This window comes from Paenibacillus sp. MZ03-122A (assembly GCF_024213325.1).
Classification (GTDB): Bacteria; Bacillota; Bacilli; order Paenibacillales; family Paenibacillaceae; genus Paenibacillus; species Paenibacillus polymyxa_B.
Genome location: NZ_JANAVI010000003.1, coordinates 519043 through 576713 on the forward strand (window position 1 = coordinate 519043; position 57671 = coordinate 576713).

50 protein-coding genes and 1 pseudogene (1 of these 51 running past the window's edge) are annotated in these 57671 nt (G+C 44.2%); 28 read left to right on the plus strand and 23 right to left on the minus strand.

Going from position 1 to position 57671, the window contains the following annotated elements; translation table 11 throughout:
• Both NLX74_RS09565 and NLX74_RS09570 read left to right on the plus strand, forming a co-directional pair.
• Window positions 1-3542, plus strand: partial view of a non-ribosomal peptide synthetase gene (locus NLX74_RS09565; protein WP_254328537.1) — the 3' portion only. It extends 5047 nt beyond the left edge of the window; only the last 3542 of its 8589 coding nucleotides appear in the window; the start codon falls outside the window, past its left edge; its stop codon occupies window positions 3540-3542.
• Window positions 3539-4420: a glycosyltransferase family 17 protein gene (locus NLX74_RS09570; RefSeq protein WP_254328538.1), complete on the plus strand. Its 882-nt coding sequence runs from the start codon at window positions 3539-3541 to the stop codon at window positions 4418-4420. The genes NLX74_RS09565 and NLX74_RS09570 overlap by 4 nt, the downstream gene beginning before the upstream one ends.
• Before the next feature lie 214 nt (window positions 4421-4634).
• Here the strand turns inward: NLX74_RS09570 and NLX74_RS09575 are convergent, their stop codons facing one another.
• The gene (locus tag NLX74_RS09575) at window positions 4635-4937 is read right to left on the minus strand and encodes a hypothetical protein (protein WP_069289635.1); all 303 of its coding nucleotides are present in this window, start codon (window positions 4935-4937) and stop codon (window positions 4635-4637) included.
• Between the two features lie 292 nt (window positions 4938-5229).
• Here NLX74_RS09575 and NLX74_RS09580 point away from each other — a divergent pair, with 292 nt between their 5' ends.
• The 5 genes from NLX74_RS09580 (at window position 5230) to katA (ending at window position 9962) form a co-directional block, all read left to right on the plus strand.
• A complete protein-coding gene (locus tag NLX74_RS09580) occupies window positions 5230-6135 on the plus strand; it encodes an NUDIX hydrolase (RefSeq protein WP_254328539.1) in 906 nt (301 codons plus the stop codon).
• A 28-nt stretch (window positions 6136-6163) separates the two neighbouring features.
• Window positions 6164-6646, plus strand: a complete 483-nt coding sequence (locus tag NLX74_RS09585; RefSeq protein WP_254328540.1) for a riboflavin biosynthesis intermediates N-glycosidase — start codon at window positions 6164-6166, stop codon at window positions 6644-6646.
• Between the two features lie 5 nt (window positions 6647-6651).
• On the plus strand, window positions 6652-7551 hold the full coding sequence (locus NLX74_RS09590; protein WP_254328541.1) for a TIGR02452 family protein: 900 nt from the start codon (window positions 6652-6654) through the stop codon (window positions 7549-7551).
• Window positions 7552-7612: 61 nt separating this feature from the next.
• A complete protein-coding gene (gene cysC / locus NLX74_RS09595; protein ID WP_254328542.1) occupies window positions 7613-8215 on the plus strand; it encodes an adenylyl-sulfate kinase in 603 nt (200 codons plus the stop codon).
• A 289-nt stretch (window positions 8216-8504) separates the two neighbouring features.
• Window positions 8505-9962: a catalase KatA gene (katA, locus tag NLX74_RS09600; protein ID WP_235309742.1), complete on the plus strand. Its 1458-nt coding sequence runs from the start codon at window positions 8505-8507 to the stop codon at window positions 9960-9962.
• A 120-nt stretch (window positions 9963-10082) separates the two neighbouring features.
• Here the strand turns inward: katA and NLX74_RS09605 are convergent, their stop codons facing one another.
• The 7 genes from NLX74_RS09605 to NLX74_RS09635 form a co-directional block, all read right to left on the minus strand.
• The gene (locus tag NLX74_RS09605) at window positions 10083-11393 is read right to left on the minus strand and encodes an MATE family efflux transporter (RefSeq protein ID WP_254328543.1); all 1311 of its coding nucleotides are present in this window, start codon (window positions 11391-11393) and stop codon (window positions 10083-10085) included.
• Window positions 11360-12202 carry an ABC transporter ATP-binding protein gene (locus NLX74_RS09610; protein ID WP_254328544.1) on the minus strand — a complete coding sequence of 281 codons (843 nt, stop codon included), beginning with the start codon at window positions 12200-12202 and terminating at the stop codon, window positions 11360-11362. The genes NLX74_RS09605 and NLX74_RS09610 overlap by 34 nt, the downstream gene beginning before the upstream one ends.
• Window positions 12195-13031, minus strand: a complete 837-nt coding sequence (locus NLX74_RS09615) for an ABC transporter ATP-binding protein (protein ID WP_254328545.1) — start codon at window positions 13029-13031, stop codon at window positions 12195-12197. Before NLX74_RS09615 ends, NLX74_RS09610 begins: the two co-directional genes overlap by 8 nt.
• A gap of 7 nt (window positions 13032-13038) precedes the next feature.
• A complete protein-coding gene (nikC, locus tag NLX74_RS09620; protein WP_235309746.1) occupies window positions 13039-13893 on the minus strand; it encodes a nickel transporter permease in 855 nt (284 codons plus the stop codon).
• Window positions 13890-14834 carry a nickel ABC transporter permease gene (gene nikB / locus NLX74_RS09625; protein WP_254328546.1) on the minus strand — a complete coding sequence of 315 codons (945 nt, stop codon included), beginning with the start codon at window positions 14832-14834 and terminating at the stop codon, window positions 13890-13892. The genes nikC and nikB overlap by 4 nt, the downstream gene beginning before the upstream one ends.
• Before the next feature lies 1 nt (window position 14835).
• Window positions 14836-16371, minus strand: a complete 1536-nt coding sequence (gene nikA, locus NLX74_RS09630) for a nickel ABC transporter substrate-binding protein (protein ID WP_254328547.1) — start codon at window positions 16369-16371, stop codon at window positions 14836-14838.
• Window positions 16372-16580: 209 nt separating this feature from the next.
• Complete coding sequence (locus tag NLX74_RS09635) at window positions 16581-18044, minus strand: DHA2 family efflux MFS transporter permease subunit (RefSeq protein ID WP_254328607.1); 1464 nt, start codon at window positions 18042-18044, stop codon at window positions 16581-16583.
• Window positions 18045-18180: 136 nt separating this feature from the next.
• Here NLX74_RS09635 and NLX74_RS09640 point away from each other — a divergent pair, with 136 nt between their 5' ends.
• Window positions 18181-18750, plus strand: coding sequence for a TetR/AcrR family transcriptional regulator (locus NLX74_RS09640; RefSeq protein ID WP_254328548.1), 570 nt, complete (start codon window positions 18181-18183; stop codon window positions 18748-18750).
• A 201-nt stretch (window positions 18751-18951) separates the two neighbouring features.
• Window positions 18952-19203, plus strand: a complete 252-nt coding sequence (locus NLX74_RS09645; RefSeq protein ID WP_029515150.1) for a YolD-like family protein — start codon at window positions 18952-18954, stop codon at window positions 19201-19203.
• A gap of 206 nt (window positions 19204-19409) precedes the next feature.
• Here NLX74_RS09645 and NLX74_RS09650 read toward each other — a convergent pair whose 3' ends face one another.
• The gene (locus NLX74_RS09650; protein WP_061828314.1) at window positions 19410-19739 is read right to left on the minus strand and encodes a DUF3817 domain-containing protein; all 330 of its coding nucleotides are present in this window, start codon (window positions 19737-19739) and stop codon (window positions 19410-19412) included.
• Window positions 19740-20219: 480 nt separating this feature from the next.
• On the opposite strand from NLX74_RS09650, the gene NLX74_RS09655 reads away from it, so the two are divergent.
• Complete coding sequence (locus NLX74_RS09655) at window positions 20220-22271, plus strand: fibronectin type III domain-containing protein (RefSeq protein WP_254328549.1); 2052 nt, start codon at window positions 20220-20222, stop codon at window positions 22269-22271.
• A gap of 86 nt (window positions 22272-22357) precedes the next feature.
• Here the strand turns inward: NLX74_RS09655 and NLX74_RS09660 are convergent, their stop codons facing one another.
• The 8 genes from NLX74_RS09660 to NLX74_RS09695 form a co-directional block, all read right to left on the minus strand.
• Window positions 22358-23320, minus strand: a complete 963-nt coding sequence (locus NLX74_RS09660) for an aldo/keto reductase (RefSeq protein ID WP_254328550.1) — start codon at window positions 23318-23320, stop codon at window positions 22358-22360.
• A gap of 112 nt (window positions 23321-23432) precedes the next feature.
• Window positions 23433-23828: a MerR family transcriptional regulator gene (locus NLX74_RS09665; RefSeq protein WP_061828317.1), complete on the minus strand. Its 396-nt coding sequence runs from the start codon at window positions 23826-23828 to the stop codon at window positions 23433-23435.
• A 96-nt stretch (window positions 23829-23924) separates the two neighbouring features.
• A complete protein-coding gene (locus NLX74_RS09670; protein WP_367997029.1) occupies window positions 23925-24173 on the minus strand; it encodes a helix-turn-helix domain-containing protein in 249 nt (82 codons plus the stop codon).
• 483 nt (window positions 24174-24656) lie between these two features.
• The gene (locus NLX74_RS09675; protein WP_254328551.1) at window positions 24657-26045 is read right to left on the minus strand and encodes a HAMP domain-containing sensor histidine kinase; all 1389 of its coding nucleotides are present in this window, start codon (window positions 26043-26045) and stop codon (window positions 24657-24659) included.
• Window positions 26036-26695, minus strand: coding sequence for a response regulator transcription factor (locus NLX74_RS09680; RefSeq protein WP_254328552.1), 660 nt, complete (start codon window positions 26693-26695; stop codon window positions 26036-26038). The genes NLX74_RS09675 and NLX74_RS09680 overlap by 10 nt, the downstream gene beginning before the upstream one ends.
• Window positions 26696-26732: 37 nt before the next feature.
• Window positions 26733-27491 carry a lantibiotic immunity ABC transporter MutG family permease subunit gene (locus NLX74_RS09685; protein ID WP_254328553.1) on the minus strand — a complete coding sequence of 253 codons (759 nt, stop codon included), beginning with the start codon at window positions 27489-27491 and terminating at the stop codon, window positions 26733-26735.
• 1 nt (window position 27492) lies between these two features.
• Window positions 27493-28224: a lantibiotic immunity ABC transporter MutE/EpiE family permease subunit gene (locus NLX74_RS09690; RefSeq protein ID WP_235309754.1), complete on the minus strand. Its 732-nt coding sequence runs from the start codon at window positions 28222-28224 to the stop codon at window positions 27493-27495.
• Window position 28225: 1 nt separating this feature from the next.
• Entirely contained in the window at window positions 28226-28933 is a 708-nt protein-coding gene (locus NLX74_RS09695) for a lantibiotic protection ABC transporter ATP-binding protein (RefSeq protein WP_069289620.1), read from the minus strand.
• Between the two features lie 149 nt (window positions 28934-29082).
• On the opposite strand from NLX74_RS09695, the gene NLX74_RS09700 reads away from it, so the two are divergent.
• Window positions 29083-30210 carry an NAD(P)/FAD-dependent oxidoreductase gene (locus NLX74_RS09700; RefSeq protein WP_254328554.1) on the plus strand — a complete coding sequence of 376 codons (1128 nt, stop codon included), beginning with the start codon at window positions 29083-29085 and terminating at the stop codon, window positions 30208-30210.
• Window positions 30211-30291: 81 nt separating this feature from the next.
• On the opposite strand, the gene NLX74_RS09705 is transcribed toward NLX74_RS09700, so the two are convergent.
• Entirely contained in the window at window positions 30292-31158 is an 867-nt protein-coding gene (locus NLX74_RS09705; protein ID WP_254328609.1) for a MurR/RpiR family transcriptional regulator, read from the minus strand.
• 182 nt (window positions 31159-31340) lie between these two features.
• On the opposite strand from NLX74_RS09705, the gene NLX74_RS09710 reads away from it, so the two are divergent.
• Window positions 31341-32360 carry a Gfo/Idh/MocA family oxidoreductase gene (locus NLX74_RS09710; protein WP_254328555.1) on the plus strand — a complete coding sequence of 340 codons (1020 nt, stop codon included), beginning with the start codon at window positions 31341-31343 and terminating at the stop codon, window positions 32358-32360.
• Between the two features lies 1 nt (window position 32361).
• Window positions 32362-33387 carry a Gfo/Idh/MocA family protein gene (locus NLX74_RS09715; protein WP_254328556.1) on the plus strand — a complete coding sequence of 342 codons (1026 nt, stop codon included), beginning with the start codon at window positions 32362-32364 and terminating at the stop codon, window positions 33385-33387.
• A gap of 30 nt (window positions 33388-33417) precedes the next feature.
• Here the strand turns inward: NLX74_RS09715 and NLX74_RS09720 are convergent.
• A pseudogene (locus tag NLX74_RS09720) lies at window positions 33418-33648 on the minus strand (AraC family transcriptional regulator); the annotation flags it as partial.
• A gap of 17 nt (window positions 33649-33665) precedes the next feature.
• On the opposite strand from NLX74_RS09720, the gene NLX74_RS09725 reads away from it, so the two are divergent.
• On the plus strand, window positions 33666-33980 hold the full coding sequence (locus tag NLX74_RS09725) for an aldo/keto reductase (protein WP_483311648.1): 315 nt from the start codon (window positions 33666-33668) through the stop codon (window positions 33978-33980).
• 25 nt (window positions 33981-34005) lie between these two features.
• Here NLX74_RS09725 and NLX74_RS09730 read toward each other — a convergent pair whose 3' ends face one another.
• The gene (locus tag NLX74_RS09730; protein WP_254328557.1) at window positions 34006-36240 is read right to left on the minus strand and encodes an alpha-galactosidase; all 2235 of its coding nucleotides are present in this window, start codon (window positions 36238-36240) and stop codon (window positions 34006-34008) included.
• A gap of 243 nt (window positions 36241-36483) precedes the next feature.
• On the opposite strand from NLX74_RS09730, the gene NLX74_RS09735 reads away from it, so the two are divergent.
• The 11 genes from NLX74_RS09735 to NLX74_RS09785 all read left to right on the plus strand — a co-directional run bounded on the left by NLX74_RS09735 (window position 36484) and on the right by NLX74_RS09785 (window position 47426).
• Entirely contained in the window at window positions 36484-37323 is an 840-nt protein-coding gene (locus NLX74_RS09735) for an AraC family transcriptional regulator (protein WP_235309761.1), read from the plus strand.
• Between the two features lie 138 nt (window positions 37324-37461).
• The gene (locus tag NLX74_RS09740; RefSeq protein ID WP_254328558.1) at window positions 37462-38319 is read left to right on the plus strand and encodes a GRP family sugar transporter; all 858 of its coding nucleotides are present in this window, start codon (window positions 37462-37464) and stop codon (window positions 38317-38319) included.
• A gap of 118 nt (window positions 38320-38437) precedes the next feature.
• Window positions 38438-39493, plus strand: a complete 1056-nt coding sequence (locus tag NLX74_RS09745) for a LacI family DNA-binding transcriptional regulator (protein ID WP_254328559.1) — start codon at window positions 38438-38440, stop codon at window positions 39491-39493.
• A 47-nt stretch (window positions 39494-39540) separates the two neighbouring features.
• Window positions 39541-40713, plus strand: coding sequence for a Gfo/Idh/MocA family protein (locus NLX74_RS09750; RefSeq protein WP_254328560.1), 1173 nt, complete (start codon window positions 39541-39543; stop codon window positions 40711-40713).
• A 36-nt stretch (window positions 40714-40749) separates the two neighbouring features.
• Entirely contained in the window at window positions 40750-41478 is a 729-nt protein-coding gene (locus NLX74_RS09755) for a ThuA domain-containing protein (protein WP_254328561.1), read from the plus strand.
• Between the two features lie 206 nt (window positions 41479-41684).
• The gene (locus tag NLX74_RS09760; RefSeq protein ID WP_254328562.1) at window positions 41685-42791 is read left to right on the plus strand and encodes a Gfo/Idh/MocA family protein; all 1107 of its coding nucleotides are present in this window, start codon (window positions 41685-41687) and stop codon (window positions 42789-42791) included.
• Window positions 42792-43090: 299 nt separating this feature from the next.
• On the plus strand, window positions 43091-44128 hold the full coding sequence (locus tag NLX74_RS09765; RefSeq protein ID WP_254328563.1) for an aldo/keto reductase: 1038 nt from the start codon (window positions 43091-43093) through the stop codon (window positions 44126-44128).
• Window positions 44129-44229: 101 nt separating this feature from the next.
• Window positions 44230-44802, plus strand: coding sequence for a TetR/AcrR family transcriptional regulator (locus NLX74_RS09770; RefSeq protein WP_254328564.1), 573 nt, complete (start codon window positions 44230-44232; stop codon window positions 44800-44802).
• A 308-nt stretch (window positions 44803-45110) separates the two neighbouring features.
• Window positions 45111-45863, plus strand: coding sequence for an SDR family NAD(P)-dependent oxidoreductase (locus NLX74_RS09775; RefSeq protein ID WP_254328565.1), 753 nt, complete (start codon window positions 45111-45113; stop codon window positions 45861-45863).
• Window positions 45864-45927: 64 nt separating this feature from the next.
• On the plus strand, window positions 45928-46248 hold the full coding sequence (locus tag NLX74_RS09780) for a beta/alpha barrel domain-containing protein (RefSeq protein ID WP_254328566.1): 321 nt from the start codon (window positions 45928-45930) through the stop codon (window positions 46246-46248).
• A gap of 179 nt (window positions 46249-46427) precedes the next feature.
• Entirely contained in the window at window positions 46428-47426 is a 999-nt protein-coding gene (locus tag NLX74_RS09785; RefSeq protein ID WP_254328567.1) for an NADP-dependent oxidoreductase, read from the plus strand.
• Window positions 47427-47618: 192 nt separating this feature from the next.
• On the opposite strand, the gene NLX74_RS09790 is transcribed toward NLX74_RS09785, so the two are convergent.
• The gene (locus tag NLX74_RS09790; protein WP_254328568.1) at window positions 47619-49226 is read right to left on the minus strand and encodes a mannitol dehydrogenase family protein; all 1608 of its coding nucleotides are present in this window, start codon (window positions 49224-49226) and stop codon (window positions 47619-47621) included.
• A complete protein-coding gene (gene uxuA / locus NLX74_RS09795; RefSeq protein ID WP_254328569.1) occupies window positions 49227-50303 on the minus strand; it encodes a mannonate dehydratase in 1077 nt (358 codons plus the stop codon).
• A 162-nt stretch (window positions 50304-50465) separates the two neighbouring features.
• Between uxuA and NLX74_RS09800 the strand changes: the two genes are divergently transcribed.
• The 3 genes from NLX74_RS09800 (at window position 50466) to ppsA (ending at window position 55179) form a co-directional block, all read left to right on the plus strand.
• Complete coding sequence (locus NLX74_RS09800; protein ID WP_165176826.1) at window positions 50466-51119, plus strand: GntR family transcriptional regulator; 654 nt, start codon at window positions 50466-50468, stop codon at window positions 51117-51119.
• 610 nt (window positions 51120-51729) lie between these two features.
• Window positions 51730-52101 (plus strand): hypothetical protein, encoded by a 372-nt coding sequence (locus NLX74_RS09805; RefSeq protein WP_254328570.1) that lies wholly within the window; start codon window positions 51730-51732, stop codon window positions 52099-52101.
• Window positions 52102-52566: 465 nt separating this feature from the next.
• Window positions 52567-55179, plus strand: a complete 2613-nt coding sequence (gene ppsA, locus NLX74_RS09810; RefSeq protein WP_254328571.1) for a phosphoenolpyruvate synthase — start codon at window positions 52567-52569, stop codon at window positions 55177-55179.
• A 322-nt stretch (window positions 55180-55501) separates the two neighbouring features.
• On the opposite strand, the gene NLX74_RS09815 is transcribed toward ppsA, so the two are convergent.
• On the minus strand, window positions 55502-57667 hold the full coding sequence (locus NLX74_RS09815) for an amidase (RefSeq protein WP_254328572.1): 2166 nt from the start codon (window positions 57665-57667) through the stop codon (window positions 55502-55504).
• Between the last annotated feature and the right edge of the window lie 4 nt (window positions 57668-57671).

Consider the following 57671-nt stretch of genomic DNA (forward strand, 5'->3'; position numbering starts at 1 on the left):
GCATCGTAGCATTCGAAAATTATTTGAACGACTATCGGCAGCCTGAAAATGAATTGAAGATGTCAGCTATGGAGGAACGAGAGAAAACGAATTATCCAATGACGATCACCGTTGCCAATGACGGGGAACAGATCACCATCAAGTTTATGTATGATGCAGATCGACTGAAACAAGAAACGGTTTGCCGACTGGCAGAGCATTTGCTAAATACGGTGCAATATGTGTTGGAATATCCGAATCATACCGTCGGAGACGTTTGCTTTATGAACAAGGATGAATATGAACGAATCGTCTATGACTGGAACGATACGTATACAGCATATCCCAGAGAACGTTCAATTATTGATTTATTCCAGGAGCAAGCGAAACTACGGCCTATGCAGCCGGCAGTAATTGCGCACAATCAGGTTATGTCCTACCACACCCTAAACCTCATGTCCCAGCACATTGCCAAGATGTTAACGGATGATGCTGATGACAACAATCATGGAAAGTTTATCGGAGTTTACTTGCCGCGCTCTCTTGAATTCATTGTCTCCATCCTGGCGATCATGAAAGCGGGATATGCCTATGTTCCCATTGACCCCGATTTTCCGGCAGCAAGAACCCATGAATTAATCAAGGACGCTGGACTGGACACCATCCTCACTTCACAGGAAGGAGCGGAACGTATCTCGGAAGCCAGTAGGGGAATCCATTTAATATTAATTGATACAGAGCATTTTGACCAAAATGGAGTGGTGAAACAAGAAGAGAAGGAGAACATGATTGCTCCCAATGACCTTGCTTATCTAATGTATACATCAGGATCGACAGGAAAACCGAAAGGCGTTATGGTGGAACATCGCAGTGTCATTCGCTTGCTCAAAAACACCTCTTATTTCCCGTTTTCCTCTGATATCAGATTGCTCTATACGGGTTCGCCTGTTTTTGACGCTTCTACGTTTGAAATTTGGGGGACGTTGCTGAATGGAGGACAGCTGTTTGTAGTTTCAAAAGATGATCTTCTAAATATCCATGTACTGGAGCAGCGGATGAAGGAGTGGAGAATTAATACACTATGGCTAAGTTCCGCACTGTGTAATCACTGGATTGAAGAAAATGAAAAGATATTTGCTGGACTCCAATGGCTGCTCATAGGTGGAGAAATTTTGTCAGTTAAGCATATAAATCGTATCCGGCTTGCCTATCCGGAACTTTCGATTCTCAATGTATACGGTCCTACGGAGAACACCACCTTTTCGACGAGCTACCGGATCCAAAAGCCTTTTGAGCAGAATATTCCTATTGGCAAGCCCATTAGTAACTCAACTTGTTATATTCTGGACAAGTGGGGTCGTGTTCAGCCTGTCGGAGCAATCGGGGAATTATGCGTGGGGGGAGACGGGGTTGCAAGGGGGTATTGGCGACAAAACCAATTGACACTGCATGCGTTTGCACCGAATCCATATCGCTCTGCCAAAGATGGTGAAAGAGGTACAAATTTAATTCTATACCGTACGGGAGATCGGGCGAGATGGCTACCAGACGGGAATATCGAGTATATTGGACGGGCTGACGATCAGGTAAAACTACGTGGCTATCGAATCGAACTTGGAGAAGTCGAGTTCCGTCTTAGCAGCTATCCTGTAGTGAAAGAATGTCTGGCCTTTGTCCGGGAGGTTCATGGCGATTTGCGAATGATCGCTTACTATACAGCGGAAGAGGAGCAACGAGTGGAGCAGCTTCATACTTTTATGGCTGAAGGTCTTCCATCTTATATGATACCGTTTCGTTACGTTTGGCTGAAATCGTTCCCATTAACGGCTAACGGAAAAATCGATCGCCAAAAGCTTCCTTTACCTGAAATCCATAGTAGTGATAGAGAAGTAAATGCTGGATCGAAGACTGAATTGGAACAAACAATAGAAGAAGTTTGGGGCATGGTTCTGAAGCTAGATTACATTGGCAAAAATGAAGACTTTCATACGTTGGGAGGACATTCGCTCCATGCGCTACGCATAGCCAGTCTGCTGCAAAAAAGCGGATATCCGGTTACGGTTAACCAAATATTTCGCGAACAGACGATCGAACGTTTGGCCCTCTCATTGAGCAATGCAATGACGGATACAACAACTGTCCTTAGTCCAAATATGGATATCCCATATATTCAGTCTATAAGAAAAGCATATCCGGATGACGGATTTCCGCTATCTGCTGTACAAAAACGTTTTTTTCAAAGAGATCTCGTGAATCGTAACATGTTTAATGTACCTTACCTGGCCCGGCTCAAAAATTGCATCCCTACAGAATTGCTGAACACGTCGCTTGAGTCACTATTGAACAAACATGCGGCTTTGCGACTATCCTTTGCTCAACTGGAAGATGATGAATGGTATCAGTTTGAGCAGAAAATAAGTGTAGAACAGGTAGTCTCTTACGTGGATTTGCACATGGTCTCGGGATCACATGACGCCTACATTTCGGAATACTGCTCGAAAGTGCAGCGTGAATTCGATATCAAAGAAGGACCCTTATGGAAAGTTGTGTTGTTTGACCATTATTGCGAAGAGAGACAACAGGTGATATTACTTCTGTTCCATCATTTAATTTCTGACGGGATTTCCATAAACATTTTTTTAGAAGAGTTGAGACATCTTCTCCTGCCGGGAAAAGGGAATGATCTGGCGTTACATGCGGAGGAGGAGGGAAGCAGTTATCGGGATTGGTGCATGGCGTTGACCCAATATGCGGCGAAAGACTTTTTTCCTAAAGCATCCACTTTCTGGAGTAAGGTTGTGGAAGGCGGCCAATCTTTACAGGTTGACACGGAATCGGAGATACAGCCACTTCATCGCCACATGAGAACTATAACGTATGATTTACTTGAAGGAGAGGAGCATATTCTTCTTCTAAAAGCATTGGCTGTAAAGCACCATACTACGCCACTGAGCATCTTACTGACGGCATTGTCACAGGCTTGTTTCCAATTGAAAAAGCAATCAGATTTGGTGCTGCATGTGATGTCTTATCAACGTGAGTCCTTTTTGCCGGGTATCGTGATTGATCGTACAATTGGTTTTTTCGCCGGAGCATATCCCCTTCGAATTCAGATCCCGGAAGGAGACCTGTCCGACAATTGGGAAGTAGCACTGGGACATGTCGTACACACGTTGCGGCATATTCCATCTGAAGGCATGGATTACTTTATTTTACGTCATTTGATACAGAATATTAATCCAAATACGGAACCACTAAAGGACGGAACACACATGCTTTTCCATTACCAATCAGAGGAAATGAACGGGATAGCCGATGAGTTGTACGAGCCTTTATCCATTTCTTACGGAAATACGAACGCCGCAGACAATCCCTCTGCTTACAAGCTAAATATAACAGCAGGGCTTAGACGCGATAGATTAAGTTTAACCTGCTATTATAGTTCACTACATTATAAGGATCAGACGATCGCTGAACTAATACGCTTCATAAGCGAACATCTGTGCCAAAGCATCGGTGTTCGCCCATATACCATGATAGGGGAGGGGAGCTTCAGATTATGAAAGTATATGAATTTTGCCCATTTTTCAATGAAAATCGCATTGCAGATATTAAAATAAAAGAAAATGCCGGCTGGATTGACGAGCTGCACGTGATCGAAGCCAACAAGACGTTCAGCTATTTGGATAAGCCCTGCAACTTTAATCCAGATTATGTGGGTCCCAAGGTGATTCATCATCCATTTCACGCGGATCAACTGTTTCGTGAACCTGAGAAGCACTCATTGTACTTCGATGTGGATAGCTGCGGCGCAGATAACTTTGACCGCTGGTACTGGCGTCTGCTCAGCTATAACAGTGCGTTTTATAATGAGGCTTGCCAAAGAAACAGAAGTTCCTCTATCTTACAGGATAAAGTTAAAGACGATGATGTGATCATTTTGGCTGATTTTGATGAGATCATTGACAGTCGGATGGCGGATCGTATTGTTTCGGAAGTGAAGAAACATCAAGTTATTACAATTAAAATGCACTATTCTGTATTCTTCCTGAATCTTTTTTGCCAATCTAATCACGGTGCTCCTCATTGGAGCTACCGCGTGTTCGCCATGACCGGCCGGTACTTCAAAAGTATGCCTTTCTCACCCGACTATCTCAGGAAGAAGGGAATTGCTGAAGCGTTATATCATGACATTTATTGTCTGGAGGAGCCAGCTGGATTCCACCATTCATGGCTTGAATATCAGAAAACCGCGCTTCCCAAACTGCAAGCTTTTGCTGCCAATGTAGAAGATAAAAGTATATTAAATGCAGAGTATATTGATCAATGCTTACATGATAAAAAGCTGTACTATATCGATACCGAACTTTATGTTGATAACTCAAAATCGTTTTTGAGCAGTCTACAGGAACTTGAAACAGATGATCTTTGGTATAAGTAAAGGAAGTTAGATTAGCTGCCTGAGAAACCCGGTTCACACAAGATCAGGGTTTCTCTTTTGCTTTTTTTCAAGCTATAAGGGGGAGCTACGCCAATTGGGAGGAGTAAAGCGAAAAGAAATCAAATAAAACTGCCGACGAGATCGGCAGTTTAGTTTAAAGATCTTCTGATGATCAGGTTATTCATCGGAAGGTTATTTTGCTATGTAATCAGAATCAATAGTAGCTGTTTGAATTCAATGAACTTATGATGGCAGGCAACAGAGCAACAGCCATAATGATATAGATCACAATTACAATAGCTGCCCAAAGAAGGCCTGCTTTAGCATAGTTAGCTTTACTCGGATTAGTCGAGCCGCTAAATGCCCACACAAACAGCATAATAAGTCCAACTACCGGTATAGCCATCAGAAGTAAACTGATCATCCACTCCTTGAATGATACAGGAGGCGGGTAAACAGGGGCTGGTCTGGATGGTGCTCCTTGCTGATTGAATTGCGGATTAAACTGGTTAGACAATTAGATCTTCTCCCTACGTGATTAGTATGTTGTGTTTCCTATATTGACCAAAACATCATACATGATATGACAATAAGCAACAAGTGCAATTCAGTAAACAGTCTAATAGTACTATCAAATGATTAAAAACAGGACTATACACCCTATTGACGAAGCAGTTTTTATATATTACTGTATTGATATTAACATTTTGTTTTTATCAATTAATTCAAATTAAAAGTTACATAGAGCATTCGTCACTTTTGAATTAAAAGCGACAAATGGCCCATTTATGAACAGGTAGGTGAGGCAAGTGACAGATGGATCGAAACATAATCACAGTGGCTTGACGGAAGAGGAGTTCTTGGCCCTTTATGATGCGAATGAATATGAGCGCCCATCCGTAACAGTAGATATGCTGCTATTTACGGTAATGGATCAGCTCCAACAAAATTATCGGAAGCTGCCTGAGAAGACCCTCCAGCTTCTTTTGATCCAAAGAGGGGAGCACCCTTATATAGGGCAATGGGCGTTGCCGGGGGGGTTTGTAGGTATAGATGAAAGTCTGGAAGAGGCTGCGCGACGCGAGCTTAAAACGGAAACGAATGTGGATCAGATTTATATGGAGCAGTTATATACTTGGGGAGATGTGGCACGTGATCCTCGTATGCGGGTAATCAGCTGCGCTTACATGGCATTGGTGGATCACGATTCCTTGGAGGTACTGGCGGGGGATGATGCTGATGATGCCCAATGGTTTGAGCTGGATTACAGCGTAGCTCAGGAGACGCGGACGAAGCAGCCGGAAGGTTACACATGGGAACAAGACATTGACATCACATTGAAGCATGGGGACATCCATCTATCAGCCAAAGTAAAAATAACTGAAATTCTTAAGGGAAGAACCATTGAAATCAAGCGAGAGGTGCTGGAGTCACAAGGAATTGCTTTTGATCATGCCAAAATTATTGCATACGGTATAGAGCGTCTGCGCAGCAAAATAGAATACACAGATATCGCATTTCACCTGATGCCAGCTCTATTTACACTGAGTGAGCTTCAGCAGGTGTATGAAATTATTCTAGGTAAGGAGCTGTTGGCCGCAGCTTTTCGTCGCAAAATAGCTGATCTCGTGGAAGAAACCAATGAGTATAGAAAGGCGGCTGGACATCGTCCGTCCAAGTTATACCGATTTAAGCCTCGGTCGCGTTTTATGTAGCATAAGGAATATGAAATGAGGAATCTTTATGGAAAAGTTTACATTTTTTTATCGCAGTCATTCGCCATTTTCGCAATGGTATCCTTCTGATTTTGTCGTGGATGGATTGGAGTTTAACTGTGCCGAGCAATATATGATGTTGAAAAAAGCACAGCTTTTTGGGGATGAAGAGGCGGCCTTGAAAATTATGCAAGCCCCTACCCCAAGGGAGCAAAAAGCCCGGGGCCGCAGTGTGCGCGGATTTGACCAATCCTTGTGGGAGGCCTATTGCCGGCAATTTGTATATGACGGTAATTACGCCAAGTTTACACAAAATCCGAATTTGCTCAAGCACCTGCTTAAAACGAAAGGAACCACTCTGGTTGAGGCTAGTCCAACCGACACCATTTGGGGTGTAGGCTTAGCTGAGAGCGATGCTCGTATACGGAACCGCAAGCTATGGCGTGGCACGAACTGGCTTGGGGAAATATTGACGAATTTACGTGAGGATGTATTGCAAAAGGAGGAATAGTCACCATGAGAAATACAATGAATTCCCGGAGTAACCGGGATGCACGATCACGTATGGCGCAGGAGACACTAACCATTTTGGAGAATGGATATTACACGAATATCAAACAGGTTCAAGTAAATATGACAAAAGAGATAGGAAATGCGGTCACAGGCTCGAAGTTATATACACCTTCTCAACTGGTAGCTGTAAAGCAAGAAACAGAGCAAAGAATAAAAAGTATATTGGGGCCTTCTTCCCGCATAGAAGAACAGACGATTATTGCAAAATTGGAAATTACGGGAGAAAGCACGTTACAGGCGGCATACAGACTCCAGGTAGAGGAGAAGCTGACCCACGTGGCGTGTTTGAATTTTGCATCAGCTAAAAACCCGGGAGGTGGATTTCTCGGAGGCAGCCAGGCTCAAGAAGAAAGCTTGGCTCGTTCGTCAGCGTTATATCCTTGCATTTCACAAATGGAAGAGATGTATGGACATAATCGGAAGCTGCGGAGCTGTTTTTATTCAGATTATATGATTTATTCGCCTGTAGTTCCGGTATTTCGGGATGATCAGGGAACATTGTTGGAGAAGCCATATCAAGTCGACTTCCTGACCGCACCTGCTGTAAATGCTGGAGTTGTGCGAGAACGGGAGCCAGAGCAGGTGAATCGGATTGGGGAAGTGATGCTGGAGCGGATCCGTTACGTTCTTGGAATGGCTAAGCAAAACGGCGTAGAACATCTTGTGCTGGGAGCCTATGGTTGCGGAGTATTTCGCAATAAGCCAGAAGAGGTTGCCCTCTGGTTCAAGCAAGTGCTTGTAGATGAAGGATATGGTTTGCTGTTTGACCGGATTGTTTTTGCAGTGTTGGATCACAAAGCAGACCAACATACTTTAAATAGCTTTAAAAATGTTCTTTCTTGAAGTGAAGGCAGTGCATAAAAACTGTTTTACTATAATATTCCATGAAAAAGGAAGGTGCTGAATGAATCCATCTTCGAATATAACCTGGCATGTGTCCGATATTGATAAGCAAGCGCGTCAGCTTTTGAATGGCCATAAAAGTCCGGTACTTTGGTTTACAGGGCTGTCTGGTTCGGGAAAATCAACGGTATCCTCCACACTTGAAAAAGCGTTATACGCACGAGGCATACACACGTTTATTTTGGATGGAGATAATGTTCGGCACGGTTTAAATCAGAATCTAGGTTTCCTGCCCGCTGACCGTAAAGAAAATATCCGCCGTATTGCTGAAGTTGCAAAGCTAATGGCACATGCGGGTGTTCTAACGATTTGCGCCACCATTTCCCCTTATCGTGAAGATCGTGAAATGGTAAAGGAGATTTTACAGCAGGAAGGTTGCTATGAGATTTATATACAGTGCAGCCTGGAGGAATGTGAGCGACGCGATCCAAAAGGAATGTACAAGAAAGCGCGTGCCGGAGAAATTCATCATTTTACGGGGGTTGATGCTCCCTATGAAGCACCGCTGGAACCTGATCTAATCATATCCACTGAAGGTCGGGAGATAACCCAGTCGGTTCAGGATATCTTGGATTTTCTTGATAGGAAGCAGCTGCTATTATGATTTTATGATGAATTCTACATGAATATTGTCTGAAAGCCTCAATGGCAAAACTTCGAGAAGTGATCAAAGTAATCATTATAGAAAGTAAAAATGAAACATATATATTGGTAAATAAATATAGTACTGCATATACGGCAAGCCTTATGGGGCTTGCTTTTTTATTTATGATTTTAAACTAATTCTAAATCCTAGATTATAATAATTATAAAAAAGTATTGATTTTTGTTTGTGCACAATTTATAGTGAAAGGCACATAGTTAACCAATTCATTCAAGAGGTGATTTCAATCATGAGTAACCAACCAACGAACCTGACTACAAGCTGGGGAGCTCCTGTTGGAGATAATCAAAATTCGATCACAGCAGGCTCACGGGGTCCCACACTAATTCAGGATGTGCATCTGCTGGAGAAGCTGGCGCATTTTAACCGGGAGCGTGTGCCGGAACGTGTCGTTCATGCAAAAGGTGCAGGGGCGCACGGATATTTTGAAGTCACTAATGATTTGTCTGCATATACAAAAGCAAGCTTCTTGTCTGAAGTGGGCAAGCGTACACCGATGTTTATCCGTTTTTCTACTGTGGCGGGTGAGCTGGGCTCGTCCGATACTGTACGCGACCCACGTGGTTTTGCGGTGAAGTTTTATACAGAAGAAGGCAACTATGATCTCGTGGGCAATAATACACCTGTGTTTTTTATTCGGGATGCCATTAAATTTCCTGACTTTATTCATACGCAAAAACGTCATCCCCAAACCCATCTGAAAAACCCGAATGCAGTTTGGGATTTCTGGTCCTTATCTCCTGAATCGCTGCATCAGGTAAGTATCCTTATGTCTGACCGCGGTATTCCAGCTACACTTAGACATATGCATGGTTTCGGTAGTCACACGTTCAAGTGGGTAAATGCCGAAGGACAGGCAGTATGGGTGAAATATCATTTTAAAACGGAGCAAGGTGTGCAAAATCTTGATGTGGATTTGGCTGCAAAAATTGCCGGTGAAAATCCGGATTATCATACAGAAGATTTGTTTAATGCCATCAAAAAAGGTGATTTTCCGGCATGGAAACTTCATGTGCAGATTATGCCGGTAGAAGATGCAGATACGTACCGCTTTGATCCATTTGATGTGACAAAAGTATGGTCTCAAAAGGATTATCCGCTGATTGAGGTTGGGCGCATGGTGCTGAATCGTAATCCTGAGAACTACTTTGCTGAGGTAGAGCAGGCGACATTCTCTCCGGGTTCATTTGTTCCTGGTATTGAAGCATCCCCGGATAAAATGCTGCAAGGACGCCTGTTTGCCTACGGCGACGCACATCGCTACCGTGTAGGTGCAAATCATAATTCGTTGCCGATCAACCGTCCGCATGCAGAAGTACACAACTACCAACGCGATGGTGCACTACGCAGTGACAGCAATGGCGGAGGATCTGTTTATTACGAGCCTAACAGTCTCGGTGGACCCAAAGAATCACCTGCGCACAAAATTGCTCCTTTTGAAGTGTCTGGCGAAGCGCAAAGTGTAGCCTACGATCATCATGATCACTACACACAGCCGGGCGACCTGTACCGCTTGCTCAGTGAAGAAGAGCGCGCACGTTTGGTCCGAAACATCGTAAATGCGATGAAGCCCGTAGAAAGTGATGAAATCAAACTGCGTCAGATCGGACATTTCTACAAAGCTGATCCTGAATACGGACGCCGTATAGCCGAAGGTTTGGGCTTGACCGTTCCTCAAGGCGAGTAGAGGTATCTGCAAACTCTAACCTGAAAGCCGTATGAATATATAATAAAAGGATGTCCCAACACCACGTACATGGTGGATGGGACATCCTTTGTTTTTGAGAGCGATGTAAATCAGGTGCTGTTATATCCTCTGCAAGCGAGGTAAATAGATTACAAGAAACAGTGACCGTCCTAGTGCAAATACGATAAAGGATAGCCAAAGTCCGTGATTCCCATATTGGGGAACGCACCAGAAGAGGGCGATCAAAAAGCAGAGCAATGAGATCAGCATCGAATTACGAATCGGATACGTTACTGTCATTCCTGTAAACACACCATAGAACACCAGTCCCAGCCCGGCTGCCAGCGGAAAGACCACAAGCCATCCATTATAAGGGCCTGTAAAGCTAATCACTGTAGCATTATCCGTAAATAGCGAGATAAGCGGCTCTTTCAGTGCGAAATACAATCCTCCCGTCACTACGCTGGTCACCAGTGTCCAGAACCAGGACAAGTGAATAACCCTTTGCAGCATTTTACGATCCCCGGCACCCCTAGCCTGACCCGTCATAATGCTACTGGCGTTGGCGAACCCATCAAAAAAGTAAGCCATAATATAATGGATCTGCAACAAAATAGCGTTCGCCGCCAACTGATCGGTTCCAAAGCTCGCACTGCGCGCCGTAAACAGATTAAACATCGTCAGCAGACAGGCTGTACGGATCATAAGATCAAGGTTTGTTGCCATGACACTTTTCAACTCTGAGGCTCCAAACCAACCTCGCCAATTCATCTGTCCGCTTTGCTTCCATTCTCTCCAAATCGATGAGCGGAACACCAGAACTAGACCCAATATACATGCAAGAGCCTCCGCAATTAGAGTAGCGCTTGCTACACCAGTGACATTCCAATGCATCATCTGTGTAAATACAATAGCTAATACCATATTGATTACGTTCATTGAAATTTGCAAAAATAATGTAGCCTTCACACGGGATAATCCCATCAGCCAGCCAAGCAGCACATAGTTCACCAATGTAAGAGGGGCTCCCCAAATACGAATGTTAAAATAAATTGCTGCCTGCGCCGCTACATCCTGAGCCGGATGGATTAGCTGAAGAGAAGCTAGCAGAATTGGCTTTTGTAACACAATGAATACCGCACCAATGAGTAGAGCAATGGCCAGTGGGCGCATGAGAGCAGCTATGCTCTGGTCGTTATTTTGTGCCCCCGCGGCTTGTGCCGTGAAAGCCGATGTGCTGACTCGCAGGAAGCCAAACAGCCAATATAAAGTATTAAAAATAAGAGTGCCCACCGCTACACCGCCTAAATACGCGGAATGGCTCAAATGACCGATTACAGCTGTATCCACCGCACCGAGCAGCGGGGTTGTAATCGTCGAAATAATTAAAGGGATAGCTAAAGCAAGATAGGCTCGGTGGGAAGGCAACATGTTGAAAAAACCTCCAGTAATGATTGTGTATAAGGATGGCGATCCGAATGAAATAATGCTTCTTTGGGAAAATGCTCAACCACACTGCCTTCTTTCATGACCATGATTCGATCACTCATAAAGTGCACAGCCGCCAGATCATGTGAGATAAACAGATAAGCCAGTCCTAGCTCATCCTGCAAATCCTTGAGCAGATTTAAAACGGTAGCTTGTGTAGTCACATCCAAACTAGCCGTTGGCTCGTCCAATACGATAAAATCCGGCTCTGTGCTGATGGCACGTGCGATGGTTACACGCTGCTTTTCCCCACCGCTGAGCTGATGTGGAAACTTGTCCAGATAGTTGGCTGGAAGCTTTACCATATCAAGCAAATGTTCTGCTATATCCCGACGTTCTGAGGACATACCCGCCATAAAGGAAGGAACATAGTACTTAAGCTGGTCCAGTGGCTCCAGCAGGGAGTGCAGGATGGTTAGTCTGGGGTTCAAAGCCGCAGATGGATGTTGAAATACTGCACCCAGCCTGCTGCGAATCCGTTTTAATTCGCTCCGCTTTAGCCCTCGGATAGACTGTCCATCCAGTCTAAGCTCACCTTGATCAAATGGGTCCAATGTCAAAATACAGCGAGCGAGTGTACTTTTCCCACTGCCGCTTTCCCCGACGATGCCCAGACATTCTCGGGGGTAGATCGTCAGAGCAACATCTTGCAGTACCGTTTTGCCTCCAGCGTAAGCCTTCGTCAAACCGGAGACGGTCACGACAGGATTAGAAGTGTCTTGCCGTTGAGCGCAGGTGGCTTGGTTATCCATGTAAAGCGCTCCTTTCCATTGCGTTCTGTTCTTCAGTGCTGTTGTAAGGTAAACGTGCTGGAGCGCCCGGAGACAGCGGCGGAATAGCCGCCAGTAGACGACGAGTATACGGGTGGTCCGGATGGTTCAGCACCGCTTGCGTGTCACCTATTTCAACCAGTGAACCTTCGCGCATCACTGCGATTCGATCTGCATACTTGCGTACATGACGCAGGTCGTGAGTGATCCACAAGACGGAAATACCCGTCTCCGTCCGGATTTGGTCAATGAGTTGGAGCACCCGATGAGCTGTGAGCGTATCCAGCGCTGTTGTAGGCTCGTCGGCAATAAGCAACTTGGGCTCCAGCAGTAGTGCAGCCGCAATAGCTGCCCGTTGCAATTGACCGCCGCTGAGCTGGAACGGATAGCTGCGGTACACACGCTCGGCGGGAAGCTGTACGCGCTCCAGCACCTCGATACAGCGCTGTTTGCGCGCCTTGCGATCTTGTTTGCCATGGGCGCGCATCAGCTCGTCCAGTTGGCTGCCTACACGCAGAAAGGGGGTGAAAGCCCCGTGGTAGTCTTGAAAAATGTAAGATATTTCACTACCAAGCAAAGAACGTCGTTGTTTAGCGGATAGGGCTAGCAAATTATTGTCCTTCCACGCAATGATTCCTTCCGCTGTAACAGAAGAGGGGAGAAGGCCGCCGATAGCGAACGCCGTCATGCTTTTGCCGCTACCGCTTTCGCCGGCTAGAGCACACCATTCCCCCGGACGAATGGCAAGCTCCAGTTGCTCTACAATCGTTTTTACATTTGTCCGAATCGTTAAGCCTTCAATACTCAGCATGTACAGCTCACTCCTCTGTCCGGGTTTTAACATCATAACGGTCGCGCAGTTTGTCCCCAAATACGTTCGCTAGTAGCACTGTTAGCACGACAGCTATCCCTGGAACCAGCATCAGGTGGGGAGCCATTTGAAAATACGCTCGTCCTTCATTCAACATAGTACCCCATTCGGGAATTGGCGGCTGTGGACCTAAGCCCAAAAAAGATAGGGAGGCAATCATTAGAATGATTTTGCCGATATCCAGCGTAGCCAGCACAAGAACATTCCCAATTGCATGGGGGAGAATATGCCGCATGACAATCCGCAGGGAGGAGGTACCCGCCAGTATGGATAACGAAATGTAATCCTTTTGCTTTTCAGCCAGAACGGTACTACGCACCAGACGTGCATAACCAACCCATTTTACCGCCGTCACCGCGAAAATAAGATTTACTAAGCCTGGTCCGAGCAAACCGCTCAGTACAATGGCAAAAATGTAATCAGGTAATGTCATGAAGGCATCGACCACCCGCTTGAATACACGATCCATCCAGCCTCCAATAAATCCTGAAAGCAGACCAAGAGGGACCCCGACAACCAGCGAAACGGCCAAAATCAATAAACTGGTTCCGACAGTCGTCCGAAGTCCAGCTATCACTCTCGATAGTACATCTCTGCCCAAATGATCCGTTCCCAGCCAGTGTGTAGCGCTGATCGATTGTAGTCGATTCCCCATCTGGATGCGATACGGATCTTGCGGTGCAAGAAACGGAACGACTGTAATTGCTGCAAGAATGAGCAGGATGGAGAGCGACACGATCCATGTTTTGGACAATCGTGTTCTAGTGAGCTGCCCGTTTTCCGCATGTACGGATTTTATCATGATAAACGTTTCTCCTTCAAAGCGATTTCAGGATTGACCCAACGGTAGGACAGCTCTACCAAAATATTGATACATACAATGAATGCAGCCATAAATACGGTATAGCCCTGAATTATGGGGTAATCCCTTGCAGCGATGGCATCCACAATCCATTTGCCCAGCCCCGGATAGGCGAATAGCACTTCAATTACGACTGTACCTCCCAGTAGGCTGCCTATACTCTCACTGAATACCGTAATAAGCGGAACTAGACTATGACGAAGCATGTGTCTGAAAAAAATGCGGATGGGGCTGATTCCACGCGCTTGCGCCGCTTTGATAAAGTCTTGCCCCGAGCTTTCAATCAGACTTGCGCGGATCATTCGTACATAAACGGCTGCCATTGCCAATCCCAAGGTAAGAGAAGGGAGTACCAAATGAAAAGCGGTTCCTTCACCCATAGACGGCAAAATGCGCAATTTAACTGCAAACCATTCGATAAACAAAAGCCCCAGCCAAAAGCTGGGAATCGAGGAGCCGATTAAGGCAAACACACGACTGGCTCTGTCAATCCAACGGTTACGGTAGAACGCTGCCATTGTTCCGAGCGGGAGAGCTATCAGCAGCATAATGAACAGGGAGCCTCCGGTCAGCAGAAGTGTATAAGGCAGTTTTTCCATAAACTCTGTGAATACCGGACGATGGGTTAAATAAGATTGTCCAAAATCAAACTGAAGCAACTGGATCAGCCACTTCCCATATTGTACAGGTAATGGCTGATCCAGCCCCAGTTGGCTGCGCATATCTGCAATTTGCTGATTGGACACAGCTACATCGTCGACTCGGAGAATGCTCCGGACGGGATCGCCCGGAACAAGCTTAAGCAGAAAAAAGCTCACAAAGGAAAGAATAAGAAAGAACAAAACCAGTTCAAAAAACTTTTTGGCGATGGATTTAAACATGCTAGTTCACATCCAGGTCCTGGGTCAGCAAGTAGTATTCACTTTGGCTAGTTACCCAGTTATGTACGTAATCGCGATATGCCACTACGTTGTTAGGATGGACCAGAAAGGATTGCAGATTTTGTTGGTCAATCAGCGTGACAGCCTTCAGCGCCAGCTTGTTGCGTTGTTCCTCATTCACGGTTGTGTTCAGCTGTGAGATCATACCCGTGAGTTCTGGTACATTTACACGCCCATAATTCAGTGCTCCTTTAGGCATGTAAGCCGCATTCAGAAAATAGCTTGCATCGCCGCGCGGGGCTGTAATGCTACTATAAGTCGCTAAATCCCAATCCTGATGTGCGGCGAGATATTCGTCAATATTATCAACCTGACGGATATCAATCGTAATGCCAAGTTCTTTAGCGTTAGCCTGAATCAGCTGGGAAATGAGTGGAAGCTCCGCTCTCGACTGGTAAGTTAGCAATGTAAGATGAAGCGGCTTGCCGTCGGGGTTCGCAACTTTTCCGTTCTGCACTGTATATCCAGCTTGCTTGAAGCCTTCTCGTGCAGCCTTCAAATCAAACTGTTTCGTAATATATTTCGGTGAAAAAGGAAAGTCGGACAAGAACGGGCCTTGAGCAGGGGTTCCCTGACCAGACATGATACCACTGGCAATCTCATCCCGGTTGATCAGGTTATCGAATGCTTTACGCACAGCCGTCTTTTTCAGATCATTATTGTTCATATTGTAAATCAGTTGATGCGTTCGCAAACTAGGAAGCGAGTCTACCTTAACAGTAGAATCAGCTTTCAATAGCTCCAAGCTTTCAATTGGCGGGCGATACACAATATCAGCAGTTTTGGCTTGAAAAGCAAGCTGACGCGCATTGGCGTCTTCGTTAAACATGAATTTAGCATGCTTCAACTTTACTTTACCGTTCCAATATTGTTCATTGCGACCTAAATTCAGTTCACTTCCAGCACGGAAGCTGGCAATCTTGAACGGTCCCGTCCCTGATGGGAGGTCACCTGTAGTTGTGGTGTCTATAATAGCCGTATTCGGATGAACCAGCTCAGACACAAATTCCGGGAAAGGCTTGTCTGTCGTAATGGTCAAAATCTGTCTATCCGCATGAATATCACGGATATGCAGCGCATTTTTGACCGATGGATTGAGCTTTATCGCTCTTTCCAAAGAGGCTTTGACAGCAGCGGCATTGACGGCTTTACCGCTGTGGAAGTTCACACCTGGTCGGATGTTGAAGGTCCAGTGCTGTCCGTCCTTGCTATCCCATTTTTCTGCAAGCCAAGCTTCCAGCTTAAGATCCTTGTTCACTTTGATCAGTGTTTCACTTACTCCAGCACGAACAGCTGTGTAATTTACATCTGAATGAGGATCTATAGAAGAGCTTTGCACGTTAAACAATAAGGTGACACTTTTATCTTGTGGTGCAGCAGATGGAGAGGGTGAAGCTGACGGAGATGAAGCGCAGGCTGCCATCATCACCGCCATTACCGCAGGTATAAATAGTTTAAAATATGAACGCTTAAACAACAGGGAGTCCTCCTTAATAGTAATCGTAATTTTTACGCTTTAATTCATAAACCATATCGTAACCAAATGAAGGAGCTTTGTAAATATGTAATTGATGAATGTGTATGTAAATTCATATGAAAAAAGGCTGCATAACCAATAGTGAGATGGTTAGCAGCCTTTAAGTATATTTAGAAATGTTTAATTTGGAATGGCTAAAAATTTATGAATTAATGCATGGGTGCTTTGGCAGTGCCATGTTCAACATGAACTCTACGGATGAAAAACGCAAGGATCAACCCGATCACACTGATGATCATCGCAAAGAAAAATGAATTTTGTGATCCGATTGCCATGGCATTGGCCATTTCATTTACGGATTCAGGCATACTGGATTGGCTCAAATAGCTGTCCATGCCCTTCGAGAGAATGCTTACCGCTACGGCTGTACCAATAGCACCAGCAACTTGTTGGAGCGTGCTCATAATGGCCGTTCCGTCTGGGTATAGATCCATAGGGAGCTGGTTAAGTCCGTTTGTCTGAGCTGGCATCATAATCATGGAAATGCCGATCATCAAGCAACTATGAAGCACAATAATGAGTACGAGAGTTGAAGTTGTTGTAATGCTAGACAGGAAAAATAAAACAGCGGCCACGATCACAAGCCCTGGAATGACAAGCCATTTGGGACCGAATTTATCGAATAGGGAGCCCATAATGGGAGACAAGAGACCGTTGATAATCCCACCAGGCAGAAGTACCAAACCTGCTGTTAGAGCAGACAAAGCCAGCCCTTTTTGCAAAAAGAGTGGAAGAATCAGCATCGTAGAAAGGATCGTCATCATACATAAGAACACCATAATAACGCCGATCACGAACATAGGAAACTTAAACACACGCAAGTTCAACATAGGCTGCTTCATCTTCAACTGACGTACAGAGAACAGTATCAACGATACCAGACCGACAATCACAGGAAGCAGAACCATCAGGCTAGCCCAACCTTCGCCACCTTCTCCGGATTTACTGAAACCAAACACAACACCGCCGAAGCCAATAGAAGACAGGAGGATAGATAAAAAATCTATTTTAGGCTTGGTCGTTTCTGAAACGTTTTGCATAAATAAAATACCGCAAATCAGCGAGAGAACCAAGAACGGAAGAGAAATCCAGAAGATCCAGTGCCAAGACAGATTTTGCAGTACCAGTCCTGCAATGGTAGGTCCCACGGCAGGTGCAAACATAATTACCAATCCGATGATCCCCATAGCCGCGCCTCTCTTTTCAGCCGGGAAAATGATCAAGATGGTGTTAAACATCAACGGCAATAACAACGCTGTACCAATGGCCTGAAGAATACGTGCGATCAATAGCACTGAAAAAGTAGGTGCAAGTGCAGCAACGAGACAACCAGCTATTGAAAACAGCAACGATGTCACAAACAGCTGTCTTGTTGTAAAGGTTTGAATCAGCAATCCCGATACAGGTACTAAAATACCGAGTGTGAGCAGATAAGCGGTAGTCAACCATTGGGCTGTTGCAGTTGTAATATGCAAAATCTGCATCAAATCATTCAGTGCAATGTTAAGTGCCGTTTCACTGAACATCCCAATAAAGCCGCTAAGGAGCAGGGCAATCATAATAGGTAGCACCTTGAACGTTTTGGGTTCAGAGGGTGAACTCGATTGACTCATTGTATTCATGTTGTTTTTGTTCCTCCAATAAATTAATGGTGTTGAATTATAACGATCGGTCTATATATAATAAACATGTTGTTATTTTTTTGTCAAAGTATAAGTTATAACTACTATATAATGAAGGATGCTGTATATGGCTGCTAAACCCGAATCATACGAGAATATCGTACAAACCGCATCGAAGCTCTTTTTTCATCAGGGGTATCACGCGACCGGACTGAATCAGATTCTTGCGGAGAGTGGATCACCGAAAGGGTCACTTTATTATTATTTTCCGCGTGGTAAAGAAGAATTGGCTTTGGAGTGCATAAGAAGAGGGAATGAGTTTATAAAGCAAAAATTAAAACAGACACTGAACGGGAATGATAATCCAGTACTAGCCATTCAAGATTTTATTCGTAATACAGCTGAGGAGGCAGACCGTACCGGCTTTAACGACTTCATGCCGATTGGCTTCTGGGCTGCTGCGGAAACTTCCTGTATTAGTGAATCGCTACGTCATGCCTGTGTGAATACGTTTACAGATTGGCAGCACATCTATATGGAGCGCCTTCAGAATTCGGGCTGGGAAGAGGAAAAGGCACATAGTCTGGCGGTACTTATTATTTCGATGCTCGAAGGTGCATTGATTTTGGCCGTTACGCAACAGAGCAGTGCTCCTATATATAATATCGTGGATTACATTCCACAGTTGGTCAAATAATCCTGTCTCTTCGATTTTCAATCGCTCCTAATGAGCTCCAACAAGCAACTTTAAAAAGCCGATGTTTTCGGTTTTGAGAACTCGGCTTTTTTGTGGTTCTGAGACGTAATTTTACTCACATTACCAGCACCAAATGATGAAAAGTATGGTAAAATAGAATGAATTTGATTTTGATTTTGCACGAAGGAAGGGTGATAGCAAGTGGCAAAAGCGAAGGTACCCAAACGGCCTACTCGGGATGAATTTGTACTGGAGGAAATCGGGAATCAGCTTGTAGAAGCACAACGAGAGCAATCCGAAGTTGTATTGACCGTATGGGGACGCGCAGAAACAACCCGCGGACAAATTGTTAAAATGGACCCGAGAACAGGAAAGGTTCATGTAGAGAGTAATGGAGAAACGGATAAAGTTCCTTTTATGGATATTATGAGTGTAAATTACCCGAGAGATTAGTTGTTGTGATTACATAAATATAGCAGAAAGGGAAGAAAAGAATGACAAAGTTAGAGTCTCCCTTACTGCGTGGGAAAGTAACAATTTACAATTCGCGTATACAAAAACAACCGAGTGGTTTAGAGCCATCGGTTGTTTTTGTATACTGCTGCATGAGTGGGAAGAGAAAGCAACGTTATTGTGTTGGCACTTTCCCTTGTACATGCTTATGTAGCTTTTATCGGGCTGGTATGACTGGCCCGTGCTTCGGCTTTCTTAAGCACCTTACGATCAAAAATGAAAGGACCAAACGGCAACAGCGATGCAATCAAGGCTGCAAGACTTTGCAATAGCGTTATTTTTCGCAGAATCAGCATGACCACAGTCGCTACAACATAGGCTACGAACAGTACCCCATGGATCATACCCACCCAGCTTACCATTTGTGGCATTCCAGCTGCGTATTTAAGTGGCATAGCGATACACACAAGCAGCAGATATGAAATCGCTTCAATATTACCAATAACACCAAACATCTTAAAGGCATTTTTGAACATAATACATCTCCTTCTCCTATTGCTTAAAATTTAATATATCCTATAATGCAATGTTATTAAACGGTAGAAAGTTACGATATATCGAATATTTATAGCTGAATCCAAAGGTTATGTCAGAGCTTTCACATGATTGAAGTATCCAACGTCCCACAGCTTAGCGTCCCCGGAAACGATAATCGTAATTTCGTTTAAATTGTTGAAACAAACAATGGGGCTTATAAAGATGGCTTGGAGTATGAGAAAACACTAAGCTGGTGTAGTTCGAAGGCTTAGCATATATTGTTTGCGCGACCCCTATCTGTAAAAATGCTAGTGTGAAGCCTAAACATTTTGTATGGAAATTCCGATAACAGTTAAATGAATGTCTGTACATTTTAGTGTGAATTTTAAAAGCTGGATTGCAGCAGAAGGGTTTGTAAGCTTGACTTATTAGTTTTGACAAATAAAATTTCCATACTGGTATCAAGGAGAGCATAGATTATGAATAAAAAACGTTTGCGTCAATGGATGGCTCCGTTCGCAACGGCTACACTGATTTTGAATACGGGATACGGCATTTTGGCACCCGATGCAGTGGCTAGCGCGTTGTCGACTGAAAGGCATAACTTAAATCTGACAGGCCTGAATACAGCACAGTTACATACCAAATTAGCAACCGCTCAAGGCCGTCATGTGCCTGTTACTTCAGGCACGAAAGTGACTACGTTAACCAAAGGCTATGGTCAGAATACCTATCTTAACCAAATGCTAAAAGTAATGTCGAGTCAAATGGTTACTGCGAATATCGCACCGGCAGAGGTAAGCAATCTGACAGCGGTTCCTACAGAAACAACAAAAGTAAATTTTTCCTGGAGCAATCCGTCGGACATTAATTTTGACCACATAAAAGTGGTAAATGTCACTAACGATGTATATGTAGATAACATTCGAAGTAACTCTTATATGATGAGCGGTTTACAGCCGAACACGACATATACCTTTCGCGTGAAAACGGTGAATAAGAGTGGAGATGAATCTCTAGGTACGACAATACAGGCTAAAACGGCTTCCGTTGATGGTCCTGTGGATAAGACACCCCCAGGAGAGGTAAGCGGGCTGACAGCTACGAATGTTGGATATAACGCTTTTACCGTAAATTACATATTGCCTAAGGATGCTGACCTGAGCCAAGCGATCATCTATTTAAATGGTAAGGAAGTGCAGCGAACCTCAGGCACGTCTTACACGTTTAATGTCTTAAATGCTGCTACAGCCTACACTGTAACGGTCAAAACGATAGACAAATCCGGAAATATATCTCAAGGAGTTAGTATTTCAGTTACAACTTCTACGGTCTCTACCGATATTGTACCCGAAGTGACAGGTGCTTCAGTGACTTCAGTTAATAACTATAGCGTTACTGTTTCCTGGACAAGACCTAGCGGAATTAATACGGTCAGTCTGTATAAGGATGGGCAACTGGTAACTGATTCAACAGGATCATCCTATACATTCAACAATCTTTCGGCAAGCCAGACCTACACGTTCACGATAAAATCCAAGCGAAGTACAGGTACGTTGTCCTCTGGTGTGAAACTGACTGCTACAACGGACAGTACGTCCTCCAATTCGTCAGAAGTGTCCAATCTTGAAGTAGATAGTAAGAGCGACACCTGGATCAAAATCACCTACGATATGCCGAGTAAAGCCGACAAGGTAAAGATATATGTTGATGGTGATTATGAGGGAACTACAAGCTCTGAGTCCTATAAAATAACGGATTTGCGAGAAGGACGCTGGTATGAGATTAAGGTCGTGACTGTCAATAGTAATGGAAGAGAATCTAGTGGTGTTAAGATATCAGAACGCACGGATTCGGATGGTTACTACTCTTCTTCGTCATCTAGTTCATCGAACTATGAGAAAGCGAGAGATTTGATGCGAATTGCAGAAAACAGTCTGAATGCCTCCGACTGGCGTTCTGCCAGAGATGCAATCAGTGATCTGCCGAGTGGAACCCGTAAAAGCGATTTGCTGGATCGGTTAGAAGCTATTCGCAATAGAGCAATTGGGACCAGTAGTTCATCATCTGGGACGAGTTCTACTACAACAACTTCTGGTACAACGTCCTCCTACCCTAACAATGCGGTTTCCTCATATTCAACTTCGTTCACCCTGACACCAGGAGCTAAATCAGCTTATGTCGATGGTCGTGCTACGACGATGGCTCAGGCTCCGCGAATCATAAATGGGGCGACGATGGTCCCGCTGCGCTTTATCAGTGAACGGATAGGTTACGAGGTAAATTATGAAAAAGCGACCAAAAAGATCATTCTGACTCGACCTACAGACGGCAAACAAGTAGTGCTTCAGGTCAAGAATTCTACCCTTGCCGTGTATGAGTTGAACAACTCCCGGAGTTATTCGACGAACATCACAGCTCCGGTTATTGTTAACGGCTACACGCTGGTTCCATTACGAGTGATTAGCGAGCTTTCGGGGTATCAGGTGAACTATAATACTGCATCCAAACAAATTACGATTACAAAATAAATACTTCTGCAAAAAAGGGTTCTAAAGTTTTCACTTTAGAACCCTTTCTGTGTATTAGGAAGTGTAGGTAGAACAATAACAATCTGTTACTCTGTAAACAAGTTATTTTGATTGAAAAGAATATCGAGTTGCTTAAGCTCGTCACTTGTTAGTCGAACACCCAAAGTTTGAAGATTGGATTCGATTTGATCAGGCTTGGTTGCACCTGGAATAATTAGATCAACGGCTGGACGCGTTAATAGCCAAGCTAGCGCAATCTGTGCAGGATCTGCACCCTTGTCTTTCGCGAATGCTTTGAATCGATCCACGCGTTCCAAATTCGCGAGAAATGCTTCTTTTTGAAACAAAGGATTATTCATTCGTGAAGTATCATTAAATACATCATCCTTCTTATATTTACCGGCCAACAGACCTGATGCGAGCGGGAAAAAAGGAATCAGTGAAATTTCGTGCTCTAGACAATAAGGAATAACGTCGGCTTCTGCATGACGGACCAGTAGTGAGTACTCAGCTTGAAGAACATCCAAGTGCTTATCAGCATTAAAAGCCTTAAGCTGCTCAAAGCTTAAATTTGAAGCGCCAATGGCTTTGATTTTCCCTGACTTCTTCAGCTCTGCAAGTGTGTCAGCAGCTTCAGCCAGCGGGGTACGGCTGTCGGGAAAGTGAAGAAAGAAAATGTCAACATAGTCTGTCTGTAATCTCATCAGGCTGTCATCCACAGCCTTACGTAATGCAGCTGGACTGTTGTCGACTTCCAGATGGCTTTGATTAAATTGCGGGTTAGAAGAAGCTTTAGTAGAGATTACAAGATGTTCCCGGCCACCATGTTCCCGGATGGCCTCACCGATTAACTCCTCAGAGTGGCCCATTCCATACAGAAATGCGGTATCAATGAAATTGATTCCTTTTGCAAGGGCAGTTCTAATTAATTGTCGGCTTAGAGTATCATCGACTTTTGGATACATCATTGAATTACCTACCACACCTGCTCCAAAACCAAGTTTAAATGCTTTTAATCCTGTTTTTCCTATTGCTATTGTATTGTTCATGTTTATAAGCTCCCTTTTGTATGATGTGGAATCCTTGGAGGGAATCTAATGCACATCTTACAACCTGGTGTAAACACTAGGTCAAGCAGAGCAATTCAGTTTTAAAAAAAGATTAAGTTTGGGTCTCAAGCGGCAAAAAGTTATGGCCAAATTTTTGCCCGGTTTGCAATTTCAATTCAATCATATCCTTAATTTCCTGAAGTTCTTGCAGCTGCTGATCTATCTTCTTTTGGTAATTGTAAAGCCTATCATACCATTCATTATTTGATATGTTGCTCTCATCTAATTGAAGCTGGATAATAGGTTTTAACTCCTTCAGCGACATTCCGGCTTTTTTTAAACACTTGATCATTAGAAGTGCCTCTTTGTGTGAATTGTTATATATCCTGTGCCCATTATTTTTGCGGGCCACGGGAGGAAGAAGACCCATTTTCTCATAATACCGTAAGGTATCCTCACTGATTTGGAATTGATCCATAAGTTCTTTCATTTTAAAATTTGTTGTCATCTCTCGTCACCTTCGTAAGGGAATCTTTAACGCTTAATGAAAATGTATTAATTATAATACATGGAGTTAACACGAGGTCAAATGCTGATCTACATATTACTGTATATTCGAACAGGCATTAAAACGAAATTCATGCGGGGTCAATCCACATCGTTCCTTGAAGATTCGATAGAAATATTTCATATCATGAATCCCGACTTCAAGTGCGATCGTTTGAACGCGCCAACTAGTATCTAGTAGTAAGCTACAACTCTCGTGAATACGAATATCCTGTAGCATTTTTGTATAGGTCATTCTGCTAGACAATCGCTTTGTATTCTCGTTGGCATTCCTGTTCCAAGTCATGGCATACCTTATATTAGGTATTTTTATGGACGCGGTTCCTGCCGTGATTGCGATTATCTTAATTCTAGCGAATACTGGATTAACCTTTGCTCAGATTACAATGGCAAACACCATTTCTCGAACATTAAGTGGCAACCAAACCGGAGTTGGTATGATTATCTATATGATGGGAAGCTTTATGGCGGGGCTATCGGAACGTCTATTCTTGGTTCCGTACTTGATCAAGGAGTACAAAGCAAAATTATAGCATCACCGTTCAGCAGCACATATAGTAATCCAATAACCAATGTTCCTTATAATAATCGCGAGTCTGTGCCAGGAGTGTTTTCATTCCGATGGCAAAATGATAAAACGCAACTGACCTTCATATGTCAGTAGCGTTTTAAATTGTTTCAATAACAAACGAGGAAGAGGTGTGTGCCTTATGAATCGAACCAAGCTTAAGAGCAAATTATTTATTTCGGTAATTTTCTCATTATGTCGCTAATGAACTGACGGAATCTCAATGCTTACCTGTCCGCCGCCTGTCTGGGTGGAGTTGGTGATGATCAGCTTTCCGCCATGTAGATTGACAATGGATTTTGTTATATACAGACCCATACCGTAATGTCCATTTATTCTTCTGGACGAGTCACCCATATAGAACTGCTCGGCGGCCTGTTTGAGGCCTTCCGGAGAGAAACCTGGGCCTTCATCTAAGATGCTGAATCGAATGCAGTCTTCCCCAGACTCTACGGTCATCTGGATCTCGCTATATTCAGGCGCCTGATCTACCGCATTAGAAGCAACATTCATAATGGCTCGCTCAAGTAGAACTGGGTCTGCATACAGCGTCTTAGGGAGGTTATATGCAGCGAATGCTACAGATATTTTTTTGACAGCAGCCAAGGCCATTATCTGATCTTTCACTTTCGTTAAATAGAAGTCAGCATCCATCGTTTCCGCCCGCAGGGTGACAAGCGTTTCCGCTTTTGAAATTTCAATAAGAGTCTTAATATACTGCTCCATCTGCCTGGTGCTTTCCGATATATAATCCGTATAGTTCTTTTGCTCTTCGGACTGATCGGTCTCGGACAGCAGCTCTACGTTTCCACGAACGATAGTGAGTGGTGTTTTGACATCGTGTGCTAGGGCGGATATTTGCTCGCGGCGGGATCTTTCGAGATTCCACTGTTTCTGAAGCGAAGTCTTTAAAGTTTCTTTCATTTTATCCATGGAATGCAGCACCTGATCGATTTCCATCACGCCACTGAATTCGATTGAGAAGTCCAGATCCTGTGCTTGAATTTGTTTGGTGGCCTGCTGCAACCCACTCATCTTACGTGCCAGCTTTCGTCCGAAGGAGGAAGCCAGCAAGGCACCTCCCCCCAGAAAGGCGATACAGAACACGGCAAAAAAGGACAATTCCGCGTTCGGCAGGTATTGACGCAGGATAGGAAGTTCAAACTGAGCCGAGACAGAATAGCGCATCACAGTAACTTTATCATTATGTGAGACTTTTACATAGTTATAGGGAAATTGATAAGCAGTATCGTTCTGCTGGGTAACACTCCAAGCAGCTAGAGCCTGCTTTTCAGAAAGGTTTCCCTCAATGAGGCGGCCTTTCGAAGTGAATGATGCGTATTTATACAGTTTCTGCCGAGAATCCGGCTGTAGGGTCTTGCCAGCTTCAATGATTGTCTTGTCCTCCCGCACCTGATTCTCAGCATAGTTCGCGGGGAGAATGGTCCCACAAGACATCAGGACATAGAAGATGAGAACCAGGAACAGAGCGAGCGCAATCGTCCCGATACAGAACATAACTAAATAACCCAGAAAAATGGTTCGTAGTTTGGTTGTCTTGCGTGCCTGCTGTACTTTGGTTACTTCCATCGGTACCCGATCCCCCAAACCGTCTCCACTGGCGAAACCTCTACTTTGCCAAGCTTGGCTCGGATATTTTTTATATGCTCCACGATGGTGGCGGAATCGCTGTCCCCATCCAAGCCGAAGACAGCTTCGTAAATCTGCTCTTTAGGGAACACCTGTCCCCAGTTCAGGGCTAGAAACTTACATATCTCATATTCGCTTTTGGTAAACGGGACTACAACATTCTGAACGGTGATTTCCTTGCCGGACAGATTGAAATGAACTTCCCCGATGCAGAATACATTACGCCGTTCACGATTCTCCCGTCTGAGATGGGCGTTGATTCTTGCGCGCAATTCTCCAGCACCAAACGGCTTGACAATATAATCGTCGGCCCCTTCCCCAAGCCCTAACATCACATCGTTCTCCATGGATTTTGCGGTGAGGAACAGGATCGGGCAGTCTATTTTGCTGCGAATTTCCCGACAGAGTGTGAACCCGTCCATGGTAGGCATCATCACGTCAAGCAGGATGAGGTCAAAGGCTCCAAGCTGCATGGTGAGAACCTGTGGGGAGTCGGAGATCACCGTGACAACATGGCCATCTTTCTGCAAAATATTTTGAAGGAGTGCCAAAACGGCGGGTTCATCATCAACGGCCAACAAGTTTGCCATGCTTAATTCACTTCCCTTGCTTTCTATACTCTAGTCTTTATTCCGACGAATTGTGTCCTTCCCAACGACAAATCCATAATCCTAATAATACCATGATGACTACGGTCCCTACTACGCAATATCTGACTCCCGAATCAAGCCGTATAGCTTCAGGAATAGATACTGCTGAGTTTATATCGTATTGCACCCAGATCGTGATGAACCGGGCAGCCCAAGCAGAGGGGATGAATATCCAATTATGATCACCCAGCCCTGTAAGAAGCAAAGCGGACAATAGACTCTCCATAATGCCTAGACCGATGGAAGCTCCCTTGCCGAACCGCAAACTAATGAAAAAATGCAGAAAATAGAGGAAGACACTGGACATAAACAGAATGCAGGCAGCCAACACATAAAACTTCAAGCCATACGTTGACTCTCTCATAAGATATATATAGCCAGCCCCAAAGCCTCCGGAGGCAAGCAGCACACTGCCAAATCCCAAGATCAGGAGCAGGCTGAGCTTGCTCAGGAAAGGTAACAGCTTCACTGGCGAGATCAATAGCTGCTGGAAATTGCCAGCGACTGCCTCCTGCTCAACAGCAATGGAGCAGACAATACCAATCATGGTAGGAAGAACCACGGCCAAGACCTGCAAATAGCCGTCCACCTTTGAAATCGGTGAATACGGAGTAAAGGAATAGTAGGCTAGAAAGATTGCTATGCCTAAAAGCGGCACAAACAGCTGCACAAGCAGTAAGGGCTGCCTTCTAAGTTTAAGCACATCGGATTTCAGATAGCGGAAAAAAGAAATCATCTTATTTAGCCTCCCGCTTGCGGAAGGACATCGCCGTCAGTATCGACAGAATTATGAACAGGCAGATTGTGATCACTAGGCCGGGCACAATCACGCCTTTATCCAAAAGCGGATCTCCTGAAGGAACGGCAAGCCCATTAGGTAGCACTTTAATGACGGCGCACATTAATCGGGCTGGAATAGCATAAGGGACCGCCCACCACACAGAGGACGTAGCGAACAAAATGGTGCAAGATACGTTGCCCAGCATGTTAATAATTAGAGTGGCAAACATGCCTATTCGGTCCGTTAGGAACAGGCAAAGTGGAACTTGCCACAAAAAGGTGATGAATAGGATTAGAGTTGCAGCAACGCTTCCTGCTAGTGTCACGGAAGTTGAGAATACGAATCCGCCAAGCGTTATCCCTATAAATAGGACAATAAAGGAAACCATTAAGAGTCTTACGCAAACCCCGATTTTACCGTACCATACCTGAGCCAAATCTACAGCCATGCCGAGGACAGCACGGTATTTCAGCTTCTTGCCATCCTTTTGGATCACTCCTGAGCACATTAAGGTGAGGGCACCTGGCAGCAGCATGAAATACCACCAATTGTAGCTGGCACTTTGGAGCATACGTCCCCCCATGAGTATGGTACACAGAAGAAGAGTAGCTATGGGGGCAAGCCAGACCAACTTTTTTGTGAAGGTGCGCTTTAATTTTAGATGTTCGGCGGCTATATATTGCTGCATCCTACTCATCCCCTTTTCGGTATTCCTGTGCAATCTGCATGAACAACGATTCCAGGTTTTGCCCTGGAGTGACCGCCTCTTGATAAGCTAATACGCCGCCGGCAATGATACCGACATGGTCAACGATTTGTTCGACTTCGGATAAAATATGGCTGGAAAGAATTACGGTAATTCCTTGCTTCGGGAAGGAGCGAATCAACTCGCGTTGCTCCTGAATACCAATGGGGTCTAGTCCGTTGGTTGGCTCATCTAAGATCAATAGCTTGGGATGATTGAGGAGAGCAATGGCAATGCCCAGCCGCTGTTTCATACCCATCGAGAACTGGCCCGAGCGCTTTTTCCCGGTATGGGTCAAATCAACCATGTTCAGCACTTCATCAATCTGCGAATCAGGCAATCCCAGCAACGTTGTACGAACTTTGAGGTTCTCTCTAGCTGTCAAATTCTCATAGAGTGGAGGGGATTCGATCAGTGCGCCGATCTGAGCAAGATCTTTTCGGGACCAGGGTTTTCCTTGAAATAAAATCTCACCGGATGTCGGGCGTAGCATACCGGTTAACATTTTCAAGGTGGTTGATTTTCCAGCCCCATTTGGGCCAAGTAGTCCATAGACGGAATTCTCCTGAATAGACAGTGTGACGTTGTTCACCGCCTGTTGTCGTCCGAAGGTTTTGCAGAGATTTTTAGTCTGTAAAATAATGTTATCCATATCAGTTCATCCTTTTCATTTGTTCTGACAACTACTTTAAAGATCAATTCTAAGAACTTTATAAGGATTTAAAATATTAATTTCAAACTTTATGCATTCATGCACTATTCGCTATAATGGATACAGTGATGTAGGAAAGGGATGTAATCATGAAGAAGGTCATCGTAATCGGATCAGGAATTCTGGGGGCATCGACAGCATACCATCTAGCAAAAATGGGCGCTAATGTCATTATTGTAGATCGTAAAGATAAAGGACAGGCTACTGATGCCGCTGCTGGCATTATCTGTCCCTGGCTATCACAGCGACGCAATCAGGCTTGGTACCAGCTAGCCAAAGCGGGAGCACGTTTTTACCCTGGGTTGATTGAAGAACTCAAAAGCGAGGGAGAAACAGAAACTGGCTATGCTCAAGTGGGGGCTCTCAGTATTCATGATGATTTGGAGAAAATCAAAAAAATGGAGAAGCGGGCACACTTACGACAATTGGATGCACCGGAAATCGGTGAAATTACCCGGCTAAATGAAAAAGAAACCCATGAACGGTTTCCTTTGTTAGTAGAAGGTTATCATTCTGTTCATATTAGCGGTGCCGCCCGAATAGATGGGCGTGCGCTGCGGGATGCGTTGGTCCGATCAGCACAAAAAAACGGGGCGGTCCTTATACAAGGAAATGCTACGCTTCAATATGAGTCCGACCATGTAACGGGAGTAGTGGTCGGTGCACAAAGCTTCTCGTCTGACAAGGTCATTGTTTGTGCAGGTGCATGGGCAAATCAACTACTGTTGCCTTTGGGCATTCATTTTAAGGTTAGTTATCAAAAAGCACAAATTATGCATTTGCAGGTTCCTAATAGGCAAGATACAGGCACTTGGCCTGTAGTCATACCGCCTTCTGATCAATATCTGCTGGCTTTTGATAAACAGAAGATCGTAATAGGGGCGACTCACGAAAATGAAATCGAAGGTTACGATACGAGAGTAACAGCAGGGGGGATGCAGGAAATTCTGGATAAAGGTTTAGCATTGGCCCCTGATTTAGCAAACAGCACTTTTCAGGAGGTAAGAGTTGGTTTCCGTCCTTTTACACCCGGTTTTCTACCGGTGATCGGAGCTGTTCCAGGCTGGGATGGTCTTATAGCGGCAAATGGGCTTGGAGCATCCGGGTTGACCATGGGCCCCTTTATTGGAAATCAGCTGGCAAAGTTGGCACTTGGAATGAATGTAGATATCGATATCAATGATTATGATATTCGAAAAGCAATAGATGAAAGTTGAGCCTTGACTGAGGAGAACAATATATATACTTACTGAAAAAGTCGCCATATTGGCGACTTTTTGTTTTAGTGCATATTTATTTTATACGTCATTCATCATGTCATTGAGATGCGAATTCTCCAACGATTGTGTTAGGGTTTGCATGTTTTTCAAGTAGTCGATTTTATAGATACAAGAATAGATCACATTTAATACATAGTCAAAAGCAATTTGCGACGAAAATGTACCAATCTTGGCATGTTTTACTTCGTCATTAGGCACCCGGATACAGATATTACTGAGTTTGGCCAATTCACTTTGATTGGTTGCTGTAATTGTGATAAAAGGGATATTTTCATGTGCGAAATGCCGTGCTGCTTTTAAAAAAATCGGCGACTTTCCGTGGTAAGTTAAAAACACAGCGCAGTCCTGTGTCGTAAGATTAGCCGTATGGTAAGCCCATTCAGACAGCTCCGTAGCTATAACCACATACTTGTTTATTTTTACCAATTTATTTTGGAAACTTTTCGCACGGATTTGTGAATCGCCCAACGCATATATAAAGATCCTTTTCGCTTGATCCAGCAATAGGGCTGTTTGCGACAATGAATCATCATCCATGAATGTAAAGTTTTTTTCAATCGTTTCTTTCATTAATTCTGCAATTTCTTTCGCCACTTGAAGTGGGGATTCATCATAACCGAAGGGATAGTTGGGGTCTACATTGGAAATGTTCTGGGTGTTCTGCTGAAACTCCCGAGCAAGTTTGATTATAAACTCCTTGAAGCCCGATAGCCCAAGTTTATGTGTTAATCGATTAATTGCGGAATGCGAAGTATACGTTGCCTTTGCAAGCTCCTGAATATTTAAGTCCAGAATACTTTCCTTATGAAGCAAAATATAGGATGCAATGCTTTTTTCGTTTGGTGTAAAGTTTTGCATTTCTGATAATTGTATCAGTATTTTCAACAGGTTCACCCCGGCTCAATTGAATAAAACGTTCGAAAAATAATATGAAATAAACATTTTGTTTAAAAATAAACAACCATTTTTAAAAATAATCGGTTGAATGTACCATTTTGGTGGGGAATCCTTTACGATCAACGTTCTTCTTTTATAATAAATGAAAAAGAGCCTAAGGGGGAAATAATATGCTTACCATCGGTTATATTGGAAATGGGAAAAGCACGAACCGTTATCATCTTCCTTTTTCATTGAACAGAGCTGAATTGAAAGTGAAGACGATATATGCCCGTAATCTAGATAAAAGAGAGTGGGAAAAAATCCCTGACGTGCTGTATACAGATAATATAGAATCTTTAATGAACGATAAGGAGATTCAGTTGATTGTTATCTGTACACCTGTAGAATCCCACTACTCTTATGCAAAAATGGCGCTAGACCACGGGAAAAATGTACTTGTTGAGAAACCTTTTATGTTAACCAAAGAAGAAGCCGTGTCGATCTTCCAATATGCTAAAGAGAAAAATCTGGTTATACAATGCTATCAGAATAGACGTTACGATTCGGATTTCCTCACTACCCAGAAGGTTATTGAATCAGGAAAGCTTGGAGATTTGCTGGAGGTGGAGATGCATTACGATTATTATCGCCCTGAGATCCCGAACTCCACTTCTCATTTTTCCAGATATAACAGTTACCTATATGGACATGGCGTTCATACCATTGACCAGGTTCTTTCCTATTTTGGAAAGCCGGACACAATCCATTATGATGTTCGTCAATTGCTGGGTACTGGGAGAATGAATGATTACTTTGATCTGGATTTTTATTATCCCTCGCTCAAGGTATCCATCAAATCCAGCCTTTTTCGCTTAAAAGAGCGGCCAGGTTTTGTTGTACACGGAAAAAAAGGCGTTTTTATAAAGCAAACGAAGGATCGTCAGGAGGAGCATCTGAAATTATACTATCTGCCTAAGGGACACTCCGATTTCGGCATAGACCAGCCCGAGCATTACGGCATCTTAACATATCTTGATGATAAAGGCGAGTATCATGAAGAAAAAGTCGTTTCTGAAAAGGGTGACTATGCTCGAGTATATGACGATATCTATCAGTCGATCGTACTTGGTAAAGAAAAAGTGATTAAAGACGAAGAAACGATAATTTGTATGGAAATACTTGAAAAAGGTATAGAGGAGTGCAACTAAAATGAAGTTGGGAATTGTCGGAGCAGGGATGATCGTAGGGGATCTATTGAGCTTTATTCAGGATATCCCGACTATTTTATTAAAGGCAATTTGTTCTAGACCTAGTCATGAGGAAAAATTACTGGATTGGCAACATAGATATGGAATCTCTCAAATTTATTCGGATTACAGCAAAATGTTGATGAATAAGGACGTGGATACAGTTTATATCGGGCTGCCTAATCATCTTCATTATTCATATGCCAAAGAAGCATTATTGAGTGGCAAACATGTCATTTGTGAGAAGCCGTTTACTTCCAATTTGCAAGAATTCCTAGAGCTAAAAGAAATTGCTCAGCAAAGAAAACTGGTATTGGTGGAAGCCATTACGAATCAATATTTGAAAAATTATTTGTCCATGAAGGAGTATCTACCTAAACTGGGTGAGATCAAAATCGTTGAATGCAACTATTCTCAATACTCATCTCGGTATGAAGCTTTCAAAGCGGGAATAATCCAGCCTGCGTTTAATCCAGAAATGTCTGGTGGAGCCTTGATGGATATTAATTTATATAATATTCATTTTGTTGTTGGATTCTTCGGGAGCCCTAAGAAAGTGGAGTATTGGGCGAACATGGAGCGTGGAATTGATACTTCAGGTATGCTGCTGCTTGATTACGGTGATTTCAAGTGTGTCTGCATCGGTTCAAAAGATAGTACTGCTCCCAATGCCGTGAACATTCAAGGCAATAAGGGCTATATACACATGGCAAGTTCAGCTAATATATGCGACTGCTTTGATTACACTGCGAATAAGGAAACACCAATTCGAGTGGATCTAAAAGATCATTTGCATCGAATGTATGACGAATTCGTTGAATTTGACCGTATCATCCGAGAAAACGATTTGGAAAAAGTTTCGGATATGCTTGAACATAGTGAAAAGGTCATGAAGGTCATCGAGGAGGCCAAGCAGTCCGCCAATCTTGTATTTGGCCCTGATCCACTTTCACTGTGTTCAACCCCTAAATTTCTAAACGATAATTGAATGTTTTAACTTATATGTCTATTAATGAAGAAACTGAATTGGGCTCATGGCGGTTACCTCTTTAAAATGCCGATGGAACGAAGAAACACTCATGCTGGCGGTGTCTGCAAGATCTTCGATCCGAAAAGACTGGTCCCAATTCCGGACAATATAGTCAATAGCATCTCGGATTCGATAGGTGCTGCTTCCTTTGAATCTGAGCCATTCGACTCCATAAGATCCCTGCAACAGCCTATATAAAATCTCCTTCAGCAAATACGGCATTCAATCATGGCGACTTGCGTAGCGTTCTTCCACGTTTTACTCCAGAAGCACTGGAGGCCAATCAGGTGCTGGTCGACCTGCTTAAAGAGATGGCTGAGCAGTTAAAAGCAACGCCAGCCCAAATCGCACTCGCCTGGCTGCTAGCCCAGAAGCCGTGGATCGTTCCAATCCCGGGCACACGGAAATTAAGCCGTCTGGAAGAAAATCTAGGCGCAGTAGACATTGAACTCACATCTGAAGATGTGCGCAATATTAACAGCGCAGCTTCGCAGATCACTTTGATGGGCGCCAGATATACGGATGAACTGGAGAGAAGAACGGGTCTTTGATCTAATTCTTCAAGTCATAATCCAATCATGAGGAAATCTCTTTTGTTAAAGTAAATAATTGAGATGAGAAATCGTATTTCTCCGCAATATTAAAATCCTGTCCTGCCTTATAAGGCGGGGTGAGTATAAGTCCAATGTTCATTAACTCGCTGCCGGTAAAACGTTGGCCCAGCTCTTCCACAAAATATACTGCCATTTCGTCCAGCCCGACTAGCTTTAGTCGTAAATAAGCTTGATTCGGACGCGAGAGCACCTGGTACCAACCAACGAGAGCATGCTCACATTTTGCATCAATGACCATCCAGGCAGTCTCATTTTTTTCAAAGGGACTTAGCAGACGGTAAAAGGTTCCCTGTGTAATTAATCGTCGGTAACGTTTATACACTTGTATTTGTTTTTTAATTACATTGCACTCTTCTTCGGACAAAGCCAATGGGTCAAGTTCATAACCGAATATACCAAAGTAGGCGACATTGGATCTGGTTTGCAGCGGTGTGGTTCTGCCTACCTGGTGGTTCGGGATGGTTGACACATGAGCACCCATGCTGCTAAGCGGATAGACCATGGAAGTGCCATACTGAATCTTCAGACGTTCTATAGCCTCACTATCGTCGCTTGTCCATGTTTGCGGAGCATAATAAAGCATCCCTGGATCAAACCGTCCTCCACCGGAAGCACAGGACTCAAACAAAATCTCAGGGTGTTCGGTAATCAGCTTCTCATATAAAGCATATACACCCAAGACATAGCGGTGAAAAAATTCGCCCTGTCTTTCCTTGCCCAGAGATAACGAATAGGCTTCTGAAATACAGCGATTCATATCCCATTTTACGTATTCGATCCGAGCAGAAGAGAGCACGTCATCCATTAACTTAAACAGGTAATCCACAACAGGCGGTTGGGAATAATCAAGAACATATTGATGGCGTCCATGCTTGCGTTGACGGCCGGGTGTTCCCACAACCCAGTCTGGATGCTCCCTCATAATATGAGAGTCGGAATTAACCATTTCCGGCTCGAACCAAAGACCGAATTTCATCCCGAGCTCATTGATCTTCTTTACCAAATTCGAGATCCCGTTCGGTAACTTTTCAGGATTTTCAAACCAGTCGCCGAGGGAAGAGGTATCATTGTTTCTTCGACCGAACCATCCGTCATCCAAGACAAAGAGTTCAATCCCCAGTTCACCTGCTTTTTTTGCCATATCAACTATTTTCTGCTCAGTAAAATCAAAATAGGTCCCCTCCCAGTTATTGATCAATACAGGTCGTTCCCGCTCGGTCCAACTGCTGCGAATTAAGTGTTTATTGTACAGGCTATGGTATGCTTGGCTCATGCCATTTAAACCGCTCTCAGAATAGACCAGGACTGCTTCAGGCGAATAAAAACATTCTCCTGGCTTCAGGGTCCAGCAGAATTTGTCAGGATGAATGCCGATCATCAATCGGGTAGTTGAATAGCTGTCCACTTCCGCCTGGGCAAGAAAGTTCCCGCTGTAAACGAGATTAACCGCATATACTTCTCCTTGGTGTTCCTGTGATCCGGGTTTGGCAAGCGCCAGAAATGGGTTGTGAACATGACTACTAATTCCTCGTGTGCTCCCAATCGACTGTAGCCCAGGTCTCAATGGTGTACGCTCCACATGACGTTCCCTACCCCAAGCCCCTGATAAATGAATAATTTCATATTCGGAGTCAGGGAGATCAAGACTCAGGCTCATTAGACGGTTGACTCTCAGGGGATTATTCCCGGAATTCGTTATGGATACGGATCTCGTGATCACGGGCAGTTCGCTGAAGATGGTGTAAGCAAGCACGGCCACCGCTCCTGTAAGAGAATCGGTCAGCGTGATGAGGAGTGTCTCTGCTTCATGTGCTTCCTTACAAAACGTAGCTGGAAGATGGGGGATTTTAGGCTTCTCAGCGATTACCTCGTAACGATCATAAGTGAACTCCATTATATGAGATCCGTCCTCCTGTATGATCTCAATTGCCGGCTCTCGAAAGTCTCCACTTCCCGCAGAAGGAAATTCCTGCTTAATACTTTCCAACGATGTCACCAAGTCACTATCAAACTCACTGACAGACACGGGACGGTAGCTTCGCTCGATAAAACGGTCATATTGACCCAGGTACTCTATTTTTTTGCCGTAATATAAATGCTCCAATTGCCCGTTCTCCATGACACGGAAAAGATAACTGCAGTATTTGTTCGTTAAGTGAAATGTCCGTTCCTTTTGGTTAACTTGTAGACTAGCCATGTACATAGCCCCTTTCAAAATATGTCAAACCACTTGAAAGCGTTATTATTGAATCAGCATAACAAAGGTAGTGATAGAAAATACATGACTTTTTTTAAGTCGAATATAGGAAAAACAAAGAACCTTACAAAAAACTATAGTTTAGAGCTAAACCTTTTCTGGATATTTGTCATCCTTAACTTATGCTATACTGATAAATTAACAAGCATAGGTTCTTTATTTGGAAAAGTGGGGAGGATGCCAATGGGCGAGAATATGATTCAATATGTTGATACGTATACCAGTTCAGAGCATAAAAATATATCAGATTTGATTTTATATAACTGTGGCACAGAGCTCTGCTTATCCAATCAGGATTTTGGACCCATCGCCCGCGATTTTAATCTGGTTCATTTTGTGCTAAAAGGACGAGGTAGGTTGGTGATTGACAACAAAAATTACGATATAGGAGAAGGACAGGCTTTTTTAATTCCGGCCAATAGGGTAGCTTATTACCAGGCGGATGAAGCCGAGCCTTGGGAGTACTGTTGGGTCGGCTTTATGGGCATTAAATCCGACATCTACCTGCAGAACATATCACTTCCAAGCCAGAACCCTTATGTAATCGATATTGAAGATATTACGTTCTTTCATTCCACGATTCTTGAGATGTTGCGGATCGGAGATAACACACTTTCTTCATCGTTGGCTATACAGGGGTATTTATTCCATATTCTCGCCAAACTTGTGCACGACTTGGGAGAAACGATGTCGGTAAAGGAGCAGCTTCCTTATTCGGTTCAAGCGATAAACTTTATTGAGAAAAACTACATCAGCGGCATCCAGATTAGTGAAGTAGCGGAGTACCTCGGTCTACATCAGAATTATCTAACCTCCGTTTTCAAACTTGAGACTGGTGAAACGCCTAAACAATATCTGATAGACCTCAGGATTAAAAAAGCGTGCGAACTGCTGCAACATACAGACTATTCGATTCAGGTCATATCAAATTCGGTCGGCTATACCGATCAATTGACCTTTTCGCGAGCTTTTAGAAATGTAATGAGTACATCTCCCAGTGCGTATAGAAAACAGTTTCTTTGATTTTGCTATATTAATCTATAAAAATATTTGTATTTAGAAGCGGTTTTTTTTGCTATCGTAAAACTGTAGATTCTTTCCTGCATGGCATATTTAACAATTGTTAGGAAGAGTACTTTTTACGGGAGGAGAATTCCGCACGTGGATTTCATTATTGCTTTTATTCCAGCCGTTGGCTGGGGGGTTATGCCGATATTGGCACATATAACAAAAGCCAGTCCCCGAGAACAGCTGACAGGTACCGTGATTGGTGCTGTGCTGTTTGCCCTGTGCTTGTATATCATTCACCCTACCTCATTAGCACCGATTCATTTTGTGGTAAGTTTTATATCTGGTATTTTCTGGGCTGCTGGACAATTGCTTCAGTTTCAAGCTTTTCAAAAAGTAAGCGTATCGATCGCCATTCCTGTGATTTGTGGTCTGCAGTTAATAGGTACGACGCTATTTGCCGCACTTATTTTGGGTGAATGGATAACAGGGTACCAATATGGGATAGGCGTTGGTTCTCTTCTGTGTATATTGGCAGGGGTTCTGTTAACCAGCTATCAGGGCAAGTCTGCAGGGTTGTCCAAGCCTTTACCGGTACCCATTATCATAATGTTGGTTTGCTCGGGGTTAGCGTTAAGTAGTTATGTCGTTATTAATCAGTTCTTTCATATATCGGGACTATCCGTCATTCTGCCGCAATCGCTCGGTATGCTATGCTCAGCCATGGTCATGAACCTGAAGGGCAAAAAGCGGCTACGCTTCTCTCTGGTGGTTCACAATTTACCTACAGGATTGGTTTGGAGCATCGCGAATCTAGCATTATTTATTTCCAACGGGCTGATCGGCATGGCGGCTAGTTTTCCGATCTCTCAGGCGAGCATTGCCATTGCTTGTGTTGGCAGCATTTTAATATTTAAGGAAAAGAAGAGTCCAAAGGAATGGATAGGCATACTTGCGGGAATTACAGTACTTATGATTGGAGTAGGGATGATTAGCTTGCTCAAGCCTTAAGGAATCAAGACCCTTTCCTTTGAGTAACGAAAAGAGCTTATCCATCCATGGGTACGCTTTTTGGGGATTGACAGAGGTATGGCTGCATGAGAAAATGTACGCGCGTACATAAAATGATTTGGAGGTGGGTAATATCGTTTCACGCAAGGAAGTAGCAGAACTTTCCGGCGTGTCTGAAGCGACGGTATCTCGGGTCTTGAATGCAGTAGGTCCTATCAAAGAGGATACGCGGAGAAGGGTTCTGGACGCAGCTAATCAGCTTGGATATGTACCCAGTGCGCTGGCTCGTAACTTTGCCCGAAGTAAGAGTGGCCATCTTGGTGTAGTTATGCCTTATGTCCCGAAGGCGCACCTGTTCTCAGCCTATTTTTTCTCTGAGATGCTGAGCGGTATCGGAAACAAGGCCAGAGACAGCGGGCTCGATCTGCTTCTATTGTTCCGAAAGCCAGGGGAACGGATTGATTACAGTAGTCTTTTCCGCCAGCAAAGGATCGATACCTGTATCATCCTAGGAGCCAGGGATGACCACGATGAGGAGGAAGCTCTAAAGAGACTTCAGGAAGAAGGACGTCCGTTCTGCGTCATGAATCACCATTTTGAAGGGCAATCGTTCTGTGAAGTGGATGCAGACCATGTAGAAGGCAGCCGGGCGGCTGTAAGTCACCTCATCGAGCAGGGATACAAGCGGATTACCTTTCTCAACGGCCCGGACATCTATTCCAACAGTACTGAGCGATTGAAGGGTTACCGTACCGCGCTTCAGGAGGCCGGTATTGAATATGACCACGATCTACTTCTGGAAGGTAATTACAGCCGTCGAAGCGGGCTCGAAGCCTCAGCTACAATCGCAGACAAATTGAATGATATTGATGCTGTATTTGCGGCGAACGACCGGATGGCCCTCGGGGTAATGCAGGGTCTCCGTGAGCGCGGACTGGCAGCAGACCGGTTTCCGGCGTTTGTAGGCTATGACGATTCGGATGCGGCTGAGATGGCTGTTCCGCCGCTAAGCAGTGTCCGCGTACCTTTTTATGAGATGGGGGAGCTTGCAGCCTCGAAGCTTATACCCGATTCTCTGAATCTTATTCCAGCCCTGGAACTAACCGGGCGCGACTCGATAAGAGAACTCCTGTCCACAGAGCTGATTATCAGGGCGTCATCCATTCGTCCATAATTCGTCAAAAATTCGTTGAAACTCAGACCCATAAGGAGGATCACGACATGTCTAATCGTCTTCGTATCGGAATGGTTGGCTACAAATTTATGGGCAAGGCTCACAGCAACGCTTACCGTAGTCTACCCATGTTCTTCCCAGATGCCCCGCTGCAGCCAGAGATGTCCGTTATCTGTGGACGCAACGAGCAGGGGGTTCAGGCAGCTGCCCGCCAGTACGGCTGGACCGAAAGTGTTACGGATTGGCGTGATCTAGTGAAACGTAACGATATTGACCTCATTGACATTAACGCCCCGAGTAATGCCCATAAGGAAATTGTCGTTGAGGCAGCCCTCCATGGCAAGCATCTATTCTGTGAGAAGCCACTTGCGCTCTCGCTGGCGGATTCACGTGACATGCTGCAGGTAGCAGAGGAAGCAGGGATCAGACATATGGTAGGCTTCAACTACCGTTTTTCTCCGGCTGTCCAGCTGGCTAAGCAGCTAGTCGAGAGCGGACGCCTAGGCAAAATTTATCATTTCCGTGCCTTCTTCCTTCAAGACTGGATCATGGACCCGTCCTTCCCCCTGGTATGGCGGCTGCAAAAAGAAGTGGCCGGTTCTGGATCTCATGGTGATCTTGGCGCCCATCTGATTGATCTCGCTCGCTTCTTGGTCGGCGAGTTCCATGAAGTGATCGGCATGAGCGAGACATTCATCAAACAGCGCCCGTTGGCTTTGGAGATGAGCGGGTTGAGCTCCAAAAGGAGCGCTGAAGCAAATGCTCCGATGGGAGAAGTGACAGTCGATGATGCCACGTTGTTCCTGGCACGCTTCGCCGGAGGTGCGCTGGGCAGCTTCGAGGCCACACGTTTTGCTGCCGGACATCGGAGCACAAATTCATTCGAGATCAACGGTAGCCTAGGCAGTGTGCGGTTTGACTTTGAACGAATGAACGAACTGGAAGTGTATTTCACACAGGATGAGGAGGACGTTCAGGGCTTTCGTCGCGTACTCGCCACCGATCCGGCACACAAGTACTCCGAAGCCTGGTGGCCTGCAGGACATACGATTGGATTCGAACATACCTTCACCCATGAGATGCTTGAGATGTTGAGTGCCATCTCTGAAGGACGGCAACCGTCGCCGAACTTCCGTGACGGTGTTGCTTGTCAGGCTGTGCTTGAAGCGGTAGAACGATCCATAGAGGAACGCCGCTGGGTATCCATTGAAGAAATGTAGTATAACAATACATTCCGAAAGGTGAGTGGATTACAGATGCGCAAGGCACTAATTGTATGGGGTGGATGGAACGGACATGAGCCAGAGCAGGTGGCGACCATTTTTGAACGCATTTTGAAGGAAGAGCAGTTCGAGGTGGAAGTGTCTAATACCCTGGAAGCCTACCAGGATGCTGAGAAACTGCTTGACCTGGACCTGATCGTTCCAATGTGGACCATGGGACAGATTGAGCAGGAACTGGTCAATAATGTCTCAGCTGCGGTTCAAAGCGGCGTAGGTCTCACAGGCTGCCATGGCGGCATGTGTGATGCCTTCCGGAACAACGTGGACTGGCAGTTTATGACAGGCGGGCAATGGGTTGCGCATCCCGGCAATGACGGCGTAGAGTACATGGTGAACATGAAGCGCGGCTCCAGCCCACTTCTAGACCATATTGAGGATTTTCAGGTCAAAAGCGAGCAGTATTACCTCCACGTAGACCCGGCAGTTGAAGTGCTGGCAACCACACGCTTTCCGATCGTACCAGGCCCCCATTCAGCCAATGGGCCAGTGGATATGCCCGTTGTATGGACGAAGCGCTGGGGGAACGGCCGCGTCTTCTACAATTCGCTGGGCCATCACGCAGATATCATAGATATGCCTCAAGTGACCGAGATGATGCGCAGCGGGTTTCTGTGGGCAGCAGCAGGCAAACAGGCGGTGGCCCCCCGGGGGAACTCTCTGGCAGAGGCTTATACAGGCATGACAGACAACCAACAGCGTTAGCGTGTATTCTTATGCAATGATGTCCCGATTGAATACGTATTTCCAGTCTCCATTTGATTGATACATTGATGATTTGTAATTTTACAAATATTTAACAATCAGAACAAATGGGATTGTTTATAAGCCCCGTTCAGCGACAGGATGGTATCCGATGTAACAAAAGAATGCCATTATCCATTTTTTCTGAAGAAGAAGGGAGTCTAGGCATGAACAAAATGAAAGTAGGCATTATTGGGTGTGGTAAAATTAGCGGAATTTACATGGAAAATTGCCATCGTTTCGACATTCTGGAGCTGTACGCTGTAGCGGATCTGGACCAAGGTCGGGCAGAGGAGCAGGCGGTAGCGTTCAACGTTCCGCATGTATATTCGGTAGATGAGATTTTGGCTGATCCGGAGATCGAACTCATCATTAATTTGACCATTCCGGGCGTTCACGCCGACGTATGTCTCAGAGCTCTTGAGGCAGGCAAGCATGTCTATGTGGAGAAGCCACTTGCCGTCACCCGTGAGCAGGGGCAGGCTGTCTTGGATCTTGCTCATCAAAAGGGACTGCTTGTCGGCTGCGCACCAGAGACCTTCTTCGGTTCCGGTATACAGACATCATTGAAGCTGATTGAAGACGGAGTCATTGGGAGTCCGGTAGCCGCTACTGCTTTCATGATGAGCCGTGGACATGAACATTGGCATCCTGATCCTGAATTTTATTATGCAGTCGGCGGCGGTCCAATGTTTGATATGGGCCCTTATTATTTGACAGCTCTGGTGCAATTGCTGGGTCCGATTGCTGCCATTTCGGGCATGACAAGCAAGGCGATGGATCGGCGAACAATTACGAGCGAGAAAAAGAGAGGCCAGACCATCCCGGTCGATATACCGACCCATGTGGCCGGATTGCTGCGCTTCAAGCAGGGGGCTGTCGGCACGCTAATTACCAGCTTTGACATCTTTGGTGGAAGCACTCTGCCACCGATCGAGGTATACGGCACTCAGGGCACGCTACAAGTGCCTGACCCGAACACGTTCGGAGGGCCAGTTCGCTACAGGCTGCTGGGTGAGCAAGAATGGACAGAGGTACCGCTGCTGCCGGGCTACCAGGAGAATACACGGGGCATCGGTGTTGCCGATATGGCCTACGCTATCCGCAGCGGACGGCCTCACCGCGCCAGTGGTGAATTGGCTTATCATGTGCTGGAGGCAATGTGGGCGTTCCACGATTCCTCCGATCAGCAGACCGTCTATCCAATGCAGAGCACATGTCTGCGCCCGGCGGCTTTACCGGAAAACCTGCCCTTGTATACGTTAGATGCGTAAACTAATGTAAATTTTACATCCCGCTTTGAATGTTCATTTCTATTGAAAAGAAGACTTCAGCTCCGTTTTGACCGCGGCTTTGGAGTCTTCTTCGTTCATTTTCAGGAAGGATCTTAATTTCAGGCATAAAATCATTCTTTACCGATCGTTCTAAATATGTTATATTGTTGGCGTAGGAGGAATACACGGATAAGAAGCCAAGAGTTATGAGGAGTGGTGTGAGATCTTGCCGTGAACTCTTCTACGAATATTAGAACGATCATTCTAATTATAGCAGATGGAGAAGGGATGGATTGAACATGGAATATCGTGTATTAGGAAATACAGGCCTTAAAATAAGCAGTTTTGTATTAGGTACAGGTACTTTTGGTTTTTGGGGCAACAATACGGAGAAAGAAGCTGCAGTCATGTTAGATGAGGCTTTGGCTGGAGGCATTAATCTGATCGATACAGCGGATGTCTATTCAAGTGGTCAATCCGAAGAAATTCTGGGTCACATCCTAAAAGGACGCAGACAGGATGTTATTCTGGCCACGAAAGGCGGAATGCCCATGGGCAGTGGGCTTAATCAATCCGGTAACTCAAAATATTGGATTAAGCGTGCAGTAGAGGGAAGCTTGAGAAGGTTGCAAACGGACTATATCGATTTGTATCAACTACATCAGCCAGATCTCCATACTGACATTGAAGAGAGTCTTGACGCACTTACGGACCTGGTTCGTGAAGGGAAGATTCGATATATTGGTACATCCAATTTTCAGGCATGGCAAGTGACCGAAGCACAATGGACTAGCGAACGCAAAAATACCGCACGCTTTGTATCCGAGCAAGCCCCGTATTCCATATTGAATCGAAGCATCGAATTCGATTTGCTTGCTGCAACCGCTAAATACGGAATGGGCGTAATGGTTTGGAGCCCACTTTCGGGTGGTCTACTAACGGGAAAATACCGCTCGGGAGAAGCTGTTGCCCCAGATTCAAGAGCAGCAAGTTCTCTAGGGAAACTTTCAACTGTTGTAGATCCGAATCGAGAAGAAAATCGCATCAAGTTCGAAGTCGTTGCTAAGCTCCAAACCCTTGCAAATGAAGCAGGATTAACTTTGCCACATCTTGCCATGGCATTTACACAAGCTCATTCGTCAGTTACTTCTGCTATAGTGGGGGCAAGAACAATTGAGCAACTTCGTGAAACGTTAAAAGGCAGCGACATCCGATTAAGCACTGATATCCTGGATGCGATAGATGCTATCGTTCCGCCAGGAGTAACCCTGGATGCCCTGGAAAAAGGATGGACGCCTGATTGGTTACAAGCAAACAAACGAAGAATCCTGGGTTAAATATATAAGACAGATCTCATAGCTGTAATGTATTCACATATTTTAAATCTAGTTTGCCGATCCTTCACTACATTGTATAATGATTATTCGAGGTGATGACGATGGCAAGATCAAAAGAATTTGAAGTTAATGAAGTATTAGATAAAGCAATACACCTGTTTTGGGCACAAGGATATGAGAAAACTTCAATGCAAGATTTGGTTGAGTTTATGGGCATTCACCGAAGAAGTATCTATGATACCTTTGGAGATAAGCATGCCTTATTTATGAAAGCTCTCGAACGATATGAAACGAAACAGACCAGCAAAATGAGGTTTCTGATTGAAAAACAAAAACCGATCAAAGAATTAATTCGGGAGTTGTTTGAGGCGACAGTAAGAAATGAAGGAGAACCTCTAGGGTGTTTTCTCGTGAATTCAGGCGTGGAACTCGGCGTGTTGGATCCTGAAGTTGCATCCTTAGTTGATGAGAGTTATTCGCGAACTGAGGAACTCTTGACTAACCTTGTTCTGAAGGGTCAACAATCGGGTGAGTTCAAGACTGACTTGGATCCTGTAGTTATTTCTCATTATTTAATGAATGCGTGGTTAGGGCTACGTACGTTGGTTAAGACAACAACAGATCAGCAAAAATTAAAGAATATTATTGATATGACACTGACCGCTTTAGATTAAAAGTGGAATTACAGCATGACAGGCAAAAGGAGTCACCTAAATGGAGGACTGTTTGTTTCCGTGATACAAGTTTTTTCTTGTCCCTCTAATGAAAGAAAGAACTTGTATCTTATGCCTCAAACAAGTCAAGGGATACCGCTCCAAAATTAAAATTTTAGTCATAAAAAAATTATTTACTGTTCGTTCTAAAATTGATATGCTAATAGCAAGTTAGATATAACTTTTTTTACCATAATAAGAATGATCGTTCTAAAATCATCTTTAAAACTCATTTACACTAATCTGCATGTTATGAAGGAGAGAATATTATGAAGTATACAGTTATTACAGGAGCAAGTTCAGGGATTGGATATGAAACGGCATTGGCGTTTGCTGCATGTGGCAAAAACTTAATCTTGGTAGCTAGAAGATTGGATAAATTAGAAGAACTCAAATCAGCAATTCTGGATATGGATCCTACTATAAATGTTATTGTTCGTACAAGTGACCTATCTATTACAGACCAGGCCTACACACTATATAACAATTTAAAAGAATACCAAATTGAGACCTGGATTAACAATGCGGGGCTCGGTGAAGCTTCTTTTGTAGCAGAACAGAATTTAGATAAAGTTGAAACTATGCTACGTGTTAACATTGAAACCTTGACGATCCTTTCTACACTATATGTACGAGATTATGCTGATGTAGAAGGAACTCAGTTAATTAACGTCTCATCTGCACTCGGATATGCCATCGCTGTTGGGAGTGTTGCTTATTCTGCATCTAAATATTACGTTAGTGCCTTCACAGAAGGCCTTGCAAAAGAACTAGAAATGAAAGGTGCAAAACCAAAAGCAAAGGTTTTAGCACCAGCTATAACGGAAACGGAATTCGGGAAGAAATCATTAGATACTGAAGAATTTGATTACAAAGCAAACATGCCTAAGTACCACACTGCCAAACAAATGGCGGGATTCATGGTGGATCTTTATGATAACAACGAAGTGGTAGGTTTTGTAGACCAGAACTATGATTTCAACCTGAGAGGCCAAATCTATCCAATCATTTCAGGGTTTTAAATTTAATTCATATATCCGTGGAGATCCTGAACTTTATCGCTACCTTGTAACGGAATTAGCTCAATTGGATTTAGCTTACCTTCATGTTATGCATCTTGGAAATGAAAAGCTGCTCCAAGACATTCGCTCAATCTGGACAAATCCATTGTTAGTCAATCGTGCTGGACGAGCTCTTGAAGATCTTAGCTTGGATATAGAAAGTGGCCTTGCTGATTTGGTGCCTGTTGGTGTATGGTCATTAGCCAATCCAGATTTAGTGGAACGACTTCAAAAAGGTGCGCAACTAAATGAAGCAGATCCGTCAACATTCTTTGGTTTGGGAAGTAAAGGTTACACGGATTATCCTACGTTGGAAGAATTAGAATCGCAAGAGGGTCTACAATAACATAAAGGCTGAAACATGGCGTACAACTGAAAATTGTGCGCCACGTTTTTAGTCTAAGATGTTTGATGTTTTCAAAAAAACGCATTTAGTAAAAAATGGTATAGCGAGCGGGTCAACCTAAAAACTCGATTGCGTTCATGGTTATGCGATCTCCAAATTAGCAAAGGAAGAGGATGAATATGAGAGCAGCACAAGTACAGAAATATTCAAAAATAATCCATGTGGAATTAAATGATGTAAACATACCACAGATCAATAGCCATGAGGTACTTGTCAAAATAAAAGCTGCAGGTGTAAATCCACTGGACATTCTTAATCTGAATGGCAGTGTTCGGATGATTGCCGACTATAAGTTGCCATTAACTTTAGGGAATGAACTATCTGGGGTTATTGAAGCTGTTGGTGATGATGTTTTGAATTTTAAGGTTGGTGACCCTGTTTATACGAGGTTGCCGCTTAATAAAATCGGTGCTTTTGCTGAGTATGCGGCCGTAAATGAAGATGCTTTATCCATCATGCCTGAAAATCTATCTTTTATTGAAGCTGCTGCTGTACCCCTTACTGCCTTGACTGCTTATCAAGCATTGCACGATGTACTCCATGTCCAGCCGAATAAAAAGCTATTCATTCCTGGAGGAACTGGAGGATTTGGCGCTATGGCAATCCCCATTGCCAAATCACTGGGACTATTTGTTATTACAAGTGGAAGTGAAAGAGGCAGATCACGTATACTGTCGATCGGGGCTGATCAATTCATAAATTATAAGGCAGAGAATTATGCTAACATACTGTCCGATATCGATTATGTGATCGACACCTTGGGTACCAAAGAGATCAAAGCTGAACTGGGTATTTTAAAACCACAAGGGAAATTGGTATCATTGAAAGCCGGACCTAATTATCGCTTTGCAGTTGACAATCATTTTCCAATGTGGAAAAAAGCATTGTTTGGTCTAGTGGGTGCTCGCTTAGATTCTTTAGCACGTAAGAATCGAAATGAATATCGCTTTTTATTTGTGCAAGCCAATGGAAGTCAATTACAAGAAATCACTAAACTTGTTGAAAAAGAAAATATCAAGCCCTCTATAGATTCAACTTATACGTTTGATGACATTAACAAAGCGTTGATTAAAGTGTCAACGGGCCACTCCCAAGGCAAAGTGATTGTGACCTTCTAAGTAATATTACATTTTTCATGATACTAGAATGTTTATTCTACTATTTGTTTCTAAAACGTGCATTCTAGCGAGTTAAAAAACGGTATTCGCGGGTGGAGCAACCCGGGATTTGATTATTTAGAGAATTGGTTCTCATTAATGCAATCCCCCTGACTAAAGTTTCTGGCAGGGGGGATTGCATTAATGTAAGTTCTAGTTCACATACTTCTCTATCGTGCTTCGGACTGCTCCGGGACCTGCCAGCATTTCATGAAACATGGCTTCAATCTTGTCGCCCAGACCAATTCCATATAATCGGACACCGAACAGTTTGTCATCCTCGAGGAGGCAGCGAACCTCGGAGGTCTGATCGCCCAGCTTCGTATTCTGCAAATATCCCTGCAACGTATGCAGTAACGGGTCCGGACTGAGTGTGAAGGGTTCTCCTTGATCATCCACTCCCAGCAAATAGCGACACCAGATCGCAATGGTCAAGGGGATAGCAGTCAAGTTCGTAGGATCAAGCCCTGCTGTGCTAGCATAAGACTTTAGGGTTTCCCCAAAACGGATGCTCATCTTTTGAGACGTATCTGTTGCAATCCGCTGTGGCGTGTCCGGAATATAGGGATTGGCGAAGCGTTCCTGCAATACCTCGTCAATAAATGGTTTCGGTTCGATAATTCCGGGATCAATTACAACAGGTAAGCCTTCCTTGTAGCCGATGGTTTCCACCAGACGACGTAATGTCTGATCCTTCATTTCATCTGCGATGAGCTCGTACCCAAGCAGACACCCAGTGAGGGCCAGCGCTGTATGCAGTGGATTGAGACAGGTAGTGACTTTCATCTTCTCCACTTTGTCCACCGTATCCCGATTCGTGAAGATGATGCCAGCTTCCTCCAGTGCAGGTCTCCCGTTCGTAAACTTGTCTTCAATGACCAAATACTCGCTAACCTCAGCATTGACAAAGGGAGCCGTATACGTATGCCTGGAGGTAACGATCATCTCCATGTCAGCTAACCCCAGCTTCCGAAGAGCAGACTGTACTTGCAAGGAAGGGCGGGGGGTGATTTTGTCAATCATGGTCAAGGGGAAGGTTATTTTCTCCTCATTCTGCAGATAGTCTGCAAATCCTTCCTCTACCAGGCCTCTGCGAGCCCACTCCTTGGCGATGGCAATCATACTATCCTTTAACAGATCGCCGTTATGGGAGCAATTATCCATGCTCACAAAGGTCATTGGATGCCGCCCCCTCAGATAACGCCGATAGGCAAGCGAAGTAGCCATGCTCATCACATGCATCGGCTGTTCAGGACCATTCGTCAAATCCCTCTGCACAACAGCCAGATACTTGCCGTCGGGCCCGGTCAGGGCGTATCCTTTTTCCGTGACAGTAAAGCTGGCCATCTGCAGGGACGGATTCTCAAATATTTCAATCAGACGGAGGTAGTCGTCTGGACGATTATGCTCTGCTGCGAGTCCCTCAACAATGCTTGCGACCACGCTCTTGTGAAATCTTCCGTCTGCACTCATCAACACCAGTAAGGTTAGATTGTCGTAAGGCTTATAGGCTTTGTCGATCATTTCAAAATCAAAGGCTTCGGCCGCAATAATACCTGTATCCGCTTTCAAGTTATTCAGCAGTTGTTGCTGCGCATTGGCTATCAACCCACGAAAAATATTGCCTGCGCCGAAATGCACCCATTGCGGTCTAACTCGGGTGTTATTGGCTACAAGCTCCAGATCATATTTCGGCAGCTCAATGCCTGCTGCTCGCCAGGCCGCTTTGTCTGAAAGGCGTTTCCGGTCAAGTTGGAGCATTTATTTCACTCCTTTGCCTTGAGAGAGACTATCCCAGACACCAAGCAAGTACATAACCCCCAGTGCACGGTCATACAAACCGTAGCCAGGTCGACAATTCTTTTCTTCACCCCATAGATGTCTGCCGTGATCCGGGCGCACATATCCCTGATAGCCGTTCTCGTGATAAGCTCTAACTACTTCCGGTACATCGACGCTTCCGTCCTTCCCGCGGTGTGACACTTCAATAAAGTCGCCATTCTCAAACACCTTGATATTACGAATATGCGCAAAATGAATACGATCATGAAACTCTCGAATCATAGTTGGCAAATCATTCTCAGGATTGCTCCCCAGTGACCCGGTGCAGAAGGTAAGACCATTATATGGGCTGTTCACTGCATCTAGGATGCGCTGGATGGTCTCACGACTACGGACAATTCTCGGCAATCCGAAGATGGGCCATGCCGGATCATCAGGATGAATGGCCATCTTGATGTCAACCTCTTCGCAGACCGGGATGATGCGCTCAAGAAAATACTTCAGGTTGTCAAACAACTTGTCTTCTGTGACATCCGCATAAGCAGCAAAAAGTTCATCCAGTCTCGCCAACCGTTCCGGTTCCCAGCCAGGCATGGTGAACTTCCCAGCTCCCTTGAGAATCCGATCCACCATTTGGCGGGGATCATCGGTAATGGCAGCCTTTTCATAAAAGAGGGCATTGGACCCGTCAGGCAGTTCCTTGTACAGCTCTGTTCTGGTCCAGTCAAAGACAGGCATAAAGTTATAGCAAATCACCTTAACTCCCACTTTGGCTAATTTTCGAATGGTGTCAATATAAATGTCAATATATTGATCGCGGGATGGTAGGCCGATTTTGATATCATCGTGGACATTTACACTTTCTACGACCGCCGTACTAAAGCCCTTGCTCGTAATCTGATCAGCTACCTCCTGAATTCGCTCCATTTCCCATACTTCACCGGCTACCTTATCATGTAAAGACCAGACAATGCCCATAACTCCCGGAATTTGCCGGATATGATCCAGTGTAATATTGTCATTGCCTTCCCCATACCATCTCCAGGTCATATTCATAACGATACCTCCCTGATTGTATTCCTTCTGTCTTGTATACAAGATTGAGTTGATCATAAATTATAGGGTTTGTTCTTGTCAATGATAATCTCAGAGGAGTCCGTCACCTCAAAATGCTTTATAATAAGTCTACTAGATTTATAAAGTGAAGGTAGGAATGATATGTTTACAAAAGAAGAAATCATGCAACTGTTGAAAAAAGATATTTTGTCACTGACCTTAAAGCCGGGTACTCTTCTCAGCGAGACGACTTTGTCAGAACGCTTCCAGCTGTCCAGAACTCCGCTACGCGATGTATTGAAGTGGCTTGCGCTTGAGTCCTACATTGATATTTATCCCAAGAAGGGGAACATTGTGTCCTATATTGATCTGGAGTCCGTTGAACAAATTATTTACTTAAGAAGCGCATTGGAAAAGGAGATTATGAAGGAGCTTTCTTCGCAAATTGCATTAAGCGATGTACAGAAGCTGAGCGATATTCTGGACAGACAGAGAGCTGTGATTGAAGAAGATCATGCTACGGATCAATTTCTCAGTTTGGATGATCAGTTCCACCAAACCATGTTCCAATTGGTGGGGCGGGGGTTTCTTTGGCAGCTCATTCAGCAGTCGAATGTTCACTATATCAGATATCGCAAGCTGCATATGCTGGAAACAGGGAAGCTGATAGGCATCTGGCATGAGCACCAAGCTATGCTTGAATACATGCTGAATAAGGAAACAACTAAAATGGATGATCTGGTTCATCATCATCTCAGAGAGGATATCCATTCGCTCGATTTCCTTCGGAAGTTCGCTGATTATATCAAGAAATAAGGCAGCTAGCTCAAATTAACATCTATGAATATTAAAGAAGTGAGGAATTCATGGGGCTGTTCCACAAATTGAATATGTCGGTGAAAGAGCGGGTAAGAAATGCGAGACTGCAGCAAAATTTATGGGCGGAAACGTGCTGGCTGTGTCATTCGTTTTTGCTCGTGAGTATTGTTATATACCCTCAGGCGGGGTCAAACTGGAGGAATCATCATAGGAGTTTTCGTCCTTGTATACATGATAGGTGAAATCCTCCTTGAATACACTCTATGTATCATGAGCTATCCCGATCTTTTGACAGACTCGCAATTTAAATTCATAAAAAATCAATTGTACATGGAGATGTATAATGTTCCGGCTGTTTACCCAAATTCAATTTAATTTATTTGAGCGAGGGAGCATTATAAATAGTTTGGGGAGTAAAAGTTCTTAAGGCTTGATTCGTACAGAATGAAAGAGTAGTCGGGTATATTGTTTTACGCAACCGCTCACCGGGGAACTTCCTAAACTGCTGCATCAAAAGAAAAATTATTTACAATTTAAAAAATACTGAAATATTTCCATGATGTAAGTGAAAAATGCCGACCAATTCTAGATTATAAGGGGGAACGATATGTGCAGATATGCAATGTACGGCCCATATAAAGATATATTTGCATGCTTTACCTGCAGGAAGGTATATAAGCAGACATCAAGGTTTGAAATGCCGAAGGATGAATATGAACGGATTGTCCATGTCTGTCCGCAATGCCAGGCATCCATGCATGACATGGGTCATGATTTTCAGGCCCCCAAGCAAACGGATATCAAGCAGTGGAAAAAGGTAGAGCTACTATATCAACAAGGATACGCTCACCACTCCTGCGGCTGCGGCGGCCCCGGGTACAGACCCTCTCGGCTGTCGAACGTACCTGAATTTCTGGAGAACCAGCGAACGTTCGAGAATAAGGGGGAGGCGCTGCTGTACCGGCTTTTGCAAAGCTAGTTGACTCGGGCTAATTATTAACATGTGAGATGAAGTGTATTATAGAAACTTATATGTTTTCCCATTTTCCAAGTGCAAAGAAGAGCAGCCCGGAAAAAATATAAGAGGTTCACTATACGTGCTTCGTTCGCTGAACTAACGGGTAGGTTAGCTCAATAAGAACCTGACGCCACTTCAGGATTTCTTTAGGTTGCATAGAACCGATATGGAACTATGCAGTAACTGAGTTCAGCTCGAGCCACGGTTTTTGGATTTGACTAATGATAGTGGAAAATCAAAAAAGAACCTGGATAGTTTTATCAGGTTCTTTTATATTGCATATAAAACAGACACGATGATATAATTAGATTGTGATTTATTAATTTAAGTGGTCACAAATATCATATCTTACACTTTAACTTTACCATGCCGCTAAACTCTTGTCAAATGTTTTTTTCTCAATTTAATAGTTAGGAGAGATATTGAATGAGTTCTTTGGTTCTCGGTTTTCAGGAAATGGAAAAAACGCAGTTTTTGCTCGTTGGCGGAAAAGGATTGAATTTAGGGGAATTATCAAAAATTGAAGGAATACATGTACCAGAAGGATTTTGTGTTACAACAGTGGGGTATCAAAAAGCCATCGAACAAAAAGAAACGTATTATGCATTGTTGGATCGACTAACAAGGCTAAAAGCAGAAGATCGTGCTCAAATTGGTGAAATCAGCAGGCAGATTCGACAAATCATTATGGAAGTAGAAGTTCCTGCCGATGTTGTGGAAGCAGTTACTCACTATCTCTCCCGGTTTGGAGAAGAACATGCTTACGCAGTGCGTTCGAGTGCGACTGCTGAAGATTTGCCACATGCCTCTTTTGCTGGTCAACAAGACACCTATTTAAATATCATCGGCAAAGAAGCAATCTTGCAGCATATCAGCAAATGTTGGGCTTCCCTATTTACGGATCGCGCGGTTATCTATCGTATGCAAAATGGATTTGACCACAGTCAAGTTTATTTATCCGTTATCGTTCAAAGGATGGTTTTCCCGCAGGCTTCAGGAATTTTATTTACCGCTGATCCGATTACCTCCAACCGGAAGCTGCTATCAATCGATGCTAGTTTTGGACTTGGAGAAGCATTGGTCTCTGGCTTGGTCTCTGCCGATTGTTATAAAGTACAGGGAGAGGCAATCGTCGATAAGATGATTGGAACCAAAAAATTGGCTATCTATGGACGAAAAGAAGGCGGAACAGAGACAAAGCAGATCGAGCCTGATCAGCAAAAGACTCAAACCCTTACTGAACAACAAATTTTGCAACTGGCACGTATCGGAAGACATATCGAGGCTCATTTTGGTTGCCCACAAGATATCGAATGGTGTTTGGCCAATGATACTTTTTATATAGTCCAGAGTCGTCCAATCACGACTTTATACCCGATCCCTGAAGCAAATGATCAGGAAAATCACGTTTATGTATCTGTCGGTCATCAACAAATGATGACTGACCCGATAAAACCATTGGGATTGTCTTTTTACCTGTTAATAACTCCTGCACCCATGCGTATAGCCGGTGGAAGGTTGTTTGTTGATGTTACACAAATGCTGGCTTCACCTGTCAGCAGAGAAACTTTCTTAAATACCCTGGGACAATCTGATCCGCTCATAAAAGACGCATTTATGACCCTAATAGAGCGAGATTTTATAAAATCGTTACCAGATGATAGAACAGAACGGAGTCCCGGTAATAGCAGTAAAGGTAGGTCGTCTGCAGGTTTTCAAGCACAAATCGAAAACGATCCGGCAATCGTTTCTGATTTGATTAAGAACAGTCAAACATCGATAGAGAAATTAAAACAAAACATCCAAACGAAATCAGGAGCAGATTTATTTGATTTTATTCTGGAAGATCTCCAAGAATTAAAGAAGATCTTATTTGACCCACAAAGTTCAAAGGTTTTTATGACTGCTATGAATGCTTCGTCATGGATCAATGAAAAAATGTACGAGTGGTTAGGTGAAAAAAACGCAGCAGATACGCTTTCTCAATCTGTACCAAACAACATTACTTCGGAAATGGGTCTGGCGCTATTGGATGTCGCAGATACGATTCGTCCTTATCCAGAGGTAATTGATTATTTACAACATGTAAAAGATGATAATTTTTTGGATGAACTGGTTAAGTTGGATGGTGGACAGGAAACTCAAGACGCTATCTATGCTTATCTCAACAAATACGGAATGCGATGTGCCGGTGAAATCGATATTTCGAGAACTCGTTGGAGTGAAAAACCAATTATACTTGTCCCCATGATTCTCAGTAATATCAAAAACTTTGAGCCTAATGCTGGCTATTGGAAATTTGAGCAAGGGCGACAGGAGGCTTTGAAAAAAGAACAAGAGTTATTAGATCGATTGAAGCAATTACCGGATGGTGAACAAAAAGCCAAAGAAACAAAACGAATGATCGACCTGATCAGGAATTTCATCGGTTATCGTGAATATCCCAAATACGGCATGGTTAATCGCTACTTCGTTTATAAGCAGGCTTTACTAAAAGAAGCCGAACAACTCGTACAAGCTGGTGTTATTCACGAGAAAGAAGATATATACGATCTCACTTTTGAAGAACTTCACGAAGTCGTACGCACAAATAAACTGGATTATCAGATCATCCGTAAACGAAAAGACGACTATAAATTATATGAAAAACTAACTCCCCCGCGTGTAATCACGTCTGATGGTGAAATCATTGCGGGTGAGTACAATCGAGAAAATCTCCCAGCCGAAGCGCTTGTAGGTCTGCCTGTTTCTACCGGAGTTATAGAGGGAAGAGCACGTGTCATCTTAAACATGGAAGATGCTGATCTGGAAGATGGAGATATATTAGTCACCGCCTTTACTGACCCCAGCTGGACACCATTGTTTGTATCCATAAAAGGCCTAGTCACCGAAGTTGGTGGACTGATGACTCATGGAGCCGTTATCGCACGTGAATATGGCTTACCCGCAGTTGTCGGAGTGGAGAATGCTACCAAACTGATAAAAGATGGGCAACGAATTCGTGTGCATGGAACAGAAGGGTATATCGAAATATTGTAATGGCTGAATGCGCTAAGTAATAGCCTCTGTCATAATGGACAGTATTAAATGCATCCTGTCATGGATAAAAGGGCGGTTACCCTGTTCGTCCTTTTATCCATGACACAAAATGATTTATACATAGCTGACCCGATAATCTAAATCTCTTTTCCTTTACGGCAATAGGTACAAGTCCTTGTCCTCGCAGTATCAGGTGTTAAATACCCAAATGTGCCCTCAGAGTCGAACCTGCATATTCGCTTCTGAACAAGCCTTTTTCAACCAACTAATGATAATCTTACGGTCAGGGAACCCACAATTATAGTCAGTTCTATGATGTCCTTTATCGTTGGGGTAAAGTGACAGACTTGACTTGAGCAGAGGTATTTCCGTAAATATCCTTGGCCAGCACGAGAATATGCAGCGTATCAGCTTGGGAGGCAACATCCTGTTTGTATTTAGTAGTTGGAAGCGTTGCTGACCAATTGGCTTTATCTTCTGTAATAACGACACGAATGCCATTGACATAAACTTTAAGCTGCGCGATATCACTTTGATCTGTGACTGAACCTTCCAAAGCGAGAACATCATCCGTGATCGAAGCATTCAACTTAAGTACAGGGGTTCCTGTTTCCTTGCGTTTAAAGGGTGGGAGAGTGGTTTGCGGGTTATAGGAAAAGGTTTCATCCTCAAGCGCTGGCGTACGTGCTGCAATAGGACGGTTTTTGGTCGCCTGCTCATAGGAATAAGCGTAACGAAGCAGGTCATTATCGCTGTATGCGGCACCTGCCATCGTCAGATTAACGGGCATACCGGTATCCTTCATAGCGCCCATACTCACAGACACACTTGGGATCCCGTACTCGCGTAGAATGAAATTCGTATTGGAGAAATAGTTGCCATTCTCCCAAGCCTCCTCGTAGGACGTTTCATTCACATCGGAGTCAGCTTTGCCGATATTCGAATTTGCCGGGAATGCAATAAAATCAAGGTTGTTTTGTTTCATCCAATCTTCAAAATCAATCTTTCGTACATTTTCAAGCCCCCTCAGACCTTCCTGAAACTGAGGAATTTGTTCGTAAGGGGTGACGCCTTTCTTTATGGTTTCAATGAATACGTCATAGTGGCCAAGGTCTCTGCCACGTTCGGCATCTACCGAACCGGGCGGATTCGGGAAGACGGTTGCAGGGTCGATATTTGCCCATGACGGGAAATTTGGATCGCCCACACTTTTAAGGAATTCCTCAGCTGCATAAGGATTAAGCAACCCGAATTCCTTTTCAGCCCACTTTGCCGGCATCAAACCACGCTCTTCAGGTGTTTTCGCTGTTGGCCGGTCTTTCTCGCTATTCGCCTGCAAGGGGAAGTCAACTTCCACAACCTCAGCTCCAAGAGCAGTTAAATCCTTAACAGCTTTTTCCCATAATGCCTGTATCGAAGGTCTGAATTTGATCGGAGTTGTGGTTTCATGGTCCTTACCGATATAAATTTTCGGAACGCCAATGCGTTTGCCTTTCAAAGCTTGAATGTCTCGCAGCTCTAAATAGGATTTGGGACGGACACTGTTGACAGAAGGGAGCCGAACGGATTTCTGCTCTCGCCAGAAATCGCCCTTGGTGATCTTATCTTCTACAACGATCACGTCAAGCAAGCGGAGCATGTCCTCGACAGTCCTCGTATGTGGGACAACGACATCACGTATAGGGAAGAGCGGCCAATTCCCCCGAATGGAGATTAGGCCCCGCGATGGGGTGTAGGCAATTAAACCATTGTTAGATGCCGGTGATCTTCCAGAGGATACTGTTTCTTCCCCCATACCGAAGGCAGCGAGGTTGGCGGCTGTTGATACGCCAGATCCGTTAGAGGAGCCAGAGTACCAGGCTGCAGCCAAATAATCTGGGTTGTACGGACTTTCAGCACGGCCATAAACGCCTCTTTGCATTCCCCCTGCTGCCATTGGCGGCATATTGGTTTTACCAATGAGCACCCCACCGGATTTGCGTATCTTTTCTACTGTAAAGGCATCGTCCTTTGCCATCAGGTTTTTGAAAGCCGGAGATCCAGAAGCGACAGTGAGTCCCTTAACCTTGTAGCTGTCTTTAACCGTGTAGGGGATGCCTTGCAGAGGACCAGTCTTAATACCTTGTGCCCTTAGTTGATCAGCTTGAGCAGCTTCTTTTAGTATGTCGGGGTTCAGAATAGGGATGGAATTCAGTCGAATGCCACTAGAATCATAGGCATATACCCGGTTAAGGTACAGAGCAGTGAGCTCGACACTTGACAGTGCCCCTGACTTCATCGCTTCCTGCATTTGAGCAATCGTAGCTTCTTGCAATTGAAATGTAACTAGGGAAGAGGCGGGTTCACTAGTTTTACTAGAGGATGAGGGTGAAGGAGCGGCGGATGCAAGCGGGCATCCCGTGAAAGTTAAAATCATACCAACTGTGATCCATTTGCAATAGTTACCGATTACATTCCTTGTATTCGCTTTTAGCGTTCGTGCGCACATAGCA

Bases quoted from the DNA above. Each gene is read 5' to 3' on its own strand.
- NLX74_RS09570 (WP_254328538.1), top strand. From the start codon at position 3,539: ATGAAAGTATATGAATTTTGCCCATTTTTCAATGAAAATCGCATTGCA.
- NLX74_RS09585 (WP_254328540.1), top strand. From the start codon at position 6,164: ATGGAAAAGTTTACATTTTTTTATCGCAGTCATTCGCCATTTTCGCAA.
- NLX74_RS09590 (WP_254328541.1), top strand. From the start codon at position 6,652: ATGAGAAATACAATGAATTCCCGGAGTAACCGGGATGCACGATCACGT.
- cysC (WP_254328542.1), top strand. From the start codon at position 7,613: ATGAATCCATCTTCGAATATAACCTGGCATGTGTCCGATATTGATAAG.
- katA (WP_235309742.1), top strand. From the start codon at position 8,505: ATGAGTAACCAACCAACGAACCTGACTACAAGCTGGGGAGCTCCTGTT.
- NLX74_RS09605 (WP_254328543.1), bottom strand. From the start codon at position 11,393: ATGTTGCCTTCCCACCGAGCCTATCTTGCTTTAGCTATCCCTTTAATT.
- NLX74_RS09610 (WP_254328544.1), bottom strand. From the start codon at position 12,202: ATGGATAACCAAGCCACCTGCGCTCAACGGCAAGACACTTCTAATCCT.
- NLX74_RS09615 (WP_254328545.1), bottom strand. From the start codon at position 13,031: ATGCTGAGTATTGAAGGCTTAACGATTCGGACAAATGTAAAAACGATT.
- nikC (WP_235309746.1), bottom strand. From the start codon at position 13,893: ATGATAAAATCCGTACATGCGGAAAACGGGCAGCTCACTAGAACACGA.
- nikB (WP_254328546.1), bottom strand. From the start codon at position 14,834: ATGTTTAAATCCATCGCCAAAAAGTTTTTTGAACTGGTTTTGTTCTTT.
- NLX74_RS09635 (WP_254328607.1), bottom strand. From the start codon at position 18,044: ATGAGTCAATCGAGTTCACCCTCTGAACCCAAAACGTTCAAGGTGCTA.
- NLX74_RS09640 (WP_254328548.1), top strand. From the start codon at position 18,181: ATGGCTGCTAAACCCGAATCATACGAGAATATCGTACAAACCGCATCG.
- NLX74_RS09650 (WP_061828314.1), bottom strand. From the start codon at position 19,739: ATGTTCAAAAATGCCTTTAAGATGTTTGGTGTTATTGGTAATATTGAA.
- NLX74_RS09655 (WP_254328549.1), top strand. From the start codon at position 20,220: ATGAATAAAAAACGTTTGCGTCAATGGATGGCTCCGTTCGCAACGGCT.
- NLX74_RS09660 (WP_254328550.1), bottom strand. From the start codon at position 23,320: ATGAACAATACAATAGCAATAGGAAAAACAGGATTAAAAGCATTTAAA.
- NLX74_RS09665 (WP_061828317.1), bottom strand. From the start codon at position 23,828: ATGACAACAAATTTTAAAATGAAAGAACTTATGGATCAATTCCAAATC.
- NLX74_RS09670 (WP_367997029.1), bottom strand. From the start codon at position 24,173: ATGACTTGGAACAGGAATGCCAACGAGAATACAAAGCGATTGTCTAGC.
- NLX74_RS09675 (WP_254328551.1), bottom strand. From the start codon at position 26,045: ATGGAAGTAACCAAAGTACAGCAGGCACGCAAGACAACCAAACTACGA.
- NLX74_RS09680 (WP_254328552.1), bottom strand. From the start codon at position 26,695: ATGGCAAACTTGTTGGCCGTTGATGATGAACCCGCCGTTTTGGCACTC.
- NLX74_RS09685 (WP_254328553.1), bottom strand. From the start codon at position 27,491: ATGATTTCTTTTTTCCGCTATCTGAAATCCGATGTGCTTAAACTTAGA.
- NLX74_RS09690 (WP_235309754.1), bottom strand. From the start codon at position 28,224: ATGCAGCAATATATAGCCGCCGAACATCTAAAATTAAAGCGCACCTTC.
- NLX74_RS09695 (WP_069289620.1), bottom strand. From the start codon at position 28,933: ATGGATAACATTATTTTACAGACTAAAAATCTCTGCAAAACCTTCGGA.
- NLX74_RS09700 (WP_254328554.1), top strand. From the start codon at position 29,083: ATGAAGAAGGTCATCGTAATCGGATCAGGAATTCTGGGGGCATCGACA.
- NLX74_RS09710 (WP_254328555.1), top strand. From the start codon at position 31,341: ATGCTTACCATCGGTTATATTGGAAATGGGAAAAGCACGAACCGTTAT.
- NLX74_RS09715 (WP_254328556.1), top strand. From the start codon at position 32,362: ATGAAGTTGGGAATTGTCGGAGCAGGGATGATCGTAGGGGATCTATTG.
- NLX74_RS09730 (WP_254328557.1), bottom strand. From the start codon at position 36,240: ATGGCTAGTCTACAAGTTAACCAAAAGGAACGGACATTTCACTTAACG.
- NLX74_RS09735 (WP_235309761.1), top strand. From the start codon at position 36,484: ATGGGCGAGAATATGATTCAATATGTTGATACGTATACCAGTTCAGAG.
- NLX74_RS09750 (WP_254328560.1), top strand. From the start codon at position 39,541: ATGTCTAATCGTCTTCGTATCGGAATGGTTGGCTACAAATTTATGGGC.
- NLX74_RS09755 (WP_254328561.1), top strand. From the start codon at position 40,750: ATGCGCAAGGCACTAATTGTATGGGGTGGATGGAACGGACATGAGCCA.
- NLX74_RS09760 (WP_254328562.1), top strand. From the start codon at position 41,685: ATGAACAAAATGAAAGTAGGCATTATTGGGTGTGGTAAAATTAGCGGA.
- NLX74_RS09765 (WP_254328563.1), top strand. From the start codon at position 43,091: ATGGAATATCGTGTATTAGGAAATACAGGCCTTAAAATAAGCAGTTTT.
- NLX74_RS09770 (WP_254328564.1), top strand. From the start codon at position 44,230: ATGGCAAGATCAAAAGAATTTGAAGTTAATGAAGTATTAGATAAAGCA.
- NLX74_RS09775 (WP_254328565.1), top strand. From the start codon at position 45,111: ATGAAGTATACAGTTATTACAGGAGCAAGTTCAGGGATTGGATATGAA.
- NLX74_RS09785 (WP_254328567.1), top strand. From the start codon at position 46,428: ATGAGAGCAGCACAAGTACAGAAATATTCAAAAATAATCCATGTGGAA.
- NLX74_RS09790 (WP_254328568.1), bottom strand. From the start codon at position 49,226: ATGCTCCAACTTGACCGGAAACGCCTTTCAGACAAAGCGGCCTGGCGA.
- uxuA (WP_254328569.1), bottom strand. From the start codon at position 50,303: ATGAATATGACCTGGAGATGGTATGGGGAAGGCAATGACAATATTACA.
- NLX74_RS09800 (WP_165176826.1), top strand. From the start codon at position 50,466: ATGTTTACAAAAGAAGAAATCATGCAACTGTTGAAAAAAGATATTTTG.
- NLX74_RS09805 (WP_254328570.1), top strand. From the start codon at position 51,730: ATGTGCAGATATGCAATGTACGGCCCATATAAAGATATATTTGCATGC.
- ppsA (WP_254328571.1), top strand. From the start codon at position 52,567: ATGAGTTCTTTGGTTCTCGGTTTTCAGGAAATGGAAAAAACGCAGTTT.
- NLX74_RS09815 (WP_254328572.1), bottom strand. From the start codon at position 57,667: ATGTGCGCACGAACGCTAAAAGCGAATACAAGGAATGTAATCGGTAAC.